The 57,671-nt window shown below is 44.4% G+C and carries 46 protein-coding genes, 2 tRNA genes and 1 other RNA gene (1 of these 49 running past the window's edge); 33 read left to right on the forward strand and 16 right to left on the reverse strand.

The annotated features are described in order from the left end of the window. From N646_RS00005 to N646_RS00035, 7 genes are all read left to right on the forward strand, one after another. Positions 1 to 1,308 carry an isochorismate synthase gene (locus tag N646_RS00005; protein ID WP_017819991.1) on the forward strand — a complete coding sequence of 436 codons (1,308 nt, stop codon included), beginning with the start codon at positions 1 to 3 and terminating at the stop codon, positions 1,306 to 1,308. Continuing rightward, positions 1,305 to 3,023, forward strand: coding sequence for a 2-succinyl-5-enolpyruvyl-6-hydroxy-3-cyclohexene-1-carboxylic-acid synthase (gene menD, locus N646_RS00010; protein WP_017819992.1), 1,719 nt, complete (start codon positions 1,305 to 1,307; stop codon positions 3,021 to 3,023). The genes N646_RS00005 and menD overlap by 4 nt, the downstream gene beginning before the upstream one ends. Beyond that, positions 3,010 to 3,837, forward strand: a complete 828-nt coding sequence (gene menH / locus N646_RS00015; protein ID WP_017819993.1) for a 2-succinyl-6-hydroxy-2,4-cyclohexadiene-1-carboxylate synthase — start codon at positions 3,010 to 3,012, stop codon at positions 3,835 to 3,837. Before menD ends, menH begins: the two co-directional genes overlap by 14 nt. Next, positions 3,830 to 4,696, forward strand: a complete 867-nt coding sequence (gene menB, locus N646_RS00020; RefSeq protein ID WP_005382318.1) for a 1,4-dihydroxy-2-naphthoyl-CoA synthase — start codon at positions 3,830 to 3,832, stop codon at positions 4,694 to 4,696. The genes menH and menB overlap by 8 nt, the downstream gene beginning before the upstream one ends. Before the next feature lie 125 nt (positions 4,697 to 4,821). Next, entirely contained in the window at positions 4,822 to 5,811 is a 990-nt protein-coding gene (gene menC / locus N646_RS00025) for an o-succinylbenzoate synthase (protein ID WP_017819994.1), read from the forward strand. Then, on the forward strand, positions 5,796 to 7,223 hold the full coding sequence (gene menE, locus N646_RS00030) for an o-succinylbenzoate--CoA ligase (protein ID WP_017819995.1): 1,428 nt from the start codon (positions 5,796 to 5,798) through the stop codon (positions 7,221 to 7,223). The genes menC and menE overlap by 16 nt, the downstream gene beginning before the upstream one ends. Before the next feature lie 100 nt (positions 7,224 to 7,323). Further along, the gene (locus N646_RS00035) at positions 7,324 to 7,512 is read left to right on the forward strand and encodes a hypothetical protein (protein ID WP_017819996.1); all 189 of its coding nucleotides are present in this window, start codon (positions 7,324 to 7,326) and stop codon (positions 7,510 to 7,512) included. On the opposite strand, the gene N646_RS00040 is transcribed toward N646_RS00035, so the two are convergent. From N646_RS00040 to N646_RS00050, 3 genes are all read right to left on the reverse strand, one after another. After that, positions 7,509 to 8,438, reverse strand: coding sequence for a YeiH family protein (locus tag N646_RS00040; RefSeq protein WP_017819997.1), 930 nt, complete (start codon positions 8,436 to 8,438; stop codon positions 7,509 to 7,511). The two genes, N646_RS00035 and N646_RS00040, sit on opposite strands and share 4 nt — an antisense overlap. Positions 8,439 to 8,552: 114 nt before the next feature. Continuing rightward, positions 8,553 to 10,427 (reverse strand): MFS transporter, encoded by a 1,875-nt coding sequence (locus N646_RS00045; protein ID WP_017819998.1) that lies wholly within the window; start codon positions 10,425 to 10,427, stop codon positions 8,553 to 8,555. 13 nt (positions 10,428 to 10,440) lie between these two features. Then, a complete protein-coding gene (locus N646_RS00050; RefSeq protein ID WP_005382308.1) occupies positions 10,441 to 11,031 on the reverse strand; it encodes a TetR/AcrR family transcriptional regulator in 591 nt (196 codons plus the stop codon). Between the two features lie 392 nt (positions 11,032 to 11,423). Between N646_RS00050 and N646_RS00055 the strand changes: the two genes are divergently transcribed. Further along, positions 11,424 to 12,296 carry a Tim44 domain-containing protein gene (locus tag N646_RS00055; protein ID WP_017819999.1) on the forward strand — a complete coding sequence of 291 codons (873 nt, stop codon included), beginning with the start codon at positions 11,424 to 11,426 and terminating at the stop codon, positions 12,294 to 12,296. Positions 12,297 to 12,885: 589 nt separating this feature from the next. Here N646_RS00055 and N646_RS00060 read toward each other — a convergent pair. Together N646_RS00060 and N646_RS00065 are read right to left on the reverse strand one after the other, a co-directional pair. Then, a tRNA-Tyr gene (locus N646_RS00060) sits at positions 12,886 to 12,970 on the reverse strand. Between the two features lie 84 nt (positions 12,971 to 13,054). Next, positions 13,055 to 13,139, reverse strand: a tRNA-Tyr gene (locus N646_RS00065). Between the two features lie 284 nt (positions 13,140 to 13,423). On the opposite strand from N646_RS00065, the gene N646_RS00070 reads away from it, so the two are divergent. Both N646_RS00070 and vmeF read left to right on the forward strand, forming a co-directional pair. After that, the gene (locus tag N646_RS00070) at positions 13,424 to 14,518 is read left to right on the forward strand and encodes an efflux RND transporter periplasmic adaptor subunit (protein WP_017820000.1); all 1,095 of its coding nucleotides are present in this window, start codon (positions 13,424 to 13,426) and stop codon (positions 14,516 to 14,518) included. Continuing rightward, positions 14,518 to 17,631, forward strand: coding sequence for a multidrug efflux RND transporter permease subunit VmeF (gene vmeF, locus N646_RS00075; protein WP_017820001.1), 3,114 nt, complete (start codon positions 14,518 to 14,520; stop codon positions 17,629 to 17,631). The genes N646_RS00070 and vmeF overlap by 1 nt, the downstream gene beginning before the upstream one ends. A gap of 80 nt (positions 17,632 to 17,711) precedes the next feature. Here vmeF and N646_RS00080 read toward each other — a convergent pair whose 3' ends face one another. Then, complete coding sequence (locus N646_RS00080; RefSeq protein ID WP_017820002.1) at positions 17,712 to 18,287, reverse strand: porin family protein; 576 nt, start codon at positions 18,285 to 18,287, stop codon at positions 17,712 to 17,714. Positions 18,288 to 18,501: 214 nt separating this feature from the next. Here N646_RS00080 and N646_RS00085 point away from each other — a divergent pair, with 214 nt between their 5' ends. Then, positions 18,502 to 18,819 carry a DUF1244 domain-containing protein gene (locus N646_RS00085; protein WP_005378586.1) on the forward strand — a complete coding sequence of 106 codons (318 nt, stop codon included), beginning with the start codon at positions 18,502 to 18,504 and terminating at the stop codon, positions 18,817 to 18,819. Between the two features lie 61 nt (positions 18,820 to 18,880). On the opposite strand, the gene N646_RS00090 is transcribed toward N646_RS00085, so the two are convergent. Further along, positions 18,881 to 19,975: a PLP-dependent cysteine synthase family protein gene (locus N646_RS00090; RefSeq protein WP_005389952.1), complete on the reverse strand. Its 1,095-nt coding sequence runs from the start codon at positions 19,973 to 19,975 to the stop codon at positions 18,881 to 18,883. A 138-nt stretch (positions 19,976 to 20,113) separates the two neighbouring features. Here N646_RS00090 and N646_RS00095 point away from each other — a divergent pair, with 138 nt between their 5' ends. Both N646_RS00095 and N646_RS00100 read left to right on the forward strand, forming a co-directional pair. Then, positions 20,114 to 20,578 (forward strand): Lrp/AsnC family transcriptional regulator, encoded by a 465-nt coding sequence (locus N646_RS00095; protein WP_017820003.1) that lies wholly within the window; start codon positions 20,114 to 20,116, stop codon positions 20,576 to 20,578. Between the two features lie 456 nt (positions 20,579 to 21,034). Further along, positions 21,035 to 24,076, forward strand: coding sequence for a hypothetical protein (locus N646_RS00100; protein WP_017820004.1), 3,042 nt, complete (start codon positions 21,035 to 21,037; stop codon positions 24,074 to 24,076). Between the two features lie 68 nt (positions 24,077 to 24,144). Here the strand turns inward: N646_RS00100 and tesB are convergent, their stop codons facing one another. Further along, a complete protein-coding gene (tesB, locus tag N646_RS00105) occupies positions 24,145 to 25,005 on the reverse strand; it encodes an acyl-CoA thioesterase II (protein ID WP_005378575.1) in 861 nt (286 codons plus the stop codon). Between the two features lie 240 nt (positions 25,006 to 25,245). Between tesB and N646_RS00110 the strand changes: the two genes are divergently transcribed. Continuing rightward, complete coding sequence (locus N646_RS00110; protein ID WP_005378572.1) at positions 25,246 to 25,680, forward strand: YbaY family lipoprotein; 435 nt, start codon at positions 25,246 to 25,248, stop codon at positions 25,678 to 25,680. Positions 25,681 to 25,710: 30 nt separating this feature from the next. Here the strand turns inward: N646_RS00110 and N646_RS00115 are convergent, their stop codons facing one another. Continuing rightward, entirely contained in the window at positions 25,711 to 26,013 is a 303-nt protein-coding gene (locus tag N646_RS00115; RefSeq protein WP_005378570.1) for a DNA base-flipping protein, read from the reverse strand. Positions 26,014 to 26,270: 257 nt separating this feature from the next. On the opposite strand from N646_RS00115, the gene N646_RS00120 reads away from it, so the two are divergent. The 7 genes from N646_RS00120 (at position 26,271) to udp (ending at position 34,568) form a co-directional block, all read left to right on the forward strand. Next, positions 26,271 to 27,014, forward strand: coding sequence for a VP0952 family biofilm-associated protein (locus N646_RS00120; RefSeq protein WP_005378568.1), 744 nt, complete (start codon positions 26,271 to 26,273; stop codon positions 27,012 to 27,014). Positions 27,015 to 27,166: 152 nt separating this feature from the next. Further along, positions 27,167 to 29,170: a GGDEF domain-containing protein gene (locus N646_RS00125; protein WP_017820005.1), complete on the forward strand. Its 2,004-nt coding sequence runs from the start codon at positions 27,167 to 27,169 to the stop codon at positions 29,168 to 29,170. A 137-nt stretch (positions 29,171 to 29,307) separates the two neighbouring features. Continuing rightward, an RNA gene (gene ffs, locus N646_RS23310) (signal recognition particle sRNA small type) lies at positions 29,308 to 29,404 on the forward strand. A gap of 212 nt (positions 29,405 to 29,616) precedes the next feature. Then, entirely contained in the window at positions 29,617 to 30,351 is a 735-nt protein-coding gene (locus N646_RS00130) for an RNA methyltransferase (protein WP_005378485.1), read from the forward strand. A 245-nt stretch (positions 30,352 to 30,596) separates the two neighbouring features. After that, complete coding sequence (locus N646_RS00135) at positions 30,597 to 31,016, forward strand: CBS domain-containing protein (RefSeq protein ID WP_005378483.1); 420 nt, start codon at positions 30,597 to 30,599, stop codon at positions 31,014 to 31,016. Between the two features lie 172 nt (positions 31,017 to 31,188). Beyond that, on the forward strand, positions 31,189 to 33,495 hold the full coding sequence (locus tag N646_RS00140; RefSeq protein WP_017820006.1) for a zinc/cadmium/mercury/lead-transporting ATPase: 2,307 nt from the start codon (positions 31,189 to 31,191) through the stop codon (positions 33,493 to 33,495). Between the two features lie 314 nt (positions 33,496 to 33,809). Then, the gene (gene udp / locus N646_RS00145; RefSeq protein WP_017820007.1) at positions 33,810 to 34,568 is read left to right on the forward strand and encodes a uridine phosphorylase; all 759 of its coding nucleotides are present in this window, start codon (positions 33,810 to 33,812) and stop codon (positions 34,566 to 34,568) included. Positions 34,569 to 34,723: 155 nt separating this feature from the next. Here the strand turns inward: udp and N646_RS00150 are convergent, their stop codons facing one another. Together N646_RS00150 and N646_RS00155 are read right to left on the reverse strand one after the other, a co-directional pair. Next, positions 34,724 to 35,884 (reverse strand): DUF1887 family protein, encoded by a 1,161-nt coding sequence (locus tag N646_RS00150; RefSeq protein WP_017820008.1) that lies wholly within the window; start codon positions 35,882 to 35,884, stop codon positions 34,724 to 34,726. Between the two features lie 163 nt (positions 35,885 to 36,047). Beyond that, a complete protein-coding gene (locus N646_RS00155; protein WP_017820009.1) occupies positions 36,048 to 38,039 on the reverse strand; it encodes a methyl-accepting chemotaxis protein in 1,992 nt (663 codons plus the stop codon). 269 nt (positions 38,040 to 38,308) lie between these two features. Between N646_RS00155 and hinT the strand changes: the two genes are divergently transcribed. From hinT to N646_RS00190, 7 genes are all read left to right on the forward strand, one after another. Then, the gene (hinT, locus tag N646_RS00160) at positions 38,309 to 38,659 is read left to right on the forward strand and encodes a purine nucleoside phosphoramidase (protein ID WP_005378473.1); all 351 of its coding nucleotides are present in this window, start codon (positions 38,309 to 38,311) and stop codon (positions 38,657 to 38,659) included. A 69-nt stretch (positions 38,660 to 38,728) separates the two neighbouring features. Further along, complete coding sequence (locus N646_RS00165; RefSeq protein WP_017820010.1) at positions 38,729 to 40,126, forward strand: COG3014 family protein; 1,398 nt, start codon at positions 38,729 to 38,731, stop codon at positions 40,124 to 40,126. Next, positions 40,126 to 40,518, forward strand: coding sequence for a YcfL family protein (locus tag N646_RS00170; protein ID WP_005378469.1), 393 nt, complete (start codon positions 40,126 to 40,128; stop codon positions 40,516 to 40,518). Before N646_RS00165 ends, N646_RS00170 begins: the two co-directional genes overlap by 1 nt. Before the next feature lie 66 nt (positions 40,519 to 40,584). Then, positions 40,585 to 41,175: a penicillin-binding protein activator LpoB gene (lpoB, locus tag N646_RS00175; protein ID WP_005378467.1), complete on the forward strand. Its 591-nt coding sequence runs from the start codon at positions 40,585 to 40,587 to the stop codon at positions 41,173 to 41,175. Positions 41,176 to 41,199: 24 nt separating this feature from the next. Then, positions 41,200 to 42,081, forward strand: a complete 882-nt coding sequence (gene thiK, locus N646_RS00180) for a thiamine kinase (RefSeq protein WP_017820011.1) — start codon at positions 41,200 to 41,202, stop codon at positions 42,079 to 42,081. Between the two features lie 75 nt (positions 42,082 to 42,156). Beyond that, on the forward strand, positions 42,157 to 42,699 hold the full coding sequence (ycfP, locus tag N646_RS00185) for an alpha/beta hydrolase YcfP (RefSeq protein WP_005378464.1): 543 nt from the start codon (positions 42,157 to 42,159) through the stop codon (positions 42,697 to 42,699). Positions 42,700 to 43,232: 533 nt separating this feature from the next. After that, a complete protein-coding gene (locus tag N646_RS00190) occupies positions 43,233 to 44,522 on the forward strand; it encodes an NAD(P)/FAD-dependent oxidoreductase (RefSeq protein ID WP_005378463.1) in 1,290 nt (429 codons plus the stop codon). A gap of 75 nt (positions 44,523 to 44,597) precedes the next feature. On the opposite strand, the gene N646_RS00195 is transcribed toward N646_RS00190, so the two are convergent. The 4 genes from N646_RS00195 to N646_RS00210 all read right to left on the reverse strand — a co-directional run bounded on the left by N646_RS00195 (position 44,598) and on the right by N646_RS00210 (position 50,118). After that, positions 44,598 to 45,146 (reverse strand): GNAT family N-acetyltransferase, encoded by a 549-nt coding sequence (locus N646_RS00195; RefSeq protein WP_005387823.1) that lies wholly within the window; start codon positions 45,144 to 45,146, stop codon positions 44,598 to 44,600. Positions 45,147 to 45,306: 160 nt separating this feature from the next. Next, positions 45,307 to 46,074 carry a peptidoglycan binding protein CsiV gene (locus N646_RS00200; RefSeq protein WP_021707672.1) on the reverse strand — a complete coding sequence of 256 codons (768 nt, stop codon included), beginning with the start codon at positions 46,072 to 46,074 and terminating at the stop codon, positions 45,307 to 45,309. A 7-nt stretch (positions 46,075 to 46,081) separates the two neighbouring features. Continuing rightward, positions 46,082 to 49,543 (reverse strand): transcription-repair coupling factor, encoded by a 3,462-nt coding sequence (gene mfd / locus N646_RS00205; RefSeq protein WP_017820013.1) that lies wholly within the window; start codon positions 49,541 to 49,543, stop codon positions 46,082 to 46,084. Positions 49,544 to 49,548: 5 nt separating this feature from the next. Further along, positions 49,549 to 50,118, reverse strand: a complete 570-nt coding sequence (locus tag N646_RS00210) for a hypothetical protein (protein ID WP_017820014.1) — start codon at positions 50,116 to 50,118, stop codon at positions 49,549 to 49,551. Positions 50,119 to 50,367: 249 nt separating this feature from the next. Here N646_RS00210 and lolC point away from each other — a divergent pair, with 249 nt between their 5' ends. The 3 genes from lolC to lolE are packed head-to-tail and all read left to right on the forward strand — an operon-like array spanning position 50,368 to position 53,523. Further along, positions 50,368 to 51,576, forward strand: coding sequence for a lipoprotein-releasing ABC transporter permease subunit LolC (gene lolC / locus N646_RS00215; protein WP_017820015.1), 1,209 nt, complete (start codon positions 50,368 to 50,370; stop codon positions 51,574 to 51,576). Beyond that, on the forward strand, positions 51,569 to 52,276 hold the full coding sequence (gene lolD / locus N646_RS00220) for a lipoprotein-releasing ABC transporter ATP-binding protein LolD (protein WP_005378457.1): 708 nt from the start codon (positions 51,569 to 51,571) through the stop codon (positions 52,274 to 52,276). Before lolC ends, lolD begins: the two co-directional genes overlap by 8 nt. A gap of 2 nt (positions 52,277 to 52,278) precedes the next feature. Next, entirely contained in the window at positions 52,279 to 53,523 is a 1,245-nt protein-coding gene (gene lolE, locus N646_RS00225; protein ID WP_017820016.1) for a lipoprotein-releasing ABC transporter permease subunit LolE, read from the forward strand. Positions 53,524 to 53,671: 148 nt separating this feature from the next. Here lolE and N646_RS00230 read toward each other — a convergent pair whose 3' ends face one another. Further along, positions 53,672 to 54,181: a DUF2062 domain-containing protein gene (locus tag N646_RS00230; protein ID WP_005387834.1), complete on the reverse strand. Its 510-nt coding sequence runs from the start codon at positions 54,179 to 54,181 to the stop codon at positions 53,672 to 53,674. 8 nt (positions 54,182 to 54,189) lie between these two features. Between N646_RS00230 and N646_RS00235 the strand changes: the two genes are divergently transcribed. Together N646_RS00235 and msbA are read left to right on the forward strand one after the other, a co-directional pair. Beyond that, positions 54,190 to 56,445 (forward strand): DNA internalization-related competence protein ComEC/Rec2, encoded by a 2,256-nt coding sequence (locus tag N646_RS00235; protein ID WP_017820017.1) that lies wholly within the window; start codon positions 54,190 to 54,192, stop codon positions 56,443 to 56,445. A gap of 31 nt (positions 56,446 to 56,476) precedes the next feature. After that, positions 56,477 to 57,671, forward strand: partial view of a lipid A ABC transporter ATP-binding protein/permease MsbA gene (gene msbA / locus N646_RS00240; protein WP_017820018.1) — the 5' portion only. Its footprint extends 554 nt past the window's final position; 1,195 of the gene's 1,749 nt are visible here — the first part of the coding sequence; the start codon lies at positions 56,477 to 56,479; its stop codon lies off the right edge, out of view.

A 57,671-nucleotide genomic window follows, 5' to 3' on the forward strand; every position in this document is an offset into this window, starting at 1 on the left:
TTGTCACAGTTCCATCAAGCCGTAAAGAGAATTATCGAGCGAGTTCAGCAATCGGAAGGCAATCAAACACGTCTGGTCGAGCCCCTTAGCGAGAAACCTAATTTCTCATTTGTTGATTGGCTTGATGCACAACCACTTTTCCCTAAGTTTTATTGGCAGTCCCGCGATACACGTGAAGAGGTCGTTGCACTAGGGCAATTGCACGCTTTTGTTGAGCCAGGTCCTGCTTATACCATTCTAGGTGAAGGGCAAAGAGTCTGGGGCGGGCGCTCTTTTGATGGGCAGCATGAGAAGAATCGCCGCTGTATGCCTTCTTTTTTCTTTTTGCCTCAAATTGAGTTAATTCGTTTTGACCAACAGTGGTCTCTCGCAGTTAATATTTCAGAAGACAAAGCGCAAACTCTAGCTGGGTTGAATAAACTGGTTTGTGAGGTCGCGGCCTTAGCTCCAATTTCGTCTCACATCCGCTCTATTGTTCATACGCCAAGTCAGCCTCAATGGAATGAGTTAGTTCATAAAGTTCTGACTGGTATAGAGAATGATGATTTTAAGAAAGTGGTTTTAGCGCGTCGATCTACCGTGCAGCTTGATAACACATTAAGTGCTGCACAGCTACTTAAAGCAAGTTACTTAAATAACCATCATAGCTTCCATTTCATGCTGAGCTTAGACAGTAAGCACAGTTTTATGGGGTCTACACCAGAACGTTTGTATTCTCGCGTAGGGCATGAGCTACATACCGAAGCGTTAGCAGGTACGATTGGTCGGGGAGACAATGCCACTCAAGATATGGAGTTGGCGAATTGGTTATCCCAAGACCAAAAGAACCTCAACGAAAACCAGTATGTGGTGGACGACATCATTGATCGTCTATCACCGCATTCTGAAATGGTTGAAGTGGAAGCTGAACCTAGTTTGGTCAGACTACGAAAAGTGCAGCACCTTAAGCGAAATATTCACGCTAGTCTAAGAGCGGGGATAAATGGTGTTCAGTTGTTATCGGCGCTTCAGCCAACAGCGGCGGTTGCTGGCTTACCCCGACAAGAGTCCATGCAGTTTATTCTTGATAATGAGCCCTTTGCACGCGGCTGGTACGCGGGGTCAATGGGTTATATAAGCCATGAACGAGCAGAGTTTTGTGTTGCAATCAGAAGCGCGCTTGTGCTCGGTGATCAAGTACAACTGTTTGCGGGCGCAGGGATTGTGCCTGGTTCTGTGGCAGAACATGAGTGGGCAGAACTTGATAAGAAAATGTCGACGTTACTTACGCTGATTTCTGATCATCCGCCATTGGGAGTCGCATCATGAGTCATGACCAAGCGGTGCTCAATCGAGTTTGGTCAGAAACCATATTGATTGAGCTTCAGCGATTTGGCGTTAAGCATGTTTGTATCGCTCCCGGATCTCGTTCTACTCCTTTAACTTTAGAAGCGGCAGAACAGTCCGACTTTTCCATTCATACTCATTTTGATGAGCGTGGACTGGGCTTTATGGCTCTTGGTTTAGCGAAAGCTACTCAGGAGCCAGTGGCAATTATCGTTACCTCTGGTACGGCAGTGGCGAACCTATTACCGTCGGTTGCCGAAGCCAAACTTACTGGTGAAAAACTGGTGCTGCTGACAGCAGATCGTCCAGTAGAACTTGTCGGCTGTGGTGCAAACCAAGCGATAAATCAATTGGGTATTTTTTCACATCATGTTTCGGCCAGTTTGAATTTACCAAGCCCAAATTTAGCAACGTCGCTTAACTGGTTGCTGACCTCTGTTGACGAAGTGATGTTTACTCAGCAATTGCAGGGTAGTGCTGTTCATATTAATTGTGCATTTCCAGAGCCTTTGTACTCCAATACAGAAAAGAGTACCTATCAGGATTACCTTGATACCGTTGCTGGCTGGCGAGATAGCAAGGTGACGTATTGCCAGCGCTTTAACCCGAAAACCAGCAGTGCAATTCCAAGCTGTGGGGATAACAAAGGTGTGGTGGTCATTGGTAGTTTGCCACTGGTTCAGGCTCAAGCTGCACGAGCGTTTGCAGAGCAAATGGGCTGGCCAGTCCTTGCTGATCCACAAAGTGGTGTCAGTTCGGATTGGGCGCATTTTGATTTATGGTTGCAGAATTCGAAATTGGCTAGCCTACTGGATGGCTGTGACTTAATCGTGCAGTTCGGTAGTCGAATCATTTCTAAACGTTTTAATCACTGGTTAGAAAAACACGTAGCACGTAATCAGCAAGGTGGTGACATTCAATATTGGTACGTATCGCCTCGATTAGAGCGAGATAACCAAAGTCACTTACCACAATGGCACTGGGCGGAGCAGCCAAGCTCATGGGTTGAACGTACGACGGAGTTTTCATCAGAACATGCTGGTTGGGCAAATGAACTTGCCGCGGACATCAAACAGGTCACGCAACACGCGAAAGGCTTGTTTGCTTCTGACCCTAAGAGTGAGCTGAGTGAGATTGCGTTAGCGATTGATGTGGCTGAGCGTGCTCAGGGTGTGGATCTGTTTGTTGGCAACAGTCTGTTTGTCCGATTGATCGACATGTTCGGCAAGCTTGATAACACAGAGGTTTTCACTAACCGTGGTGCGTCTGGCATTGATGGGCTGTTTGCCACAGCAAGCGGGGTACAACGCGCGCGCCAGAACCCGATGTTAATGTTTATTGGCGATACTTCTGCCTTATATGGGCTGAACTCATTGGCACTGTTTACGCACAACAAGTTGCCTTCGGTGTTGGTGATTACTAACAACGATGGTGGGGCGATTTTTGACTTACTGCCTGTACCGCAAGAGCATCGCGAGTCGTTCTATCAAATGCCTCATGGTTATGAATTTGAACATGCAGCGAAACAGTTTGGTTTACAGTATTGCAAACCGAACACGCTGGCTGAGTATCAATCTATAGTCTCTGAGCATTTTGCTAGCGGCGAAGGGGCGTTAGTGGTTGAAGTTCAAACGCCATCGAACCAAGCGGTAGAGCAACTAAAATCCTTCAACAAGAATTTGCATGCTCTATTCTAAACGCTTCCCAGCAACGGAAAAGCACCAAAGTAGTATTTTGCCTACTCTGGTGTTTTTGCATGGTTTGTTTGGTAGCGGTGAAGACTGGCAATCGTGTATCAACGCGTTACCCGAATATGAACGTGTTACGGTTGACCTTCCTGGTCACGGACGCAGCCAATCTATTTTTTGCTGCGATTTAAATGATTGCTGCAAACTTCTTGGTTCCACACTATCTTTATTATTTCCCTCACAACAACCACTTATTTTGATTGGATACTCTATGGGCGGCCGCATTGCGATGCATGGTATTGCCCATCAATGCTTTCCAGAGCTCAATATTGCAGGCGCGATTATTGAAGGGGGAAACTTCGGGCTTCAAACTGAGTCAGAGAAACAGGTGAGATTAGAGAATGATGCTCGCTGGGCAATGCGTTTCAAAACTGAACCACTTGAACGTGTTTTGAACGATTGGTACCAACAAGCGGTGTTTTCTTCACTAAACCATGAGCAAAGACAAACATTCATTGCGAAGCGAAGTGATAATCTTGGCTCAGCGGTGGCGAATATGTTGATGGCGACATCGTTAGCCAAACAGGCATATTTGTTGCCCTCACTGCAAAAGCAGAACATACCAGTGTATTACTTGTGTGGTGAGAAAGACCAAAAATTTAGCCAACTGGCACAACGTAGCGGGTTGGCGTATCGACAAGTTGAAGGCGCTGGTCATAACGTCCATCAAGAGCAGCCCAAACAGTTTGCGATACATACCAAGCAAATAATTCAGTCTCACTTTGGTGAGAGTAACGAGAACAATGGGAATCACCATGGCTAAAACAGTAGGCATTTCTGAAGAAGAACTTTACGCTCCGGTTCAATGGAAAGATTGCGGCGAGAAATACGAGGACATTCATTACCATAAGTCTGAAGATGGTATCGCGAAAATCACCATTGCGCGTCCTCAAGTGCGTAACGCGTTTCGTCCTCAAACGGTAAAAGAGATGATTGATGCGTTGGCAGATGCGCGTTACGACTCTGGTGTTGGCGTGATCATTCTGACAGGTCTAGGTGAAGACGCATTCTGTTCTGGCGGCGACCAGAAGATCCGTGGCGACTACGGCGGCTATAAAGACGACCAAGGCACACATCACCTCAACGTATTGGACTTCCAACGCGATATTCGTACTTGTCCAAAACCAGTGATCGCATCGGTAGCTGGTTGGGCTGTTGGCGGTGGTCATGTACTGCATATGATGTGTGATCTAACAATTGCAGCTGACAACGCTCAATTTGGTCAAACAGGCCCTAAAGTGGGTTCATTTGACGGCGGTTGGGGCGCATCTTATATGGCTCGTATCGTAGGCCAAAAGAAAGCTCGCGAAATTTGGTTCCTATGTCGTTTCTACAATGCTCAAGAAGCGGTAGACATGGGCCTAGTAAACACAGTTGTACCACTAGCGGATCTAGAGAAAGAAACCGTTCGTTGGTGTCGTGAAGTACTACAGCACAGCCCAATGGCATTGCGCTGCCTGAAAGCTGCATTAAACGCAGATTGTGATGGTCAAGCGGGTCTGCAAGAGCTAGCGGGTAACGCAACGATGATGTTCTACATGACTGATGAAGGCCAAGAAGGTCGTAATGCCTTTAACGAGAAGCGTCGCCCAGACTTCGATAAATTCCCTCGCAACCCATAATCCGTCTAAATGAGGAGCGTGTTAGCTCCTCTGTTACTTTTTTCCTGAGCGCCTCGCCCTCTGGGAGGCTGGTGGGATTGCTCGTCAGAACGCTCAAATATACGGCATTACATAGGACTTGAATTATGCGTGAAGCGAAAATTTATCGTTATAGCTTGCCCATGGATAGTGGTGTCATCCTACGTGACAACAAGCTAACCGAACGTGTTGGTTATGTTGTTGCGCTTTCCGAAGATGGTAAAACAGGGCTTGGAGAAGTCGCTCCTCTTCCTTGTTTTAGCTTAGAGAGCACCGAAGATGCGGGTGTTCAGCTACAAGAACAGGCGGAGCGTTGGGTAGCAGAGTTGGATGTGGATTATGCCAAGATGTACCCGTCGGTTGCGTTTGGTTTATCGATGGCACAGCTTGAATTAGCTGGTGGCTTACCACAACAAGGTAAATACCAAACAGCGCCACTATGCACTGGCGACCCAGATGAGCTCATTCCAAAGCTGAACGAGATGGAAGGTGAGAAAGTCGCTAAGGTGAAAGTTGGACTTTATGAGCCAATTCGCGATGGCATGCTTGTGAACCTTTTTCTTGAATCAATCCCTCAATTAACGCTTCGACTCGATGCCAATCGCGCTTGGACACCAGAAAAAGCGCAGCAGTTCGCTAAGTACATTGCTCCGTCTCTGCGTCAACGAATCACGTTTCTAGAAGAGCCGTGCCGCTCTCCTGGCGATAGTCTCTCTTTTGCGATTAATACTGGTATTGCTATCGCTTGGGATGAAACATTGCAAGATGCGGTTCGTCGTGAAGATTTCCGTCTTGAAGATCTAACTGGTGTGAAAACGATCATCATCAAACCCACACTCATTGGTTCAGTGGATTTTTGTATTACACTGATAGAGAAAGCGAAGTCACTGGGGATGAAAGCAGTGATTAGCTCGAGCATTGAATCCAGTCTCGGTTTAACTCAATTAGCGCGCTTTGCCCAATGGCAGCTGCCTGATGAAGTTCCAGGTTTGGATACGATTGGCTTATTCAAAGCTCAGCTAGAGCAGGGCTGGCCTAAGTGTGAACTTCCCGTTCTTCCTCTAAAAGACCAGGAGATTGTGTGGCATTCTGCGTAGACAATATTGCGAAGGCACCATGGAAATATTGGGCTCAAACGAGCCCTTTTTCTATTGCACTCAAGACATCAACAGAAGTATTAAACTGGCAACAACTCTCGAAGCGTATTGACCAATACACTCACTATTTGAATGACTTGGGTGTAACTCGGGGGGATGTGCTGACTTTGGTTGGCAAGAACCAAGTAGAAACACTGTTGTTTTATCTTGCCTCCAAACAGTTAGGCGCGCTCGCTGCGCTGACCATGGAACAACCACTAGATAAGTTGCAGAGTAAGCTTGCTACACTTTACAGGCCTGATCAAACTCGGTTTATCTGGTTTTCTCAGGAGTGCGCTTCGATCTTTTCTGAACATGATATACAAAAACTCAAGGCAACATTGCTTTCACCGCCTGTAGTATCACAGCAAGAGAGTGATTCGTTGACTGAAGATAGCTATCATCATGACCGGCTCGCTTCAGTAGTATTTACTTCTGGCTCTACAGGGGAGCCTAAAGCTGTGGTTCATACACATCGACAGCATCTTGCGTCTGCAGAGGGCTTGTTGCAGGAGTTCATTTTCACTCAGCAAGATGATTGGCTGTTATCGCTTCCGCTGTATCACGTCTCTGGATTAGCGATTGTCTATCGTTGGCTATATGTCGGAGCAACACTAAAAGTCGGTTCAGGGAAACTTGTTGATGATGTTCAGGGCGTATCACACGCTTCTTTGGTTGCGACTCAGCTCAAACGGTTATTGGATGATGATGCACATTTGTCATTGACACATGTGCTACTGGGCGGCAGCCACGTTGATCACGAGTTGGCACTACGAGCAACAGGGCAAGGCATTGAGACATGGTTAGGTTATGGGATGACGGAGGCGGCCTCTACCGTTACCGCAAAGAGAATTGACAGCACCAGTAATGCTGGACATGTATTGAAGCACCGTAAGATAAAATTAGTTGACCAACGCATTTTTGTTGGCGGTAAGACATTAGCGGCAGGGTATTTCCATCAAGGACATGTTACCCCATTTCTGGATGAGAAAGGCTGGTTTGACAGCAAAGATCTTGGCGAGTGGCAAGGTGATGAATTAAAGATAATCGGCCGTGCCGACAATCAGTTTATCTCTGGTGGTGAGAATATCCATTGTGAAGAGATTGAAGCCGCTTTGAACCAAATTGATGGTGTAGTGCAGAGTATAGTGGTTCCAGTCGAAGACGCGGAGTTTGGTCATAGACCAGTAGCTGTGATTCAGACCAATGGATTGCGCAGCAAATCGGAGTATGACCAGCACTTGCAATCAAAGTTAGAGAAGTTTAAATGGCCAGTGGAATACCATGTAATGCCACAAACTCTACTAAAAGGCGGGATCAAAATTTCACGTAAGGCCGTGAAAGAGTGGCTATTGTCATCACTTCAGCATTAGTCAATTTTGCTATGTATTAGTCATAAAGAGAATTTCGTATCCTTATAACTCTGAATCATAATTATGCTTCTTCGTGGAGAGAAAATGCATAAGGTTCAGGATGGCAAAGCTAGTTTTAATTGCGGCAGTAGCACTACAAATTAGTATCGCGATAAGTAGTGAAGGGCTAGCCCGCTCTCTTGCAGAGCTAACGGTATTTTTGAACGCTATTGCGTTGGTCGTTATATACAAAAATAGCAAACGGGAAATACCGTCCCCTCAACGCGATAAGCAGACCACCAATATCTAAAACAGTAACCAACTTAGAGAAGTGGTCGAAATTAACACCCACAGAGTCACACCAAACAACAGTGGCTTAGCTCCAGCAGACTTTAGTTTTGAAATTGAAATGCTACAACCTATCAAGAACAGACATACAACCAACGCTTGCTTTGCTCCAATGAAAATGCCGTGATAGACCATTTCAAATTGAGGAAAGAAGTCGCTAAACGCGATAGCTGCACAGTACCAAAAAATGAAATAAGGGATAGCTAGTTTTTTCTTTCCATACTCTTTTTGGCCTCTTGAAAAGATGACGGCACTGATCAAAGCAACAGGAATGATCCATAAAGCGCGCGCGAGTTTCAATGTTGTTGCCGTAGTTAGCGCTTCTTCCCCATAGGCCGAGGCAGCCCCGACAACAGAAGATGTGTCATGAATGGCAATTGCAGCCCATGTGCCAAACGTGTGTTGATCTAGCCCTAAAGCATGTCCAATCACAGGAAACACAAAGAGTGCAATGGAGTTCAGGACAAATACCGTTGCCAGTGCTAATCCAATCTGCTCGTCTTTCGCTTTAATCGCCGGTGCCACAGCAGCAATTGCGCTACCACCACAAATTGCAGTACCTGATGAGATTAAGTAAGCGGTTACTCGCTCCAATTTAAGCACCCTGGCAATGAGAGTGCCCATGATCAGTGTGCCTGTAATAGTGGCGATGATCAGGCCGATACCATCCGATGTGACTGTAAGCGCTTGCTCGAAGTTGATGCCAAAGCCTAAGCCAATAATCGAGTAAGACAGCAGCTTTTTAGTAAAAGAAGCGATGGGCAGCTCGGAAGGCACAAAACCAAAACTTGCGAGTAGAAAACCGATAACTAGAGCAATGGGAGAGGAGGCAAGAGGGGTTAGACAAAAAAGTAACGCCAATCCAAACAGGAGGTAGTTTCTATTCAAGGTTTTTATTCGCTGTTGTGAATGAAAGGGAGAGTATATCGCACTGGGTGTGGTCAGTTTGTCTTAATGATTTAAACACATGTTCAGTTATCCTAAACATGTGTTCAAGTGTATTTATCGCCAGTCGCCTCTAAGTTGATGCACTTTATCGAACATTGTTTTTGCCGTTGCCTCGTCTGGTGGCACCGGTTGTCCTGCCTCTATTTCTAGCTTTGACCAAAATCGAGTCGGTAAGCCACAGCATGCGCGACCTTTTGCGCGGCTGAAATAGCTTCCCCATAAGCCTTTAAGTGCAACAGGTATGACAGGTACTGGACTACGACGTAGGATTATATCAATACCGCGCATGAATTCATTCATTTCACCATCTGAAGTTAATCTTCCTTCAGGGAAAATACAGACGATATGACCTTCGCTTAGCGCAGCTTCCACATCGTTAAATGCACGTCTGATAGAGCTTCTGTTACTCGCTGAAATTGGAATTACCCCAGTTCGACGTAAAAAGCGCCTTAATGGAGGTAGGTTGGCGTAATCTTCCTCCATCACAAAACGAATCAACCTTGGGCATACGGCACTAAGTAGCAATGCATCCATGTAGCTTACATGATTACATACAATCAATGCCCCACCATGCTCGGGTAGGTTGTGTAGATTCTTATGCTTAACTCGATAGATGGTGTGCGTAAGCATCCACATGACAAAGCGAACTACAAAAATAGGAATTTGCAAAAAGATGTAAGCGGCGACTAAGAAATTTAAAATGGCTAACAATGCAAACAGCTGAGGAATTGTCATCTTGATTACACTTAAGCACACAATACCTAAGACAGCGCTGCCGACCATAAACAGAGAGTTAAAGATGTTGAGCCCTGCGATGACTTGAGCACGTTCGGTTTCCTTTGCTCGATGCTGCATTAATGCGTAAAGAGGCACGATAAACAAACCGCCCGAAGCGCCAATCATCAATAGGTAGAAAAATAATGGCCAAAAAGGCTCATATCTAAAGAAGTCTACAAAGTTATGGAAAACAGGTAGATCATTGGGAATGGAAGTGGCCATTAGGTACCCAAATACCGTAATGCCAAAGGCACCAATTGGCACAATACCGACTTCGATACGATGGTTTGAGATCCAATTGCAAAGTAGCGACCCTAGCGCGATACCAATGGAAAATAGAGCGAGCAAGAAAGACACCGCACTCTCGGTGCCATTTAGGTAAATCTTAGTGAAATTCGGAAATTGTGTTAGATATGCGGCGCCTAAAAACCAAAACCAGCTTATTGCCATTATGCATTGAAAAACAACTCGATCGGATTTGGCGATAGAGAGCGTGTGTTTGGTTTGCTTGTATGGTTGCCAACGAAAAGAGAGATTGGGCGCGCTGGCTGCAGCAAAGGGGATTGAGCGGCTCGACAAGTAGCCTAACAATGCGAAGATCACGACACAAAATGCGGCAAGGTATTTTGCGTTGTCTGCAGAGGCTATAATCCCAGCGCCTAAGGTGCCAATAAGGATGGCGATAAAGGTACCAGCTTCAACAAGAGCGTTGCCGGGCACTAACTCTTTAGCATTTAACTTTTGAGGCAAAAGGGCATATTTAACTGGGCCAAAAAATGCTGACTGTGTGCCCATTAAAAACAGTAGCAATAAAAGCACACCATAACTTTCGGTTATGAATCCGATGGCACCCAACAGCATGATGGCTATTTCAAATAGTTTGACCTTACGAATAAACCATGACTTTTCATATTTGTCGGCTAATACGCCAGCGGAAGCAGAGAACAGAAAGAACGGTAGAATGAACAAGCCTGCCGCAAGGTTGATGAACAAATTGCTCGAAATAGGCAGTGCACTGGAGCCCGCGAATGCGACAAACAACAGCAAAACGTTTTTAAAAATATTGTCGTTGAAAGCGCCAAAAAACTGAGTAATGAAATAGGGCAGGAACTTTCTCTGCGTAAGTAACGACGGCTGTCTGTCGAATGACATGGATAATCCTTTGCTACCAGTTCGTGAGATAGTTAGAAAGAAGATTACTGATCAACTCTTTGCCATCAATCGGTTCACTAGAGAAAAACTTATCATCAACACTGAGTAAAGTAATGCCATGTACGCCAGACCAAAGGACTCGACTCGCTTGAATCACTTCGGATTCAGTACGATGTGGTGCGATTTGAGCCAATAGTGACTCTAGCATTCCCGTCATACCATCGATACGTTTGGCATGCCATTCCGGAAGTTCTGCTCCATTCATGTTGTGTTCGAACACTAACTGCCAACGGTATGGGTGTTTTTGAGCAAAATCGTGGTAGCAATAAGCGAGTTCAAAAAGCGCTTGATGGGAGTCTTTGCTGTCATTAGTCGCTTTGCGTGCTTCTTGAGATAACTCATCTAAAGTTTGAGCGACAACATGAAGCAGTAGCAAATTATAATTACCAAAAACATTTACCAATGTGCTTGGCACGTAACCAATCATGTTAGCGATTTTACGAAGACTGAGTTCGTGGTAAGAATTCTCATCTAAAAAGTTTTTGACCGTTGTTAACGTCAAATTCACTAACTCTTCTCGGGTGTGATCGTTTCTGCGCGCCATACTCTCAAACTACTTTATTGAACATCGTTCAATATGATAGTCAGCTACCTATTAACCGTCAACAAGGCAATGTATCCAAGTGCCCTCAAGGTGTAGGATTCTGAGCTGTGTCACTGATTCTAATTCAAGTAAAACAATCTGGAGTATTAGTGAACTTATTCCATACTTTTTTTACATTGATCAAGCGCCTTCAGCTGAATTGTAAGCAGTGTAAGCAGTCTGCATTTTTGGCAATATTCTGATACATGTCAGCTTCTATAAGCTATTTTCATCAATCGGTATACAGAGTATGATGACTTAAAAATCATCTTTGGCGTGCTACTGTTTGAAACAACGATTGTTTCGTCTTGAAAATGGGGCACTATCTTAGATAGCTAACTTTAAGGATAACGATGAAACGTTTATTTTCTATTGTTGCTTTATTGATGTTTACTGTTGCTGTAACGCCTATCGCGGAAGCGAAGAAGTTTGGTGGCAGTAAGTCTTTCGGTAAGAGCTACAAAACTGCACCAGCACCGAAACAACAGCAACAAAACACCAATACGGTCGGCAAAGATCAGACGACAAAGTCTTCAAGTAAGAAAGGCCTTATGGGTGGTCTGCTAGGCGGACTTCTTGCTGGTGGTCTACTTGCTGCATTCTTTGGCGGTGCTTTTGAAGGTATCCAGTTTATGGATATCCTAATTATTGGTTTGATTGCCTTTGTCATCTTTAAACTAATGCGCGGTATGCTAGGTGCGAAGCAGGGCAGTATGAACCAGCATCGTCAACAGCCTGCATTTGGTGGCAACGCATCTAAGTTTGAGCAACCAAACATGCAAAACTTTGAGCAACAACCAAACACAAATAATGTTGGCTTTGGTGGTTTTGGCGCTCAAACAGACGTACCACATAACTACCCACCGGGTTTTGACCAAGCAGCGTTCATTAATGGTTCTCGTGAACACTATCGAATCCTGCAAGGTGCGTGGAATCACAACCAGCTAGAAACTATTGAAGAATATGTTTCTCCAAGCTTGTTTGAAGACCTAAAAGCAGAGCGCGCGAAGCTCGACGGTGAGCAGCATACTGACGTAATGTACGTTGATGCGGAGATCGTCCGTGCTGATTACGATGCAAATAAAGCACAGCTTAGTCTGCAGTTTAGCGGTCGTTACCGTGACACAGTAGAAGGTGTTGAAGAAGAAATCGAAGATATCTGGCACCTAGAGCGTGACTTGACTGCGCCTAATGCGCCATGGTTAATCGTTGGCATTCAAGGCTAGTCACCTTTAAACCAATTTAGTCACTAGTAAAAATCCCGCATCCCCTGCGGGATTTTTTGTATCTATCATTTATATTTCTTGTACGTGTTTTTATACAAACATCACTAATTGAGTCCGTTTGGTAATTTTGCGAGCCCACTTTTTCTAGTAAGTACTCAAGTGTTTTCCTAGTTATATTGAACATTTATATTAAGGCCATACGAACTAACAAAATCAAAATAGCTAGTACATTGTTTGTAGGGTAAAGATCTGCTCCTCAGCCTTTTGTTTGTGGAGTTTCACATGGGGTTGGTTGCTTTAGTGAGATTGAGTATAGGTTATACCAATCGTAGTAAATAACTGGTCATTCTAGCTTGTTAAAATACTCGATAACTACGTTGCAATTTTTGATTGTAGAATAACTACTTATCGAAAAATTGCGCCTTGTTCTCAAGCATTTTCCCTACGCTATTTCTGATCACTTATTTACTGTGATAGGTATTCAATCGAGAAGAGTTTCGGTGAGGAGTGAAAGGTTCGTTGTAGTAGGACTATGCTATCAAGATCCTGAAACGAAAAAAGCCAGCTCAATGAGCTGGCTTCTTCAATATGGTGGAGGGGGACGGATTCGAACCATCGAAGGCAGTGCCGGCAGATTTACAGTCTGCTCCCTTTGGCCACTCGGGAACCCCTCCAGGGTGTTTTATACTTAAAAGTTAGTTTCCCAACCTAGCTTTCAAGTTGTTCTCACGTTTAAAGGAAAAACATAAGAAAGAATATGGTGGAGGGGGACGGATTCGAACCATCGAAGGCAGTGCCGGCAGATTTACAGTCTGCTCCCTTTGGCCACTCGGGAACCCCTCCAGAGGATTTTTATACTTAGTAAGATGTTTTCCCAACTCATCTCCCAAGTGCGGAGCGAATCATAGCAAACTCGCTCAGGCTGTAAAGCGTTTTTCTTACGTTTTTACGTTGAATGCTGTCTTTTTGGGCAAAGATGGTAGAAAGTCAGCGTTTTGTTTGTCCTTTGAACAGAAGAGAAGCGCGCTTTTTACTTGAATTTACACTACTTGACGTTAAACACCGTATCTACTGATAAACTGTAAGCAGTTTAATGACATAAGTTTATTCGTTTAGAAGTCAATATCATGAGCATGAAAGCCACGTTATCGTTATCTGTTTTAACGCTTTCTATATTACTGAGTTCTCCATCGGTTTGCGCTGCGATGCGAGGAGGCTCAGCGGTTACCGTTGTGACTGAACAAGTAGAAACGCACGAGATCAATCAATCCTTAACTCTTATCGGCAAATTAAAGGCAGCGGAGTCTGTGGTTGTCGCATCGGAAGTCGCCGGCAAAGTGAATCAAATCGCTGTTAAAGCGAATCAAAATGTCCAGCAAGACCAGCTATTAATTAAGTTAGATGACGATAAGGCTCAAGCCGCTTTGATTGAGGCAAAGGCGTACCTTAAAGATGAACAGCGTAAGTTAAAAGAGTTCCAACGTTTGGTTAAGCGGAATGCGATTACTCAAACTGAAATCGATGCACAAAAAGCCAGTGTTGAAATAGCACAAGCGAGGCTTGATGCTGCTCAAGCCAATTTAGCTGATCTCCATATTACTGCCCCATTTTCTGGCACTGTTGGTTTTATCGATTTTAGCCGCGGCAAAATGGTCAGTGCCGGTACTGAACTTTTGACGTTGGATGATCTTTCCGTCATGGAACTGGATTTACAAGTACCGGAGCGCTATTTATCGATGCTTTCTATTGGTATGGAAGTCATCGCTAAAACCAGTGCATGGGGTAGCCAGACCTTTACTGGTAAAGTCACAGGTATTGATACGCGGATCAGCGCCGAAACACTGAATCTTCGCGTGCGTATTGAGTTTGATAACCCAGAAAATCAATTGAAGCCGGGCATGTTGATGAACGCTTCACTAGCATTTCCTGCTATTAAGGCGCCAATCATTCCTGTTCAAGCACTTGAATACTCCGGAACTAAACGTTTTGTATATGTAATTGATGAAAATAACAAAGCTACTCGTCAAGAAGTGTCGCTAGGTGCTCGTGTTGGCAACGAGGTGGTGATCGAATCTGGTGTTGAGATTGGTGACAAGATTGTGGTTCAAGGCATTGTTAACATGCGTGATGGTGTCGAAGTGAAAGAAATTGTCGCGCCACTAAAAGCGAACACCACGGATGTGACACGCAATGACAGTGAATCGGATGAGGAAGAAAACTAATGTTACTGTCCGACGTTTCAGTTAAACGCCCTGTCGCGGCGTTGGTTCTGAGCATGCTGTTGTGTGTGTTTGGCTTTGTGTCATTCACCAAATTAGCCGTTCGTGAAATGCCTGATATAGAAAGCCCAGTCGTTTCTATCAGTACGCGTTATGAGGGTGCATCGGCGACTATTATTGAAAGCCAAATTACCTCCGTTTTGGAAGACCAGCTTTCTGGGATCAGTGGGGTTGATGAAATTAGCTCCACTACTCGTAACAGCATGTCGCGTATCACGATCACGTTTGAGTTAGGTTACGATCTCAACACAGGTGTGAGCGACGTGCGTGATGCCGTAGCTCGTGCTCAGCGCTCGCTACCTGATGAAGCGGATGACCCTATTGTTTATAAGAACAATGGCTCGGGAGAGGCGTCGCTCTACATCAATCTCAGTTCTGCAGAGATGGACCGTACTCAATTAACCGATTATGCCGAACGTGTATTGATGGACCGCTTTAGCCTGATCTCTGGGGTTAGCTCCATTGATCTCTCCGGTGGTTTGTACAAGGTCATGTACGTGAAGCTTAAGCCAGAACTAATGGCTGGACGTTCAGTTACAGCTTCGGACATTACATCAGCTTTACGAAGTGAGAACCTAGAAAGCCCAGGTGGTGAAGTTCGCAACGACTCAACAGTAATGTCCGTGCGTACGGCTCGTACTTATAACACGCCTGAAGATTTTCAATATCTTGTCATTAAACGCGCAAGCGACAATACACCTATCTATTTAAAAGATGTAGCAGATGTCTTCATTGGTGCAGAAAACGAAAACTCAACCTTCAAAAGTGATGGTGTAGTAAACATCAGTCTTGGTGTGGTACCGCAGTCAGACGCAAACCCGTTAGAAGTAGCGAAGCTGGTTAGGTCTGAAGTCGATAACATCCAGAAGTTCTTACCAGAAGGTACACGTCTTGCGATAGATTACGACGCGACAGTGTTTATCGAGCGTTCAATCGAAGAGGTGTACAGCACGCTATTTATCACGGGCGGCTTGGTGATTTTGGTATTGTACATTTTCATCGGCCAAGCTCGTGCAACCTTAATTCCTGCGGTTACTGTACCTGTTTCTCTGATTTCGTCGTTCATTGCCGCGTACTACTTTGGGTTTTCTATCAACTTGATCACCTTGATGGCGTTGATATTATCGATTGGTTTGGTGGTTGATGACGCAATTGTGGTTGTAGAGAATATCTTCCACCATATTGAACGCGGTGAATCGCCATTACTCGCCGCATATAAAGGCACAAGAGAGGTTGGTTTTGCTGTTATAGCAACAACATTAGTGCTGGTGATGGTGTTCTTACCGATCTCCTTTATGGATGGCATGGTAGGTCTACTATTTACAGAGTTTTCTGTATTGCTGGCTATGTCGGTCATATTCTCCTCTTTGATTGCCCTGACGCTGACTCCTGTATTAGGTAGTCAGATTTTGAAAGCGAATGTAAAACCAAATCGATTCAATGAAGCGGTTGATCGCTTGTTTAGCAAGCTTGAGAGTGGCTATCGCGCATTATTGAAAGGCGCATTAAAAGTACGTTGGGCTGCTCCGCTGGTGATTCTAGCTTGTTTGGGCGGTAGCTATTTCTTGATGAATCAGGTACCGGCCCAGCTGACCCCACAAGAAGATCGCGGTGTGATATTCGCGTTTGTGCGCGGTGCAGATGCTACGTCATACAATCGTATGTCAGCCAATATGGATATTGTCGAAGACCGATTGATGCCATTACTAGGGCAAGGTTATCTGAAGTCATTCAGCATCCAAACGCCAGCGTTTGGTGGCCAGGCAGGAGACCAGACAGGCTTTGTGATCATGATTCTAGAAGATTGGAACGAACGTGATATCACGGCTCAGCAAGCCCTTAACAAAGTACGGAAAGAATTGGCAGGTATCCCAGATGTTCGAGTGTTCCCATTTATGCCAGGTTTCCAAGGTGGTTCGAGTGAGCCAGTTCAGTTCGTATTAGGCGGCTCTGATTACGATGAGCTCGTTGTTTGGGCTGAAATGCTAAAGAACAAAGCAGAAGAATCACCAATGATGGAAGGAGCAGAGATAGATTACTCGGAAAAAACGCCTGAGTTATTGGTTACAGTTGACCGACAGCGTGCCGCAGAGCTAGGAGTCAGTGTTAAAGACATTTCTGACACCCTAGAAATCATGCTCGGTGGTAAAAGCGAAACGACTTATGTTGAGCGTGGCGAAGAGTACGATGTGTATCTTCGCGGTGATGAAAATAGCTTTAATAATGCTGCAGATTTAAGTCAGATTTATCTGCGCACGAATAGCGGTCAGCTAGTGACGTTAGATGCGGTCACAAAAATTGAAGAAGTGGCGGCCTCTATTCGTCTTTCTCACTACAACAAACAGAAGTCCATCACTATTACTGCCAACCTGTCGGAAGGTTTTACATTAGGAGATGCGCTGAATTACCTAGACCAGGAAGCCATCGACAACTTACCGGGTGACATTTCGGTGAGTTATTCGGGGGAGTCGAAAGACTTTAAAGAGAACCAAGCGAGTGTTGCTGTTGTGTTTGCATTGGCACTGCTAGTGGCGTATCTCGTGTTGGCGGCTCAGTTTGAAAGCTTCGTAAACCCGTTAGTGGTCATGTTTACGGTGCCGATGGGTGTATTTGGTGGCTTTCTTGGTTTGGTTATTATGGGCCAAGGTATGAACATTTATAGTCAGATCGGCATGATCATGTTGATTGGTATGGTGACGAAAAACGGTATTTTGATCGTAGAATTTGCCAATCAGCTACGTGATCGTGGCGTTGAGTTTGAAAAAGCGATCATTGATGCAGCTGCGCGACGTCTACGTCCAATCTTGATGACTGCGTTTACCACACTTGCTGGCGCAATTCCGTTGATAGTATCTACAGGGGCGGGTTATGAGAGCCGTATTGCCGTGGGTACGGTAATCTTTTTCGGGATGGGGTTTGCGACATTGGTGACCTTGTTTGTTATCCCGGCAATGTACCGATTGATTTCGGCGAAAACACAAGCACCAGGTCATGTAGAAGCAGAGTTAAACAAAGCAATTAGCCATGATACGAAGGGCCGTATAGCGCACCCTTAAATCAAACGTTAAAACATAAAAGCCGAGGTAATAACCTCGGCTTCTCTTTATCGGTTTAAAGTTAGCTCGGAAGCGTTCGATTAGAAGCGTTTCCCTAGGCTGATTTGTACACCTTCGTAGCTGTCGTAAAAATCTTCAAAACCCATATCCGCGACATTATAAATGTACTCTGCGCGTAACCAGATATCTTTGCTCATATCCCAATGGACACCAGCACCGATGTTGAATAGCGCGCCTGAATCATCTGTGACTTTTTGTTCGTTTGGAACATACATTTCAGCTTGAGTGCCAAGCGCAGTTACGCGACCAAACAGTGACAGCGGCGTATCGCCTAAGTTATCACTTGTTACAACAGCAGACATACCTGCTTGGTAATAGTGAAGATCTAAGTCAGTTTTTAGAGCATCGTTCTTAAGTTCATTTTGTGAATAGCGCAGAACCCCTTCAAACGCGAGGTATTGGTTTATATGGTAACCCCAGCCAACTGTGATATGTGGTGTTGACCACTCATTGTCTCTATCCGAGCCGAAATACGGTGTATCAAAACCAACGTTACCAGCACCCAGATAAAAATAAGATTGATGAGCTTGTTCTTGAGCAGCTAAAGTTGGCACGCTAATGGTCAAGGCAGACAATAATAGAATGGCGTTTTTCATAACTAGACGATAACCTTGGTAAAAGACCGTTGTAATGATTTGTTTAAATGTTAATTTAATCAATAGGATGGATGGTAATTATCATATCAGCTTTTATCAAAGGTAGTGATTTTAGAATGGGAATTGTTGCGCTAAAGCATACTTCTTACTCATGACTACCGACTAACTAGATATGGTGACGAAAGCTAGCTAAATAAGAGAGAAGGAAAGGAAAGTGGCTGAATTCAAATACAAAAACTTGACTCAAGAAGAACAAGATAAGTTAGACGCGGCGACATTTCGCCGTTTATTGGCGCATTTAGATGCTAACAAAGACGTACAAAACATCGACCTGATGATCCTTGCGGGCTTCTGTCGCAACTGCTTTAGCAAATGGTATAAATCTGAGGCTGAAAATCTCGGTTTGGATTTAGATATTGATGACGCTCGCGAACGTGTTTACGGCATGACTTACGATGAATGGAAACAAAATCATCAACCAGCGGCAACGCCAGAACAATTGGCTGCGTTTGAAGCGCGCCAGAAAAAGTAAAACCCAGCGATAAAAACAGCCCACATGAAGTTGGGCTGTTTTTTAAAGTCCAGTTTGCACGTTAAGCGTTAGTTGAGCCGCAACAAGCTGGCTCAACGCAACCTTTTGCTTGAATGACTTCGAGTTGAGCTAAGTAAGGTTGAATATCGCCGATGTTCTCTTTTACCCATGTTAAGTCATAATACGTATCTAGGTAACGCTCTCCAGAATCACATAGAAGCGTCACGATAGAACCCTTCTCACCGCGTTGTTTCATCTCACAAGCCAATTGCAGCACACCGTAAAGATTGGTGCCTGTTGATGCGCCGACTTTACGCCCAATCAGCTGAGATACCCAATGGGCGGTTGCCACACTGGCTGCGTCTGGAATTTTGCGCATTTCATCAATGACACCAGCAATAAAACTTGGTTCGACACGTGGTCGCCCGATACCTTCAATTTTGCTGCCAGTATCGCCTTTCAATGAGTGATTTCCTGACTGGAAAGCATCGTAAAACACTGAGTTTTCAGGGTCTACCACGCAAAGCTTAGTGTCGTATTTTTGGTAACGAATAAAACGGCCAATGGTTGCTGATGTGCCGCCTGTTCCAGGACTCATCACTACCCAGCTAGGAATCGGGTGATCTTCTAACTCCATTTGGCTAAAGATAGAGTTCGCGATGTTGTTGTTACCGCGCCAGTCAGTAGCGCGTTCAGCATAAGTAAACTGGTCCATGTAGTGACCATTTAGTTCTTGAGCCAAGCGTCGAGACTCGTCATAAATCTGATCTGATCGTTCAACAAGGTGCGCTTTACCACCGTAAAATTCAATTTGTTCGATCTTTTTACGTGCAGTGGTTTTCGGCATGACGGCAATGAACGGTAAGCCAAGTAAACGCGCAAAATACGCTTCCGAAACGGCAGTGCTGCCTGAGGACGCCTCGATTACAGTGGTTTCAGGACCAATCCATCCATTACAAATAGCATAAAGAAACAATGAGCGCGCCAATCGATGCTTAAGAGAGCCTGTTGGATGCGTGCTCTCATCTTTTAGGTAGATATCGATACCATCAAGAGAAGGCAGTTCAAGTTTAAATAAATGAGTATCAGCAGAACGTTGAAAGTCTGCTTCAATTTTACGCACTGCATTGTTGATCCAGTTGTGGTCAGTACACATGGCGTCTCTCCTTGGAAATCGATAGATAAGCATTAGATGGGAATAATTTACCTATAATACGAGAGAAAAACTTTGCTATAGTTGCCGGTAATGACTATTTTGATAGAAAAGTTTTCTACACTTCGTGGGTTTTATAGGATGAGTTTGGATCGGGTCGATAAACAGCTGCTTGCGTTGTTACAAACCGACAGCACCTTGTCATTAAATGAGTTAGCAGAGCAGGTAAATCTGACAACGACGCCATGTTGGAAGCGTTTGAAAAGGTTGGAAGAAGAGGGCTACATCGAAAAACGCGTGGCGTTGTTAAGTACAGAAAAGCTCGAGCTATCTTTCATTGCATTTGTTCAGTTAAAAACGATTGATCATTCCGAAGGTTGGTATCACCATTTTGTTACAACTGTGAGTGACTTTCCTGAGGTAATGGAGTTTTATCGTATGGCTGGCGAGTATGACTACATGATGAAAGTACTAGTCAAAGATATGAAGTGTTTTGACGAATTCTATAAGCGGTTAGTTAATAGCGTAAAAGGGCTATCTAATGTGACTTCAACATTTGCTATGGAGTCCATTAAATACACAACAGAGTTACCAATCCTAAAATAACTCGCCCTATAAGAATTCTATCTAATGTTAATTCTACCTTTTAGTATTTTAAATGTTAAAAGGTAGTTTGATTATGCTTTTAAAACTATTTCCTACCAGATTTTTATAAATATAAACGATATTTATTCTCTCTTCTATTTTTCATTAACCATTTGTTTTTGCAGTCCATTAATCCTATACATCATAACGAAAGAAAAAATAACGCAATTTTTTCTCTTTCTTTTTCATGTTTTATTTTATTGAATATTAATTTTTACTAAATTAATGGAAGAGTTTGATTTAAACGTTTGCTTTTTGTGTTTTCATGTAATTTGGTCGCTATTTTTGATTATTTGTTTTTAGGATTAATACAGTAGCAATTACTTAAGTAATAAAGTACTCAAAAATGGGGATAGTGATTAATAAAACATCGTATTATTATCGCCCCATCTTGTATGTAACAAAGTATTACTAAAAATGAACAGAAATTACTATTTGCTTTTTCTCGCAGCTTTACTCGCTGGCTGTGGCGGTGGGGGAGACTCTAAGCCGAACAATACGAAGACACCAACTACGATAACAAAGCAGAACCGTCCGCAATTAAAAGTGGAAGACACGGTGTTGAAGTTTGAAGGAGTGGGAACGGTTACTGAAGCAAAACTGAGCAATGTACATGGGTCGGTATCTTACCAAGTCATTGATTCTAATCCGCCAAATGTCGTGAAAATTAATGACTCAGGAATACTACAAATTCTGCGCCCAGGAACGGCGACTATTCTTGCTACAGATAGTAGCTCTGCTTATGAATCTTCTGAAGCAAGATTTTCTGTCACTGTAGAGCGAGGCATCAATACTGAACTTTCAGTGAGTGATCTGAATTTCAATGCGATTGAGTCAGAAGGAAAAGCGTTGATCGTCCGTGGCCAAAAAGGCGAACTGAGTTATGAGGTAGAAAGTGGTCATAACTTGATTCGTGTTGATGAGAACGGTTCGGTATATTCATTAGGTTCAGTTGGTCAGGCATCGGTGCTGATTACTGATTCAGGTAACGACTTTTACTTGCCGAAACAAGTTCGCGCTACGGTTAAGCTGCATGCAGTAGCTCCGGGGCAATTACAGTTCGCTTTGCTTGAAGACGAGTATCGAGAAGGGTTGACGTTAGAACCAGTGCGTCTAGATAAAGCTCAAACGCAACGTATTTCTTACAAAATTATAAATAGCGTACCAGACAGCAAGGTGGCCGAGTTGCTAGATCCTGAAACGGGTTTGCTTCTTGTTCATAATGTTGGTCGATTAACGGTTGAAGCGACTGCAACTTACAGCGACGCGTTTCTGGATAAACAGCAAACAGCGCAATTTTTTGTGGATATAAAACAAGGCAAGCGTCAAGAAATCAGCGCAGCGGATATCGTCACAACTTATGAGGAAGGTGGACGAATTTTCCCTAAGGTGACGAACGCCTACGGTGACTATGAGCTGAGAATCATTCGTGGTGAAGACGTTGTCGCTAAAACTGAAAATGGTGAAGCATTACTGATCAAAGGTGTTGGTGCTGCTGAAGTGGAAATTTACGAGCATGACATGCGTAATTATCCTGCAAGCAAAACTCGCTTTGATCTTGAAGTTAATCGCGCGCCTCATCCCGTTATAAAAGACATTGAAATGCCGCTTACCTATCAACCAAATCTTTCAATCCCTCTGGCGTTTAAAGGGCAAAAAGGTAACGTAAATCTAGTTAGCAGCTTACCTAATGGCTTACGAATGACTGACGGCAAGTTGGAGGTAGTGACTGCGGGTGAGTACGACCTTAAGTTTGAAGACGATGGTGGGGAGTTCTACCAACCTATTCAATTTAATGTCGTCATCAAAGTTGCAAAGGCTGAAGGCCAACCGATGGCAACACACGATTATGACGTTGTATACAGCAACAAATACAGTTTTGATCTTCACCGTGATTTTGGTTTGAGTGCTGACGAGCAAATTGAGATTGTAGATAACACCGCACCAGATGTTGTCGGTGGTTTTAGTGAAGGACGTCTCCATGTGTATAAAGCGGGTAAAGCGACGCTAACTGTGCGCAGAAAAGAGAGCGCGAATTATACCGTTGGTCCTGATCAAAAAGTCTACGTGACAATTTTGAGTGCGCCGAGCCGAATTGAAGTTCAATCCGATGTGGAAGAGATTTGGAAGGTTGGCCAAACATTTGTTGCGCCGAAAATCTCTGGTACGGTTGGGGAAGTTACGTACCGATTTGCAGACAACGCAGCAACAGATGTAGTTTCCTTAAACAGCCAAACGGGTGCCATGCAAATTCTTAACGCGGGTAGCACAAAAATTATTGTTTCGGATGCGGGGGACGACAAAGTGGATCCGGGTGAAAGTAGTTTCTCGGTCACGATTAAACAAGGCACAAACCCTGTATCGGTTACTTACCCAACGGTAGAATTCTCCGCTGGTAGTGTTATCTCACCAGTGATGAGTGGTGGGACTGCGAAGGCAAGTTACCGTCTTATTAACCAAAAAGACCCTGTGGTCGAGCTAGTTTCTCCTGATACAGGGCGTTTGAAAATCCTGCATGCAGGCACGTACCAATTAGAGGTTACCCTTACTGGGCGCAACTACAAAGCTAAAACAATCGTCGTAAATGGCACTATTAACAAAGCGAATCACCCTGGTTTAAGTACTTCTACAATGAAGGTGGAATTTGAACCATTTAAAAAGGTTAAGCTAGACTTTGGTACACCAATAGGAAACCGCAGCTATCAAATATCCAGCTCAACAATTAAAGGAGTCGCTTCATTAGATGTTGATAAGGAAGAGCTGACGTTACTTGACCTCCCACCAGTAAAAAGACGTTGGATTTCTCTCGACGTTTCGGAAGGAGAATCTCGAGATTACAAAGCGTTGGAAAGTAAGAAAGTCCAGCTGTATCTAAGCTTTGCAGATGAAGGTGTTGCGGATCAATATACATTGCTTGAAACTGAACAAACAGTATTGTTTAGCACGCTAAATGCACGTGAGTTTTCTAACTTAGAAGAAAGTGAGTTTGGTTTGATGAACGTTCGTTCAGTGCGTGAGCCAACGGACGAAGAATTGAAATTATACGGCAAAGGTAAGATTGCACTACTTGCATTCAAGCCGGTGGGTAACGATGACCAAACTCTAATAAAAGGAGCGTGGGTACACTTAGCTCGATTTGATGGATGTACATCAGAGCTGTTCGAAGATGATCTCAAGCCTTTTGAAGCAATTGACTATGATGACCCAGGGTACTGCACCAACGGCAGCACGATTCGTATGACTCGGTTCTTAATAATTGATGACTCGAAGATGGAAAAGGTAGAGTATGAGTTAGTAGCACCTGTGATTACTTATCGTCGTGGGGTTCGTGAATTTTTAGCAACGAATAAAGGTGGATTCTATGCCGACCCAAATGTCATTTACGGGAAAGGCGAATATGGTTACCCGAAATCACTTTACGAATGGTCGGTTATTAACATGAAGTATCAACCAAATTAATCATCGTTTGATACCCATTAAAAAAGGAGTGCGGAACAGCACTCCTTTTTTCGTCTGGCGAACACGAGCTATTTCGTGTAGCGCATCACCCCTTCTTGCACGGCGGTCGCCACTAAGTGACCTTGCTGGTTGTATATTTCGCCACGGACCAACCCACGAGTATTGCTCGCCGTTGGGCTCTCTATCGCATATAGAAGCCATTCATCCATCTTAAACGGGCGATGGAACCAGATAGAGTGGTCAATGGTGGCCACTTGAAAGTTAGGCGTCATTAATGAGACTTCATGTGGATGCATTGCTGTTACAAGGAATCCCCAATCGGATGCGTAGGCCAGAAGGTACTGGTGAATTAGCTGATTCTCTGGCATTTCACCATTAGCACGAATCCAAAGGTACTGTTTGGGTTCTGCTTTTTTGGGCTTCAAAGGGTTGATAACCGTAACGGGGCGAGTTTCGATTGGCTTTTCCCCGCAAAATGTTTTGCGTAAGCGTTTGGGTAGAAATTCTGCAATATGGCTTGCGAGCTCACTCTCTGAGGCAAAGTTTTCTGGACCAGGGATATCTGGCATTTCTTTTTGATGATCAAACCCAGGTTGATCGCCATGGTAGGATGCGGTTAGGTAAAAAATAGGGCGTCCATTTTGAATTGCTTTTACGCGTCTAGTGCTAAAGCTACGGCCATCTCTCAGATTTTCTACATCATAAATAATAGGTTTTTCTGGATCGCCAGGGTACAAAAAATAGCTATGGAAGGAGTGTACCGTGCGTGTTTCTTCAACGGTGTAGCGCGCAGCAGAAAGCGCTTGCCCAATTACTTGACCGCCATAAACTTGAGGCAAACCTAGGTTTTCACTTTGGCCACGAAACAAGCCTTCTTCTAATTTTTCGAGTTGTAGTAGGCTGAGCAATTCTCGTAGTGGTTTACTCATTGTGTCTCCTCACCGTTGTCTTTCATTCCAAGTTACCTCAACAGCCTCACTCTTGTGAAGTGGCATAGTTAAGAACTATTGAGTAACTTAGAAATAGTATTGTTCCAATTATGAAACAAAATCAATTGTTTGATAAATTCTAACTCAGTCAAACTATTGTCAAATAAAGTGACAGGAAGCAGACAGTTTTATATTCCAGACCTATAATTGCTTCGGTTTAATGCTCGTTTCGAGGAATATATGAAAAAAACACTACTACTTGTTACTTCTCTACTCTTTGGGGCTGCGTTAGTGGGTTGCCAAACTTCTCAAAATACAGAAATGGAATCTACAGAAGCGTCAATGAAGACGATTACAGGTACAGTGGCTTATCGCGAGCGGATTGCCTTGCCACCAAACGCAGTGGTTACTATTGCGTTAGAAGATGTGTCCTTGGCGGATGCGCCAGCAAAAGTGTTGGCGAAACAGACATTCGAAACAGAAGGTAAGCAAGTTCCTCTTTCTTTTGAGTTGAGTTACGACAGCAATGAAATCAAACCAAACCATCGTTACAGCGTTCGTGCTCGCATTGAGGTAGATGGAAAGCTGCGTTTTATCAGCGACACACATAACGGTGTTATTACAGATGAAGCACAAACTCACCAATTAGATATTCGTCTAGTTGGAACACGTTAATACGACGTACTGAGAACAAAAAATGGCAGCTTAAGGCTGCCATTTGTATTTTTTAAGTGAAGTTTTGCCAACTTCCGATACTTCAATCCCTTCTGCTTCTAATTTCTTTTTTTGTCGCTCTAAGTCTCTGCCTTTTAAAGATATTTTTCCTTGGCTATTTACCACTCTAAACCAGGGGAGTTTGCTGCCTTCTGGTAGGTTACCCAGTGCTTTACCAACATGTCTCGCATAGCCCGGATAACCGGCCATTTTTGCAATTTCCCCATAGGTGGAGACTTTTCCTTTTGGAATTTGGTGAATTACAGCAAAGATTTGCGCTAAAAATTGGTCCATACTCAAAAGTGTCTATTTTGGATTACTAAGGAATGGTAAACCATTGGACTTGTATATTGCTAACGGTTCTTAACCCTTGTGTTGTCAGCGACTCACTTTGAAGAATTACATTTTCTGTTCTTTAGTGTCGTTGGTTGATGAGCCTTAAACAGCATGAAGCAAACGCAAGCTAAGCTTGAATCTAGACCCTCTCAACGACTTTCAATCCCAGTTTTTGCCGTTGAGTTACCAAGTAGGTGGGGAAGCCAGGAGGCGCTATGATTTTATCGACACTTCAATTTTTCGTTACGACCTTACTCGCTGTTGTCTGCGTTCGGGCGATGAGTTTGAGCGAGGGTGACATTCCCGTTCTTGCACTTATGATCCCCGCGCTGTGGGTTCTGCCACAAGGTGGGTTCGCTGGCCTAGTATTACTGGGCGCGATGATGGCTTTTGGTGCGACACTCTCAATGCAGCCAATTGCTTTGTCGGTTGGTGTTTTGATCCTTTTCCCACTTTTAATGGTGGTATTTTCTCGTAGAAGCTCTTTAGGTGTGTTGCTCACCGCTGGTCTTATTGTACTTACACTGCAAGTTGGTCTTATGGTCACACAGCAAGGCGGTAAGCTGGATGGTTTTGCTTGGGTTACAGTGGTTCAAACCATTGCGGTTATGGCGATGTGGTGGTCGGCTGCGCATTGGACGCCATCCAATAAACACAGCTGGTGGCCGTTGTTTTTGTTGCTCCCATTGTGGATTGCAGGCCTACCGTACGCCGTTCTTATGGCGTTAAGTTTGACGGGAATGTTAGCGTCAATGGAAGCACTTGCGAAGCTTCAACATACCATTCGTTGGAGCAAATTATTATGTTGGACATTGCCGACTGTGGGTTTTGCCGCTTTAGTCGTCAGCCCGACCACGGATGTGCCAAACCCTGTTTTCGTGGTTTGGATCTGTTTGTTAGGGACGGCTTGGATGACTGACTATATTTTACGTAGTAGCGATGAACAGGCTGAATTATGAATTTTTAGTCAGGTAAAAAGTGACATGTGCGGCAGAGTATCGAATTGGTTGTGGAACAAAATGGAGATTAGTATATGTTCTTCATTTCATATTTACTACACTTCCAATAATAATAACCACAATATAAGTGGTTGATTTAAGATAAGTTTGTCATGACAACTTTTGCTCGAACACTGTTGCTTTTTGCATGTTGCCTCTTGAGTTTGAATGTAAAAGCCGAAGCCCCTTTAATTGCTCATTATAAAGTCGCGACTGAAGCGGATGATGTCGTCACTCGTGTTCTTTTCAATGCTGCTTCAAAGGAGTTTGGCTTTACCGTTCAATACGTGAACTACTCCAGCTTTGATGCCATTCTAAATTCAGTAGCGAATGGGGAAGCGGACTTTGCTGCGAATATCACTTACACACAAGAACGTGCTCAACGTTTTAGTTATTCCCGCCCAACAAATATCGAATATACCTACCTCTTTGGTTTAAAAGATTCGACGTTGAGTGACATTTCGCGTGTTGGCATCCCCAAAGATACAGTTTATGCCCAATTACTTAAACAACACTACCCTGAGCTAGAACAGATCTCTTATCAAGGTCATGAACAAGCAGTAACACTGCTACGTTCAGGTGCTGTGGACGGCGTTGTCGATGCCATTAACCAGCTCAAGCCGATGCTGATGGAGGGGTTTGACGCCAAGATGCTCAATGATCAGATTTCGATAAAGCCCGTATCCATCATCAGTAAAAAAGATCATCATCTTGAGGAGTTGGACACGTTCGCTACGTTTATTCACGGGGAAGCGGTGCAAAAGCAGCTTCGCGAAGAAATTTCCCAGTATCAATTTGAATTAAGGCGAGCAGCGTTGCGTGATTCTATTCGTTTATTACCCCTTGATTTTAATGAACCAATACGGATTAAGCTCGAATCTATCTTTCCATATGTTGTATACAACGCAGATGGTAGTGTCGAAGGGATGACGGCTGATGTAGTCCTGAGAAGTTGTGAGATCTTGGCTTTAAACTGCTTGATCATTAGTGAGCCTGGTGAAAGCTGGGGTTCTATGTACCATGAGTTTATCCAAGGTAATTTCGAAATTTTGGCGCCGTTAACGGTCAGCCGTGAGCGGCGCGCATTTAGCTACTTTCCAAAGTCCCATTACGCGCCAGCATCGGTGATGGTCAAGCGTTTAGGTTACAAACCGAGCACATACTCTCATGTTTCACAGTTGATATCTGAGCGGATTGGCGTAGTTAAGGATGACTTTTTCGATCAAATGATGACGCAACTGTTACCGCTAAAAGAACTCAAACGTTATCGTACCCAACAAGAACTCATTCAGGGGCTATTAAATGAAGAAGTCGATTACATTCCGATGGATACGGCGATGCTCAATCATTTTTTACGTCTCAGTGAACTGGTTCCGATAGAGCAGGATACCGCTATTGGCGAGTTTTATGAGTCTCAACTCTCTGTTGGATTGGTCGCGAATGAAAAAGGAGCCATGCTTGCGCCTTTCTTCAGTCGAGCGATAGCGATGTTAGAAGTTGATAAGATCATTGCTCAGTACGATGTACGCCCAGATTGGCGTACCGCACTTGAATATGAGATTCGATTAGCGACGCAAACACAAGCTGTGTTTATCTTTGTATTATTGTTTGCTATTTGTGTTTCGCTTTATCTTTACCGTCAATCGAACACTGACAACTTAACAGGGTTAAGGAATCGTCGTGCGTTGCAAGTAAAGTATCGAAAAGGAGTAAACAAAGATCTATCCATACTTTACTTAGACATTAATCATTTCAAACGAATCAATGACACTTATGGGCATCGCGCTGGGGACGAAGTTTTACAACTACTGGCACTAAAAATTCATTATGTCTGGTCGGGAAGATGTTATCGAATTGGAGGGGATGAGTTCATATTGCTGGGTTATCCAACGCAAGCCGAGTTAACTAGAGCAATGAGAGAGCTCAGTAGAATCGACGTGAAAGGCAAATTATGTAGTGATTTGGAGTCTATAAGTATCTCTATTGGTTTCTCTGCAAAAAGGGAACGGCACATGAGCTTAGAGCAAGCGATGCATTTGGCTGATGAAGACATGTACATGAGTAAGCAGTCCTCACGGCACGACTCCTCTTATCGTGACTGCACGGTTTCATCATAAAGGAATGAATTGATCGAGTTTTGTTCAAACGGTAATGAAATGATGAAATTCAAGGTTTTTGCTCTTGCATTATGAGAGCTGATACTGAATAATCGCCCCATCGATTGAGGCAAGACCTCTCGAAAAGAATTATGGGGCTCTGGTCCTCTCGCAACAATAGCTCGTGAACTCGGTCAGGTCCGGAAGGAAGCAGCCGCAGCGTGTGACTTGTGTGCCGGGATGTGGCTGGGGTCCCACCCTTTGAAAGCCCTGCGTTATCGCAGGGCTTTTTTCGTTTTTGAGCCTTCTTTTATTTTGGCTACGCTTGGTGTTCAACGTCTTCTGATGATCAAGCTTCTTGAGGTTATTTAGGTATAATTTATAATCTCATCCGCTCGATACCGAACTTTCGTGAAGATTGTTTAGGGTACACTCGCCGAATAACCATTTTCACCTGGGATACTTTAATGATTTCAAAAAACCAATTAAAACTGCTTCGTGCTTTAGGTCAAAAGAAACAGCGTAAAGCGCATGGCTTATTCCTAGTTCAGGGTGAAAAGAACGTACTAGAGCTAGCAAGTAGTTCATTGAAGGTGAAGCAGGTTTTTGCAACAGCGGCATTTCTCGAACAAAATGCTGGTACGCTAAATCGTTTTGATTGTGTTGAAGCATCGCTTGATGAATTGACCAAAGCGAGCACGCTTGTGAGCAATAATGCGGCCATTGCTGTGGTTGAAATTCCGAGTGTAAAAGAGCCTCAAGCGAAAGGCTTGATGATTGCGCTAGATGGTGTATCCGACCCTGGTAATCTAGGTACGATTATTCGTGTTGCAGACTGGTATGGCATCAAGCACATTATTGCGAGTACAGATTGTGCTGATCCTTATAATCCTAAAACGATCAGTGCGACCATGGGCAGCTTTGGCCGCGTACAAGTGAGTTTGGTGGATTTGCCAAGTTACTTGGAACACGCCAAATTGCCAGTATATGGCGCGTTTTTGGAAGGAGAGAGCGTTCATAAAACGGATTTCGCTGCTGAAGGTATTTTGTTGATGGGCAGCGAATCTCATGGTGTGCGCGAAGCCGCAGCAAAATTCGTGACAGATAAGATCACGATTCCGGCGTTTGGCGGTGCCGAATCACTGAATGTCGCGATGGCGACTGGCATTATTTTAGACAACATGCGCCGCCAACATAGCTAATGCAACAATTACTTAATAACAAAGCCAGTCTATTTGACTGGCTTTGTTGTATTTTGCCTAGAAAAATCAGCCTGGCTGAATCTTGCGTTTAACGAAATACAGTGAATGTTGTTCGGTGAGTTAATTTTGTTTTAGTTCAATAGGCTGTGCCTATAAATAAAATTACTCCTTTCCATTTAGTAAAATCAGGAAATTAGGCGACACTTATCTAAAGGCCGCAATAAAATGCCCTTAAGGAGATAAGAATGCATTCATTAAAAGTAAAAGATTACATGACGTTGCAAGCGGTGACTTTCACGAAAGATATGTCACTTTCGGCAGCTTTAAACAAAGTAATGCAAAGTGTCACACTAGGTGGCCCTGTCATTGATGAAAATGAAAAAGTGGTTGGGTTTTTATCGGAGCAAGACTTATTAGATAAGTTGGTGAAAGCAAGTTATCACTGCCAAGATACACATACGGTACAAGAGTGTATGCATGATGATGTCTTATCTGTTTCTCCAGAAATGTCAGTAATTGAACTGGCTGACATGATGAAAGTTGGAAAGCCGAAAATGTATCCAGTGGTGGATGGCAAAGGTAAGTTGGTTGGTGTTATCACAAGAAGAGACGTGCTGCGTGCCATAGGAATGACATTAAATGAGTGTTTTAAGCATCCCGTTTAACCTCTCTGTTTAAACTTTACGGAATATTGCTTTTAAACTGGTTTGGAAAGACGCTTCGGCGTCTTTTTTATTTTCTATCGCCGAACTGTACAAATTTATCTTGACCTTGGAGCTTACTCTAAGGTTTATCCTTAGCAATAGGTAAATCACCGATACCAATAAGGAAAAAATTATGTGTACAAAACATCAAGGTTGCCAATCTAGCAAAATCAAAACTGCGGTGCCGCTTGGTGCAAGCGAGTCATGCTGTGCGCCAGTAAAATCTTCGCTCAATATCTCTCAGGCCAGTGTTGATGTTTCTGAAAGCTCTTGCTGTAGTGGAGGAGGCTGCAGCGTTGACACAGGCGAGGAAGACGATCCCACAAGGGAGAGTAATTCCTCCGTTCGGAACGCTTGGCTTGTGTCAGGTATGGATTGCCCATCTTGTGCGCAAAAGCTTGAGAAAGCCATTACGTCTTTACAAGGCGTCAGCCAAGCCAAGGTTTTGTTTGCAACAGAAAAACTGGTCGTCGATTTTGATGGTCTAGAGCTGATAGCTACGATAGAGCAGACAGCCCAAAAAACGGGTTTCCCGCTCTCTTCACTTGATGCTCCAAAACCAAGCACTACAAAGAAAGGCTGGCTTGGCGTCATAAGAGACAACATCCAAATTCTCTCGATTGCTGGTGCAATGGCTACTGCGGCAGTAATTTCTAAGATCGACCCTCAAATAAGCGCTTGGTTATTCACTTTGACGTGTTTACTTGGTTTATACCCAATCGCGCTCAAAGCATTTAAGTTGGCGCGTAGCGGTACGCCTTTTGCGATTGAAACGTTAATGAGTGTAGCGGCGCTCGGCGCTTTATATTTAGGTGAAACCGCCGAAGCCGCAATGGTGTTATTGCTTTTCCTTATTGGTGAAAAGTTAGAAGCATATGCATCATCTCGCGCGCGAAGCGGTGTCCAGGCGTTAATGGACTTAGTCCCAGAAAATTCAATTTTAATTATTGATGGTGAACGCAAAGAAGTACCAGCTGCGCAGCTTAAACCAGGGGATATCATAGAAGTCGCACCCGGAGGTCGTTTGCCTGCCGACGGTGTTTTGCAAGATGCGCTTGCGAGTTTTGACGAAAGTGCGTTAACGGGAGAATCTGTTCCCGTTGAACATCAAACCGGTGGCAAAGTGATGGCCGGGGCTGTGGTTGTCGATAAAGTGGTTCGTTTACAGGTGACTTCCCGTCAGGGCGAGAATGCGATAGATCGAATTCTTCATTTGATTGAAGAAGCAGAATCCCGTAAGGCACCATTAGAACGCTTTCTTGATAAATTTAGCCGTTGGTATACGCCACTAATGATGTTGGTGTCTCTGATGGTTATCGTTACGCCGCCATTACTATTTGCCCAACCGTGGGAAACGTGGATCTATCGAGGACTCGCCCTGCTGTTGATTGCTTGTCCATGTGCATTAGTCATTTCAACGCCTGCGGCGATCACTTCTGGCTTGGCGGCAGCGGCTAAGCGGGGCGCATTGATCAAAGGTGGAGCGGCGCTTGAGTTGCTTGGCAAGGTTGAGTCTGTCGCATTTGATAAAACTGGGACACTGACGCAAGGTAAACCAGAAGTGACCGACGTCTTTGCTTTTGATATGGATGAAGACAAGTTACTTAGCCTAACTGCGTCAATCGAGGTTGGTTCAAGTCATCCTCTAGCGGTTTCTTTAGTTACCAAAGTGCAAGAGCAGGGGCTTACTATTCCTGAAGCGTTGGATAAAACCGCGCAAGTAGGCTCTGGTGTCACTGGTTACGTCGATGGAAAAATGGTCCAAGTGGTCACGCCTTCAAAGGCAGACTTTCCACTTTCTCAAGAAGCCAAAGAGCAAGTGGTTACGTTGGAACAACAAGGTAAAACGGTTGTCATTGTTCGTTACGATGACGAGGTCATTGGCGTGATCGCATGGCAAGATACATTGCGCTCAGATGCCCAGCAAGCCATCGCAATGTTGAAGGAACTTGGGGTCACGTCGGTGATGCTAACGGGTGACAACCCGAGAAGTGCAGAAGCAATGGCAAATAGAATAGGCTTGGATTATAAAGCGAGTTTGTTACCTGCAGACAAGGTGCATTACGTCGAGAAACTATCACAACAACATACCGTTGCGATGGTGGGAGACGGTATCAATGATGCTCCAGCCATGAAAGCTTCGAGCATTGGTATTGCGATGGGAGGCGGTACGGATGTTGCGCTCGAGACTGCTGATGCGGCGTTAACACACAACCGGTTGATTGAGCTACCTGCCATGATAGAACTGTCGCGTGCGACGCTAAGTAACATTCGTCAGAATGTCGCGTTAGCGCTAGGTTTGAAAGGTGTATTCTTAGTGACAAGTTTACTTGGTGTTACTGGGTTGTGGGTTGCTGTATTAGCCGACAGTGGTGCAACAGCACTGGTGACATTGAATGCGTTGAGATTACTTCGTTTTGAGTCCAAGCAGATTAAATAACTGACCTAACCATTGATCCCACTCATTAATAGCCCGAGGCATTCGTGTATCGGGCTTTTTTTAACCGTATTCACCTGATGCGATCAGACGTTTTTCTCGTCCTTGAAATCACGCATTGCTATGCAACAAAATGATCTAATGCCCCTTAAAGTGTGATCAATACCAGTTTTGTTTGAAATTTCATTTTCATTACATTTTGTCATTGTGATTGTGATCACTCTATGTTGGTGAAAGGTTCGCTACAGTGCATCTGTACCCAATAACTGATTAATGAGCTTATTGTTCATAAAATAAGCCACAATAAGGAGCGACTTATGTCTCAAGCTGTATTCCATTTAGGTATTACTGAAGCTGATCTTAATGGTGCGACTCTAGCGATCATTCCTGGTGACCCAGCGCGTGTTCAAAAAATCGCAGAACAAATGGAAAATCCAGTATTTCTAGCAAGCCATCGTGAATACACGCTATACCGTGCAGAGCTAGACGGTAAACCTGTTGTGGTTTGTTCTACAGGTATTGGTGGTCCTTCTACCTCTATCGCAGTTGAGGAATTGGCACAGCTTGGTGTTCGCACTTTCCTACGTGTTGGTACAACGGGTGCAATTCAACCGCATGTAAACGTGGGTGACATGATCGTAACGACGGGGTCAGTTCGTCTTGACGGTGCGAGCCTACACTTTGCTCCTATGGAATTCCCAGCAGTTGCTGACTTTGAAGTAGCAACCGCAATGAAAGCAGCGGTAGAAGAGTCTGGCGCTACGGTTCACATGGGTGTGACTGCATCAAGCGACACGTTCTACCCTGGTCAAGAACGTTACGATACGTTCTCTGGTCGTGTTGTTAAGCGTTTCCAAGGCTCTATGCAAGAATGGCAAGACATGGGCGTACTTAACTTCGAGATGGAGTCTGCAACACTGCTAACAATGTGTGCGAGCTCTGGTTTAAAAGCGGGTTGTGTGGCTGGTGTTATCATCAACCGTACACAAAAAGAGATTCCAGATCATTCAACTCTGAAAGAAACGGAAGCGCGTTCAATTAAAGTGGTTGTAGAAGCAGCGCGTAAAATGCTTTAAGCCGCTATAGTTGGCATTTAAACAAACAGAAAAAACCAGAGGCTAACCTCTGGTTTTTTTCTACTTATAGAAATGCGTACTGCTAAAATTTAGGTATGAAAAAGCAGCATTAATGCTGCTTTTTATCGTTGTGAATTTTAGCTTTCTTAATGGCACTAGATCTCGTCTGAACCGCCCGCGTCTTTAAACCAAGCAGTTAAGTGCGTTCTTAAATCTTTAAGCTCATCAGGGCCAATCAGGGCTAGCCCTAAGTCTTCAGCACGAGTAATGTCATTGTGACGAAGAGGACGGAAGCTCACCAACATTGCGCGCGCTTGTAAGCCACCTAATAGATCGCGAAGCGATTCTAACTTATATAAAGTATCGTCGCCGTCATCTCTCATGCCTTTGGTTTTGCACTCGATGATGTGCAGCTTGTTGTTTACAACTGTTGCGACATCTAACTCGTTGCGTACTTCACTTTCACCAAGTTTGCGATAAACCTGAACATTTAACGATCGATCTTGGATCGTTGGCATGGTGTCTTGGATTTGTTTCACAGTGCTGTGAACCAAAGTCTCTAACCACTCACCGTTTGAAAAGCGTCGAGCATCTTCATCTGCAAACGTTAAAATGCCATTCTCATAGGTGGCGATTTCTGCTTCTACTAAATCTGAAAGCAACATGTTGAGCTCACGGTAGCCCTGCTGTTTTTCGGAGAGCTCGACATCAAGCTTTTGTTCTTTGCGGCATGTGGTTGCAAGGTAGTTAAGTGTTGCTAGACCTGGCCCAAGCTCAAGCGCATTTGAGGCCCATCGTTCACCAAGTTCATACAATTTTTTATCAAGAAGAGGTGGTAAATCAACGTGGTGAAACTCGCCGCGTGCACCAAAGATAGTGAGGTAATCTGCAATCGTAATGTGATCTTCGACTTGGGTATCTTCTTTGCCATCAGGGTATAACCAACAAAGCTTATCGCTACTAGGCTCTACCACAAAAATTGGCCAGCGATAGGTACGGAAAACTTCGTACACCGACAACAAGCGATGACGAAGACCACAGCTCGCGTTCAATTTTACATCTTCGCCGCGTTCATGGAGGTCTTTTGCCAGTTTTTGAATTGCTTGTTTGATCAGAGATGTATTAACAGCGGATGGAATTTCAAAAAATTCAGAAGTAATTTCTCGTTGATCTAAAACGGCACTCAGTCGGTCAAATATATCTAACTGGCTCTTGTCTCCGATGAAGACGATATGTGTGCTTAGCGTACGATTATCTAATAGAGGAGTGACCAATCTCACTGGGTCTTGGTCGATAATACCAACATGAACAGCCATAGATTTTCCTTTTTATGAGGCCGCTCGAAAAGAGTTGTGCAAGGGGATGAGCTGGCCTTATTAATCATATGTAGACATGGCCGACAAAAAACAAGGGCGACTTAACAAAAAGTCGCCCTTATACAGTTGATTGCACTAATTAATGCTCTTAATTATAAAGTATTTATAACTTAAAGCGATGGACCAATTCATTTTGCTGATGAGCCAAGTGGGTCAGTGATTCACTGGTTTGTGCGATACTCGACATGGCTTGGAAACTTTCATCGGCGATGCTGTTAATATCTTCAATGCTGCGAGCAATGTCTGTTGATGTTTCACTTTGCTCTGCTGCTGCTTGTGAAATGTGCGTACTCATTTGGCTGATCTCAATGATTAGCGCCTGGATCTCTTCCATTGAGCTGTTCGCTTTTGACGCTTGCTCAACCGACATCTCCATATCGCTCATACAGCTTTGTATGACTTGGTTTGCCGATTGTGAGCTGGATTGCAGATTACTGATCATAGATTCAATTTCAGTGGTTGATTGAGTCGTTCTTGATGCGAGTACTCGTACTTCATCTGCCACTACCGCGAAGCCGCGACCTTGTTCACCAGCGCGAGCCGCTTCAATTGCCGCGTTCAATGCCAGTAGGTTGGTTTGCTCCGCAATGTTGCGGATCACATCAAGGATAGATCCAATTTGACCACTCATCTTTTGTAGCTCAGAAACTGCGGAGACCGATTCGTTCAAACGTGTTTCTAGTTGATTAATGGTTGAGATGTTACTGCTCATAACATTTCTGCCTTCTTCAGAGGCAGATTCGACGCGTTGCACCATTTCTAGCGAGCCTTGCGCACTTTGCGCGACTTCCTGCACTGAATGAGACATTTCTGTCATCGCGGTAGCGACGTTTGCCGTTTGTTCGCGTTGAGAGCTCAATTTAATTTGTGCTTGCGAAGAGGTGCGTTCGTTGGCTGTCGCGGTTGACGATAGGTTTTCTGACGCTTCGTTGAGTTTCACCAAGATCTCGTGAAGGTTGTCGGCGAGTGAGTTAATGTGTCCACTCACACGGCTGAATTCGTTGTTATAGCGAATATCGATACGCTGTGTCATATCACCTTCAGTCAGGCCTTCTAACACTTTTAGAATACGAGTCAACGGTTCGCGAACGCTTTGTGCGATGTGGTAGCCAATCGCTGTCGCGAGTAAAACGACAATAACGCCAATGATGATGGCTTTCGTTACACCCGCCGAATATATGTCACCTGCATCTGCCAATGATTCATTGAGCTTATCTGTTGCGGTTGTCGTGAATTGCTCAAGAATCGCCATGGTTGAATCCACTTTATTTGCTAGGTTGGCGATATTGTTATACAAAGCGGCGCGAGCATTGAGGTAATTATTATGTTGGTCTAACACACCGCCACGCATACCAACGTCGCGAGTAAATTGCTCTACAGATTCGCCAAATGCTTTTTCTAGCTCAGGAAGTTGAGTCACCAACCCGCGGAATGCGTAATTCAAGTGCGTTACTGCTTTGCGGTTTTTAGCTACGGCTTGCGTAACAAACTCAGGGTTGGAACTGGCGAGGGCATCAGAGGTAATTACTTCGGCATCTTTTAACTTGATAAAGTAGCTCTTTGCCATGACTTTGACAGAAATGCTGGTTTGATCTGCCACATATTCTTTAAGACCAACCGACAGTTCGGTATTCAGTTTTTGGAAGCGGCGTGAGGATTTTTGCACTTCTTCTTGAGCCGCGAACATTGCTTCGTAGTTGTCCATGGCCTCTAGAGCTTCTGTAAAATAGCTCTGCTCTAACGTTTTTAACTGTGAAAACGGTTCGGCAAGAGAAGGGTAGATTTGGCTTGCGGTTTTCAGTTGAGCCAATGTGGATTCGAAGCGCTGTTGAGATCTAGCAAATTCCTGACGCATTTCATCCATGCGTTGTTTATTCTCTGTCGTCAGGAAGTCTTTAAATGATTTGTCGGCAGAAAGCAGCTCAACACTGGTTTGATTAGATAACGATACCAACGGTAGGGATGATTTAGAAACCGTGCTAAATTTTCCGTGAATATCACTCATTCCTCCCATCATAATGGCAATTGTGACGGCAAATAGGATGATGATCAGTGCAAAGCCGGCATACATCCTTTTAATAACTGAACCTCGCATAAGTGAGCTTCCTCTCCCAAAAATAGACAAGCTACCCAAGTATTTTTGAATTTACTTGGGTATAAAAATAATAATTGTCTTAAAAAAGTAACAAAATTCATTGGATTGTATTCAGTTTGTGACGCGCATTTTATGACGCACACGACAAAAAAAGCCTCGTTAATTAGCATTTGATTAATAATGTTAAGTGAACACTGTTTTTATTGAGCTCCGCTTTTGGTTGGCGCATACTAATTGGGGTCTAATTACGTTTATAAAATGGAGTCCTCATGGCGGAAGAAACGATCTTTAGTAAAATTATTCGCAAGGAAATCCCTGCCGATATCCTTTATCAAGATGATTTGGTGACTGCGTTTCGCGACATTAACCCTCGCACACCAAGCCATATTCTCATTATTCCGAATAAACTGATCCCAACAACGAATGATGTAGAAGCTGAAGATGAAGCAATGATGGGGCGTTTGTTCACTGTTGCTAGAAAGTTAGCGAAAGAAGAAGGTATTGCTGAAGACGGCTATCGCCTGATCGTTAATTGTAATCCACATGGTGGCCAAGAGGTTTACCATATTCACATGCACCTACTAGGCGGCCGCCCTCTAGGTCCAATGGTATTGAGCTAAGCTTTTAAAAGTGGGTGGCGATTCACCCGCTTCTTTTTCCTGTCGAATGACACATTTGTGGAGATAAATGTGAAACTAGGTGTAAAGCTGTTAGGGCTGATGAGCTGGGCTTTAATGGCCTCTGGCTGCGCGAATTTATCTGCGGGCAATCTGTTTAGCCATTACAGCAACCAGAATCAAGAAGTTTATCAAGCCGTTGTTGCAGGGGAATATGACAAAGCAAAACAACTTCAATCAAGTGAAGTGGGTGGCGAGATACTTGGCAATTTTGAAAAAGGTCGTATCTCTTTTCTTGCTGAAGATTACCCGACAAGTTTGAATGCGCTAGAAAGCAGCGATCGTGCCGTACGTGTCCAACAAGATCGAGCGACGATATCTGTGTCAGACACGGCAACGAGCGTCGGCTCTCTCGCAGTGAACGACAATCTCCAAGATTATCATCCCGCCGATTACGAACTTGGCTTTTTGCACCTGTATCTAGGACTAAATTACTTACAGAAAAACGATTTAGAAGGGGCACTAGTTGAAGTGCGTCGAGCTAATCAAGTTCAGGAAGCAGCAAGAAAGGCGCGTGAAAAAGAGCTAAAAGCAGCAGAGAAAGACCTTAACAAGCAAGGCATGTCTGCCAATTTAGGCAGTGTGTTAGCGAACTACCCTGATGCTGGTAAAAAACTAAGCGCGGTACAAAATGGTTATCTGTTCTATCTTTCTGGCTTGTTATATGAAGCGTCGCGAGACTTAAACAGTGCTTATGTTGATTACCGACGAGCACTCGCTGTAATGCCAGACAACAAGCAAGTTGTGGAAAGCACCTTATACGCTGCTAAGAAGCTGGGCATGCGTGAAGACTTGCGCATGCTAGAGAAGCGGTATGGCAAAGCACCTTCTGGATTAACTCAGTCACAAGGGCGAGTCATCGTTATTGATGAGCAGGGTGTTGTTGAGGCGATGAAAGGGTGGCGTATTGATTTACCGATTTACGACAGTCGCGATAATGGCGCGATTTATTCGTTGGCGCTTCCTTATTATCAGAACCGAGGTGCTCAACGTTTTAGCGATGTTGTTTTAAATGGTCAGGTATTGCCTTCCAGTACGCTGACTGATGTTAATGCGATGGCGCAAAACGATCTTAATGAACGTCTTACTACAATAGTGATCCGTCAAGCTCTTCGTGTTTGGGCAAAAGATCGAATCCGAAAAGAGGCGGCGAAAAAAGGCGATGATGTGGGCAACATACTTTTCAATGTATGGAACACATTGACCGAACAGCCAGATACAAGAAGTTGGCAAACATTGCCAGCGCAAGTGAAAACGGCTTCAAAAATCGTGAAACCGGGAACACAAAGTTTAAACTTGGGTGATCAAACCTATCAGTTTGAAGTGCCTGCACAGCAGACTACATTGGTATGGGTATCTCGTCAGGGAGCACACTCAACCGTGTGGCATAAACAGCTAGGGAGACTGTAATGAAAGCATGGCTTGTTTGTTTAGCAATGGCTATTGGTTTAGTTGGATGCGCCGAAAACACGGCTGGTATTCGAATTGATGGCCAAACGCAAAAAGTATTTTTTAATGATAACGTTTTAGGTAGTCGCTTATTAGTTGACAACATCACCACCACTTACGTTGATGATCGCCCACGAGGAGTCGTGCAGCTGAGTAGCAATTACAAAGGTGATCAGCACATTCTTTACCGATTTTATTGGTATGACAACAATGGTTTAGAAGTGAATACCAAACCTGGTCCGTGGCGAAAAATGATTGTGCGAGGATTTGAGCAAGTCACGTTATCTGAAGTTACTGTGAATCCAAATGGCACAAAATTCCGTGTGCAAATTAGAGAAGCACAAGACGATTAATCTTAACGGCTCTGCCGAAGCTGCCGCGCTAACGATGCGCTGGTATTGAAAAACTAAGGAACTCTCATGAAAAAAAGTATTATTGCTCTTTTAGGTCTTGCCGTCATTTTAGGTGGCTGTTCTAACAAAGTCTCTTACGGCGATGCGCAAGCAACAGAAACCACGACTATCGATTTTGGCTCAACAGATTTACAAAAAATCGCGGCTGAAATGGTGGATAGCATGATGATGTCGGGCTCTGTAGCAGCAATTACTCGTGACCAACGTCCTATCGTTTTTGTTGAGCGAATTAAGAACAAAACCAGTGAACATATTGACACTGAATCCATTACTGACACGATCTCTACTAAGATGTTGAACTCAGGTAAGTTCCGTTTTGTTGATATGGATCGTGTTGAGTCTGTGCGTGAACAACTTAACTTCCAAAACACGGATGAGCTTGTTAACCAAAGCACAGCTATCCAATTTGGTAAAATGGTTGGTGCTCAATACATGCTTTACGGCAACCTATCTAGCATTGTGAAAAATGCAGGTAGCGATAAAGATGTATACTACAAGATGACCATGCGCCTAATGGACCTAGAAACAGGTTTGATTGAGTGGGCGGATGAAACTGAAATTCGTAAAGCGCAATCTAAGAGCCTATTCGGTCTTTAATCGAACAGGGTGGAGAAGTCATCAATGGCATGGTTTTCTTGGCAACAAGCAAAACAGTTAGATCCGAGTCTTAATGCTCTCGATGGCTTCTTTACGGAGCCTCCGGTAAAAGTACAAACTGTTACCGGGGGGCTAACCAACCGCTGTTGGCGGTTAGAATCTTCTCAAGGCCTTGCATACATCTGGCGACCGACCAGTCATGTCTGCAAGGCTTTTTCAATTTCTCGTCACAGTGAATATCAAGTGCTGAATGCAGTCTCTTCATTGGAAATTGGCCCCAAGCCAGTTTTTATTCATGAGCAAGGGTTGCTGGTGGAATGGATAGAAGGAGAGGCTCTGACGGAGTCAGGCTTAGCACTAAGCGATTTATTATCCATTGCGGCGAAGATTCATCAATATCCGATAAGCGCAATTCCTTTGGTTCCATTTTCATATATTTCTCGCATCGATCATTATTGGCTTGAGCTTGATGGTCAGTATGTGGGTACGGAGTTTGATGCTTTGTACATGAAGTGGCGCACGGAACCGAACGTTGAACCTGTTCCACTTGCCCTATGTCACTTCGATCTGGGGTGTTATAACCTAGTGCGAGGAGAGAATGGGGTGAAAGTCATTGATTGGGAGTATGCCGGGATTGCTGACCCTAGGCTTGATTTGACCTTAACTATTCAGGTCGCGAATTCGCCTGTGGAAGAAGCGGTAAAGCAGTATTGCCAAATTCGAGGTATCGAAGATGTGTCTCTTTGGCTGAGAGGTGTACATGCTTGGCAACCAAGAACCTTGGTGATGGCGATGCTCTGGTATCTACTTGCCTATAAATTGTGGGGAAATGAACAATACTTAAACAGTGCGTATGAGTTGAAAGGCTCATTGTGTATGGAAGATCACTGTTTTGAGAACTCGTGATATTTTCCCCTTTAACAGTAAGGAAATAGTGGTAGTTTTAATAAAAGTACCAGATACACACAGGGAGAGGTACAGATGATTATTTACTTACACGGCTTTGACAGCACAAGCCCGGGTAACCACGAAAAAGTTCTTCAACTGCAATTTATCGACGACGACGTTCGTTTTATCAATTACAGCACCCTTCACCCAAAGCACGACATGCAACACTTGTTAAAAGAAGTGTCTAAAGTTATCGATCAATCTGATGACCCAAACCCGTTAATCTGTGGGGTAGGTTTAGGTGGTTACTGGTCTGAGCGAATTGGTTTTCTATGCGGTATCAAGCAAGTGATGTTCAACCCGAACTTGCACCCAGAAAAAACGATGGCTGGTCGAATCGATCGCCCAGAAGAGTATGAAGATATCGCAACAAAATGTGTTGATCAGTTCCGAGCGAAAAATCAAGCGCACTGCTTAGTGATTCTCTCTAAAGATGATGAAGTGCATGACAATTCGAAAACGGCAGCTGAGTTAGAAAAACACTATCAAATCATTTGGGATGAAACTCAGTCTCATAAGTTCAAAAAAATCTCTCATCATTTACAAGCGATAAAGGCATTTAAAAATACTTACTAATGTTGAGTGTAGACAGTAAAGCGGCGTTTTTATCGGCTGCTTTGCTGCGATTCCTTCTCTTGAGTATGCCGAGCCACTGTCTCTTTGAAAGGCACATTTTCTTGGTTTAACGCTTTGAATATTGTGTTCTCCTTACCGTTTTCTTACTTCGCTCCTATGTAGCACGAACACCTTGTTGTAGAGTAGTCGAAAAGTAGTCAATCCGTACTCGTTACACGGATTTTGGTTGCCTTCAAAGTTGGTCTCTATATAATGAACCGGACTAAAATAATTTGATAAATATCAAAAAAAATTGAGAGCGAGTAATAAACTTGCCCAAAAAATTCTGGCGTCGTATGCGTACCAGATAAACATGCCAAACCCTGACAAGTCATTGATAGATAAAGAATCAAGGTGAGTGGCAGTTTTTTAATCCAAGTAATTGAGACACCTCTAAGAACCAAGAATTCATCGGTTGGATGGATGCCACAAATGTTTGTGAGTCATGCATCGAGCTGAACCCCATATATTCATTTTTGTAGAGGAAAATCATTGTGACACGCATTATCGTTGTAGGCGGCGGTGCAGGTGGTCTTGAGTTGGCAACTAAGCTTGGTCGAACTCTAGGTCGCAAAAACCGTGCGCAAATTACGCTAGTCGATCGAAAAGCGAGCCACTTGTGGAAGCCATTATTGCATGAGGTTGCTACAGGTTCTTTGGACGAAGGAGTAGATGCACTGAGCTATCGAGCTCATGCAAAAAACCACAGCTTCGACTTCCAAATGGGTAGTCTTCAAGACATCGACCGTGAACGTAAAGTGATCATCTTAAGTGAGCTTAAAGACGAACACGGTGAACTTCTTATGCCAAGCCGTGAGCTAGAATACGACATTCTAGTGATGGCAATTGGCTCGACATCAAACGACTTCAACACGCCTGGCGTTCGTGAAAACTGTATTTTCCTAGACAGCCCTGAGCAAGCACACCGTTTCCGTACAGAAATGAACAACGAGTTCCTAAAGCTGCACGCGAAAAACGGTAACGGTACGGTCGATATTGCTATTGTTGGTGCTGGTGCAACTGGCGTTGAACTATCAGCTGAGTTACATAATGCTGTTAAAGAGCTGCGCACTTATGGCTTCGGTGATCTTGATTCTAGCAAGTTGAACGTCAATCTGATTGAAGCAGGTGAGCGTATTTTACCAGCGTTACCTCCACGTATTTCTTCTGCTGCTCATCAAGAGTTGGTGAAGTTGGGCGTAAACGTGCGCACCGCCACTATGGTGACTAAAGCTGAAAAAGATGGCCTTACTACAAAAGATGGTGAGAAGATCCCAGCTCAAATCATGGTTTGGGCTGCGGGTATCAAAGCTCCAGACTTTATTAAAGATATCGCTGGCTTAGAAACGAACCGTATCAATCAGCTTGTAGTGAAAAACACACTACAGACAACACGAGATGATGACATCTTTGTTATTGGTGACTTAGCACAATGCACCCAGTCTGACGGTTCGTTCGTGCCGCCACGCGCTCAAGCTGCACACCAAATGGCAAGCCAGGCATTTAGTAACATCGTCGCGAAGATCAACGGGCGCGAGTTGAAAGACTACGTATATAAAGATCACGGTTCATTAGTGTCTCTAAGTCGCTTCTCAACCGTTGGTAGTCTGATGGGGAACCTAACTAAAGGGTCGATGATGGTAGAAGGCCGTATTGCTCGTGTCGTTTACATCTCATTGTATCGCATGCACCTAATGGCGTTGCACGGTGTATTCAAAACCGGTCTGATGATGCTCGTCGGCCGCATTAATCGCGTGCTGCGTCCAAACCTTAAGCTGCACTAAGGTTTTAAATCCACTCTGTGTGGATGTGTTGTATCTTAAAAAATGCAGAAGCCACCGCAAGTCGGTGGCTTTTTTTTATGTTAGATCTGTCGGTAAAAGTGAGAACACAACGCCATCTTTAGGCTTACCCTGAAAAATAAACCGGTTTCTGGCGATGGCTTCTTTTTGTGCACCGACGGACTCAATTAAGGCTTGGCTAGCTTCGTTGTCGGGGTCACAAACAATCTCTAGTCGAGTTAAACTTAGCTTTGCGAAGCAGAATTCTGCTAAGGCTTTAACGGCTTCTTGGGCATAGCCTTGCCGTTGATAGCGGTCGGCAACCCAGTAACCAATACTCGCCATATTAAACGTATGATATAACTCATTAACCGCTGCCATTCCAACCAAAGTGTTACTTTGCCGCTCATAGATACCGAAACCAAAAGCCTCAGTTTTGACCCAGTTAAGACGGGTTGCCAACAGAAAGTCCTGCGCGGTTTTCAATGTGACGTTTTTATCACACCAGTCAAGCCATTGGTGCAGCGAAGGGGATTCTGCAAGTAATCGTTGTAGTGAATGTGCTTCTTCAGCAGGGATGAGCTTGAGCGCTAAGCGGGGCGCAATGATTTCAAAGTCTGGACTCATGAACTAATACGACTTCCATGTTGAGTGTAAGTAAATTGAAAGCTGTCTATTTATACTTGAACGCAGCTATTTTCCTTGCTCTGCGTTGGTTAGGAATAACTGAGGTATAGCAGATAAAAACAAAGCGCAGCTTTGCTGCGCTTTGTCGAACTGCTCGTGCTTATCGAACCCGACGAACTTGAATGATCATACCCATCAACGGGTTATCTAGGTAATGAGTCTCGCTGCTACGCATACGACGTTTTTGATCCATTCGATAACTCTTCAGGAATTTCTCTTCGGTTACTGTCGGCGATATTTCTGCCAAGTTACCGACTTGGACGTTACCATCGACTTCACCTAAGTCATCCGCCAATTGCTCAGTTGAGGTTGGTTCAAAACGCACCTCTCTAACACTTGGTTCGCGCAGATCTAGTGTTGTTTCGGCGAAGAGGTAATGCTGTACGTATATTTGGAATCGACCATCTAGTTCATATAAAGGACCATTGACCGTCTCTTCACTGTAACCGTCGCTGGAAAATGTTTGATTGCCATTGATTGGGCGGCCATCTGCTTGATAAGAATCAGAGAAATCTCGCCCGCCAACGATGCGGAAAATTGGGGCGCTAGATTTACCTCGGTCACCTTGACGCCAGGCTACGTGTTTAAGCACTTTAAAGCCGGCATGATTATTTAGTGCCGCTTCTTGCGCGTTGAGACGGAAAGAAGAACTTGGCAAAAGTGTCACGCCTTTAGAGCGGCGGTAGGATTCACTCTCTAGGCTACCGACATTTTCCATATCGATTTTTGGCAGTTGATTCGGCCAAGATTCTGTTGTGCTTTCAGCGTCGACTGCTCGCTTGAAAATGATCACTTCAATATCAAATTGGCGCTGTGCCCAAGAGGGCATTGAGACACATAGAAGCAATAACGGGATCAGTATTCTCATTCGACTATTAGCTCGTTGGTAATAAATTCTGTTTAAAATCATTCAGTAAGTCTTGAACAAACTGAATGCGTTTACGTCGGTCCACCAATGGTACGCTAAACTTGAACTTAGTTGGACCTTCCATTGCAAATTTTTGCGGCTGTGATTGCAGCAGTTTAACTAAATACGCTGGATTTATGTCAGCATCAGGGTAAAACTCGATAAATCCACCTTTATCATGGGCTTCTATCTTTTTCGCTTTTAAACTACCGGCCGAAATTTTCAATTCTGAGACGGCAAGTAAGTTCTTTGTTGCGTCTGGAAGCAAACCAAAGCGATCAATCAGCTCCACTTTTAGCTCTGATAGTTCATCACTGCTTGTGACACTCGCAATGCGTTTGTACATCGACAGTCGTGTGTTTACATCCGGAATGTAATCATCTGGTAAGAGCGCTGGGATTCGCATTTCCACTTCAGTTTGCTCACGAAGCAGCTCATCCAAAGATGGCTCCTTGCCTTCTTTTAATGCTTGCACTGCTTGTTCCAGCATTTCCATATAAAGTGTAAAACCAACGGATTGAATTTGCCCACTTTGCTCATCACCAAGCAGCTCACCAGCACCACGGATTTCTAAATCGTGGGTTGCTAACGTAAAGCCAGCACCTAAGTCTTCCAGTGAAGCAATCGCATCAAGACGCTTGATGGCATCTTTGGTCATGGCTTTTGGATGTGGCGTTAATAAGTAAGCATAGGCCTGATGGTGTGAACGTCCAACACGGCCACGTAATTGATGCAACTGCGCCAAGCCAAGATTGTCCGCACGATCCATGATTATGGTATTTGCCGTTGGTACGTCGATACCGGTTTCGATGATGGTTGTACACACCAACACATTAAAGCGCTGATGGTAGAAGTCATTCATGATTCGCTCAAGTTCGCGCTCGCGCATTTGACCATGAGCCACGGTAATGCGTGCCTCTGGAATGAGTTTCTGTAAGTCTTCTGCCGTTTTTTCAATGGTTTCAACCTGATTGTGCAGGAAGTAAACCTGACCACCACGCATAATTTCACGCAGTACCGCTTCACGGACCACTGGCTCTTCTTTTTGTCGAACAAAGGTTTTAATGGCTAAACGGCGTGCAGGAGGTGTCGCGATGATCGACAGGTCTCGCATGCCACTCATTGCCATATTCAGTGTGCGTGGAATTGGTGTTGCGGTGAGGGTAAGAATGTCCACATCCGCACGCATTGCTTTGACTTTTTCTTTTTGACGAACCCCAAAGCGGTGTTCCTCATCAACGATCAACAAACCTAAATCTTTGAATTTAATGTCGCTCGAAAGCAGCTTATGCGTACCAACGACAATATCGACTTTACCATCGGCAACGTCTTGCAGAATGACTTTTTGTTCTTTGGCAGATTTAAAACGAGACAGTACTTCAACTCGGATTGGTAAGTTGGCAAAACGGTCACGGAAGTTTTCGAAATGCTGCTGAGCAAGCAAGGTTGTTGGTACGAGTACGGCGACCTGTTTACTGTTATCCGTTGCGACAAATGCTGCGCGCATAGCGACTTCCGTTTTACCAAAGCCCACGTCACCACACACTAAGCGATCCATCGCTTTTGCCTGGCACATGTCTGACAATACGGCATTGATGGCCATCGCTTGGTCATCTGTTTCTTCAAACGGGAATGTTGCTTTAAATGTTGCGTATTGCCCACGATCTAGCTCAAATTTGAAGCCAGGTTTTAATTCTCGTTTAGCATACACATCCAGCAATTCTGCTGCGACATCACGCACTTTTTCTGCCGCTTTACGACGTGCTTTTGCCCACGCTTCACCACCTAATTTATGCAGTGGCGCACTCTCTTCAGCGCCGCCAGAATAACGGCTGATAAGATTCAGTGATGAAACTGGCACGTAGAGCTTGGCATCGTTTTGATACTCAAGGGTGACGTATTCCGTTTTCATGCCACCGGCTTCAAGTGTTTGTAAACCGATGTAGCGGCCAATACCGTGATCAATATGAACCACAGGTTGACCGGGTTTTAGTTCCGCAAGATGGCGAATAACGGTGTCACTGTTGACGGCTTTTTTATCTTTGCGGCGTCGCTGGATAACACGGTCACCGAGTAGATCACTTTCACAGATCAGAGCGAAGCTCAGCTCTTCGTGAATGAAACCATGCTCTGCTGCGCCTAAGATCAAGCTGAATCGATCACCCGAGTCTAGAGCTTGGTAAAGTGAGCCATGTACGACCGGCCGAACTTTGATGCCTTGCAACAGCTCCGTTAGTGCTTCACGACGACCTTCTGACTCTACCGAGAAAACGATTTTTCCGCTGAATTGCTCACTGAACTGACGAAGGCGCGAGAGCGGCTCTTTATTTTGTTGCTGAACGCCAAGCTCGGCTAACGATTGTACGGGTAGGTTTTGACGACCGGCACGCTTAACCACTTTATCTAGGCTCAATTGAGTGATAGGGAGCTGTTTTAGTTGACTGAAAAGTTCGTCTTTTTTCAACCAAAGCTGTTCAGGAGTCAAAAGAGGGCGCAACGGATCAACTTTTTTCTGGTCGTATCGATATTCGACATCGGTTAAGAAAGTATCGACCGCAGATTCGATATCACCATATGTGATGACTTGAGAGTCTTCTGGCAAATATTCAAATAAAGTCTCGGTATGGTCAAAAAACAGCGGCTGCCAATACTCAATACCAGCGGGCCACGTGCCTTTGGTCACTTGCATGTAGATTGATTCAGGCTCGCGGCGTGCGTCGAACTGGGTGCGCCAACGTGTACGGAAATCTTCAATCGCTTCTTTAGTGGTTGGGAACTCATGTGCAGGCAGCAATTGGATTTGCTGAATATCGTCGATAGAGCGTTGGTTCTCTGGATCAAATGTGCGAATGGTATCTATTTCATCATCAAAGAAGTCGATGCGGTACGGGTCATTGCTGCCCATAGGAAAGAGATCCAGAATAGACCCACGACTTGCATATTCACCTGGCCCAAATACTTGATCTACATGGCGGTAGCCTGAATTTTCAAGTTGTACACGTAACTTCTCTAGCGAGATTCGATCACCAGTTTTCACCATTAAAGTGTGTTGCAACAAAAAATCACGTGGCGATTGGCGTTGCAATACTGTACTGACCGGGACGATGGTTATGCCATCACGTTGACTTGGCAGTTGGTATAGGCGTGCGATACGTTCAGAGATGATTTCTTGATGCGGAGAAAAGTTATCGTAAGGCAGCGTTTCCCAGTCGGGGAACAGGCTTACCGTTTGGTCGGTGAATTGCTCAATCTCTGCCTGAAGCTTTAAAGCAATTTGCGGGTCAGGCACAACGAGTAGCGAGTGACTCGAATGCTGCTTGGCTAGCTCTGCAATGGCTAGAGGTAGAGCTGCGCCCGGCAAATTACCTAGCTGTTTTTTGTCGCCACGCTCTGAAGGGTTGGTGACGGAAAGAATCGTTGCTTTTGTCATAGGAATTATTTTTTATCTCGCTCCATCGAGCGCTGACGTAAAAGTTTTTGTTGTTGATACAGTGCCGCCTTTATCAGTAAATCTTGATCAGATTCTCGGAGCATCTTGTATCTAAGCGTGATAATGAAATCTTGCTCTGAAGCATCACATTCTTCTACTTGAGCGTAACAGTAAATCGCCGCAGCAGGGTGATCGAGGAACAGTTTAACACGAACGAGTTGTTGAGTAGTTAACGCTGTACCTGAGCGGAAACTGAGTTGACTAGCACCGAACTGCGTCGTTTGATAGCGAATGGAGGCGTCATCTTGTTGTGAAAGCATAAAGCTCAACAAGAGGTTAAGTTTCGCGTTTTGCGTATCAAGCAAGTTGATCACATGCTTTAACTCTTTGTTTTTCAGCTCTAGACGCGCGTTGTCTGCCAACATATCTAAGTGACTAAATTCACTGGCGACAATAAATGGTGCTGGAATTTCGGAGACAAACGTTTCTTCATCTGGCAAAGCAAAGTCCTCACTTAACGTTTCGACGTTGATGGTGAGGTTATGATGGACGGTAAAGTATTCTTGCTCTGTCATATAGTCGATCCTTTTGCCAGTGAGCGCTCCCTGTTCACTCAACAAACAAAGAGAAATAGGGCACTGATTATCGCTAACTGAATGAAGTTATCAAGTTTAGCCGATTTGTCCTTGAACTTTTTGCCCTAAATACAGACTTATTGCATGTCGTTGACAAATTTAGCGATTCTCTTGTCTTCTTAATGAGAAGAGTAAGGTAAGATAATCCGCTAAAGCTTTATATCAAAACAACCAGTTGGTTTGTCTTATATGTATCATCCTATCTCATTGTTTATTGGCTTAAGGTATCTTCGGGGACGCTCTGGAGATAGGTTCAGCCGATTTGTTTCTTATATGTCGACGGCGGGTATTACGATCGGTGTAATGGCGTTGGTGACGGTTCTTTCTGTGATGAACGGGTTTGAATCGCAGTTAAAAGAACGCATTTTAGGTGTGCTACCTCATGCCGTTGTTTCGCAACACGATGGAAAAACGCCTATGACCGAGTCTGCTCCTCCATTTGTTCAAGCGATGTCGAGTGAATCTCAGCCGGAGCCTATCGTTAGAGGAGAGGCTGTTATTCAGAGTTCTGCACAGCTGACGGCTGGTTACCTCATCGGTATTGAACCTAAGAAAGGCGATCCGATTAGCAACCATTTGATTGCCGGACGATTATCGTCACTTCATGCAGGTGACTACAATGTATTTTTGGGTCACAGTTTGGCGCGTTCACTAAAGGTCTCAATCGGGGATAAAGTACGCTTGATGGTGACCAACGCGACGCAGTTTACCCCACTTGGTCGTATTCCTAGCCAGCGAAACTTTACTGTCTCAGGCATTTTCAATACGGGATCGGACGTTGATGGTCAATTAATGATTGTGAACATGACGGATGCATCTAAGCTGATGCGTTTCCCTAAAGACACGGTTTCTGGTTGGCGTGTCTTTTTCTCTGACCCATTTATGGTGACGGATTTTGCTGACCAACCCATGCCTGATGGATGGGAATGGAGTGATTGGCGCGAACAGCGTGGTGAGCTTTTCCAAGCGGTGAAAATGGAAAAGAACATGATGGGACTTATGCTAGGTCTAATTGTGGGTGTCGCTGCATTCAATATTATCTCCGCTTTAATCATGGTGGTAATGGAGAAGCAATCAGAAGTCGCAATATTGAAAACTCAAGGCATGACTCAATCTCAAGTGATGACCATTTTCATGGTGCAAGGTGCAAGCAGTGGTGTAATTGGCGCGATTGTTGGTGGCGCTGCGGGCGTGATCTTGTCACTTAATCTAAATGCGATTCTTGAATCTGCTGGTGTGGCGCTATTCAGCTTTGGTGGTCATCTACCCATCTTGATTGATTCACTGCAAATTCTTTTAGTGGTGGTGTTGGCGATTGCTCTTAGCCTTGCTGCTACGCTTTATCCTTCTTATCGAGCATCTTCTGTTAAACCTGCTGAGGCACTTCGCTATGAATAAGCTATTAGAATGTCGTGATATTCGTAAAGTCTACCGAGAGGGTTCGTTAGATACGGAAGTGTTGAAAGGCGTAAGTTTCGATATCGACAAAGGGGAGTTGGTTTCTATTGTTGGCTCTTCTGGTTCGGGAAAAAGTACCTTATTGCATATTTTAGGTGCGTTAGATGACGCAACTCATGGTGAAGTTGATTTTCTAGGGCAAAACCTATCAGCTTTGAGCTCGAACAAACAGGCGGCATTACGCAACAAGCACCTTGGTTTTGTATACCAGTTTCATCACTTGTTGGCTGACTTTACTGCGCTTGAAAATGTGGCGATGCCACTGATGATTGGCGGTGCTAAAGTAGCGGATGCAAAACAGGCGGCTAAAGCGCTGTTAGATAAAGTTGGTTTGAGTCATCGGATGCAACATAGACCCTCCGAGTTATCGGGCGGTGAGCGTCAGCGTGTTGCGATTGCGCGTGCATTGGTGAATAAACCTGATCTGGTCTTGGCTGATGAACCTACGGGGAACTTAGATCACAATACGGCACTGTCTATCTATGATTTGATGCGCGAGCTCAATAAAGAGTCAAACATTGCATTTTTGGTTGTCACGCATGACAAAGAGCTGGCAGCAAAAATGGATCGTCAAATGCACATGCAAGATGGTTTGCTCGTAGATCGTTTTGTGACTGATACAGCATCTGCGGAGGGCTAGTTTTGTTTACCTCTTTAGCTTTGATGATTGGTGGTCGCTTCAGTCGAGCGAAAAAGCGCAACAAGATGGTGTCTTTCATATCGCTTTCTTCGACTATTGGTATTGCGGTTGGCGTTGCTGTGATCATTATCGGTTTGTCTGCAATGAATGGCTTTGAGCGCGAGCTGCAATCGCGTGTGTTGTCTGTGATCCCACACGGCGAGTTAGAAGGTGTTAATGGACCACTTCATGACTACACCAAAACGATGAATCAAGCTCTAAAACATGAACATGTTGTTGCGGCAGCACCGTACGTTCGTTTTACGGGCTTGGCAGAAAAAGGCAGTAAGCTAAAAGCGATAGAAGTTCGTGGTGTAGAGCCTACTTTCGAGCAAGCGGTGTCGAGCTTATCGAATTTTATTGACCAAGAAGCTTGGCAAAACTTTTATGCCGGTCAGCAGCAAGTGATCTTAGGACGAGGTGTAGCAAACGAGCTAAATGTCGCCGTGGGGGATTACGTTACGTTGATGATTCCGCAAACAGGCGGCGCAAATAAAGTGCAGGCTCCTAAGCGAGTGCGCGTGAAGGTGTCAGGGTTCTTAACATTGAATGGCCAAATCGACCACTCTCTAGCGTTAGTACCATTAGCGGATGCTCAGCAATACGCGAGATTAGGGGAAGGGGTCACTGGCATTTCACTAAAAACTGACGATGTTCTCAATGCGCCTTCTATTGTTCGCGAGGTTGGTAGCATGATTGATGTTTATGTGTATTTGAAAAGCTGGCAGCAAAAGTTTGGTTTTTTGTATCGCGATATTCAGCTCGTGCGCACCATTATGTACTTGGTGATGGTACTGGTGATTGGCGTGGCATGTTTTAATATTGTGTCTACGTTGATGATGGCAGTGAAAGACCGAGCGGCGGAAATCGCAATTTTGCGAACAATGGGAGCAAAAGATAGCCTAATCAAACGGATCTTTGTTTGGCAAGGTGTATTCTCTGGTGTATTTGGCAGTCTCGTCGGCAGTGTTATCGGTGTCTTAGTGGCGTTAAACCTGACTCCGTTAATTAAAGGGTTAGAGAGCTTAATTGGTCATCAGTTTTTATCGGGCGATATTTACTTCGTCGACTTCTTACCATCACAACTACACTGGCCAGATGTGGCATTGGTGTCAGTGACGGCGATAGTGCTTAGTTTACTTGCGACGTGGTATCCTGCTTCTCGTGCCGCAAGGTTGAATCCGGCGGCTGTACTGAGTTCTAAATAGCTGATTGTTTTACAATATGCGAAAAACAAAAAGGACCGAATTCGGTCCTTTTTTGTATTTATCCGACTTGAGTAACATCGCGTTTCATTCTAACTGTTAGATGCCCCTCAACTGATAGCTCAAATGCTGATTTTTACGCAGTAAGGTCTTATCTTATTTTGCGTTTTTGCCAGCTCCGTACCACTGAGTAGCGCCAAAGCCCTCGAATTCCGAAGTAGCCAATAATCGCGGATACAACCCCACAAATTGCGCAGCCCAATAGAAATGGAGGTCCAATGGTACTCATTTGCTGCATGATGAATTCCCACGATAGTTCAAAGTGAAAAGGTTGCGGGGGAAGACGCATCACTAGAGCACCTAGCTTGTACGCAAAGTAAAATAGCACAGGCATAGTGATAGGGTTGCTGATCCATACCAAAGCGACGGAGAGGGGCAGATTGACACCCAACATAATGGCCAAGCCAGCGGCCATGATCATTTGGCTCGGCAGCGGAACAAAAGCCATAAATAACCCGACAGCAAAAGCCCCTGATGCCGAGCGGCGGTTTAAGCACCACAAGTTCGGGTTGTACAACACATTGCCGAAGACCTTCAATGCTTTTTGGCGTTTGATCAATTCATGATCTGGCATGAAGCGTTTTATCAGCTTTCTAGGCATAGGACAGCATGACTCTCTCAGAAAAAAGTTGGACCTTGGCGTTATTTGTAGCGAGCGTAATCTCGTCAGCTTGGTGGCCGACAATACCAGATTGGCGTTGGTTGCTGCTGGGAATAATAACCACTGGCTCAATAATCAAATTACGTCGTGGCTTAATTAGCATAGGCGCAATTGCGGGCTTTATGGTTGTCATCGTCCACGGCAATGTATTGGAGTCTCAGAGACAAGCCCTTTTTCAAGCAGGGGAGAATATTACCATAATTGGTAAAGTTGACAGCCCTTTTACGCAAATAAGTCACGGTTATGAAGGTATTGTCGCTATAGAAGCGGTAAATTCTCAAACTCTGTTACCTTTTCTTAAACCTAAAATCCGTCTTATTACGCCTTTTCCACTCGATGTTAACAGTGAGTTTACGACATCCATCTCGTTAAAGCCGATTACAGGTCTACGCAACGAAGCTGGCTTTGATGCTGAAAAGCACGCGATGGGTAAAAATATTATCGCCCGAGCGGTTGTCAACAAAGACGCTAAGTGGATTGTTCGTTCTAATGTATCTCTGCGTCAATCCATTATTGCCGATGTCGCTGATGATGTGTCTTCCCTTCATCATTTCTCGTTAATAAGTGCGTTAGTTTTTGCTGACCGTTCTTGGTTGTCTAAGGAAGATTGGCAAGCGCTCAGGGACAGTGGTTTACTGCATTTGGTCTCCATTTCTGGTTTACATATTGGTATGGCGTTTACTTTTGGGCTAGTCGTGGGCGGTACCGTTCGTTATCTATTACCCCAATACCAGTTGTTACCTAGCTTATATGGGCTGATCTTCGCTGTTGCCTACGCTTGGTTAGCGGATTTCTCTCTGCCTACTACGCGAGCAGTGTCGGTATGCGTTGTTTACGTTCTCCTGAAGTATACTCTGGTGCACTGGACTTCTTGGCGAGTTCTTTTGCTTGCAGTATCTCTACAACTGCTTGTCCAACCTTTTGCATCCTACAGTATGAGCTTTTGGTTATCGTACCTCTCCGTTTGTGCGGTATTGTTCGCAATTAATTTGATTCGACATCAAAGGGGAGGTTGGAAAGAGCGATTAAAAGCGTTATTGCTTACTCAATTGATGTTGAGCGCTTTAATCGTACCTGTTAGTGGCCATTTCTTCTCCGGTTTTAGTTTGTCCTCAATAGCCTACAACTTGGTATTTATTCCTTGGTTCGGATTTATCGTTGTACCTTTGATGTTTCTAGCCCTGTTCTCATCTTTGTTTCTTGAAGTGATAGCGAAGCCTCTGTGGCATTCGGTGGACTGGTCATTACAGCCATTGAGCACGTCAATACAGTACGCAATAGGTTCTTGGCAACCTATTAGCATGGAAATGACAATGCTGGTTATGGCGATAGTGGTTTGCTTAATATTTCAACGGTTCATGTCTCAGTACGCGTGGTATTTGTTACTCGGCATCGTTATTAGTATCAAGCTTGCATCGGAGTATGAACCGCATTGGCGTATCGATGTATTAGATGTAGGTCATGGCCTTGCAGTGGTTGTAGAAAAAGACGACAAGGTGTTGCTGTATGACACTGGTAAAGCATGGCAAAGCGGCAGTATCGCAGAGCAGGTCGTCACTCCGGTTTTGCATCAACGAGGTTATGAAAGCATAGATACACTGATTCTAAGCCATTTCGATAATGATCACGCAGGCGGCCGCTTTTTCATTGAAGATGCCTTTTCTCCACAGCGTAAACTTAGTAGTCAATTCTTTATCGGATATGAGCCTTGCACTAGAGGTGACCAATGGAAATGGCAAGGATTAAACATGGAAGTGCTCTGGCCTCCTGCACTTGTTCAACGTGCGTATAATCCGCACTCCTGTGTATTACGACTTACTGACCCTATTTCTAACTTTAGTATGCTTTTTACTGGTGATATTGAGGCCATTAGCGAGTGGATTTTGCTTAGAGAACCCGGAAAGTTACAAAGCGATGTGGTGCTAGTCCCTCACCACGGGAGTAAAAGTTCATCGAATCCTCGATTTATCGAGGCGGTGAGCCCGAGTGTGGCGGTTGCTTCTTTAGCAAAAAACAATCGATGGGGAATGCCAGCGGAAAGTGTCGTTGCTTCATACCGAAAGCTTGGCATTACTTGGCTTGATACTGGTGAGGGTGGTCAGGTAAGCTTCTTTATTCACCGTGATAATTGGCGCTCAGAAACCAAACGTAGCGATACATTTGAGCCTTGGTATAGGCAGATGCTGCGTAAGGGAGTAGAATGAGAGTCTTAATGTAAGAAAATAAAGCACTTCTATGTCGATAAATACTGATGAAACGACTTGGCAGACGTTTAAGCGTCTATGGCAATTTATTCGCCTTTATAAGTCAGGTCTTGTCGTTGCAGTCATTGCATTAGTTATTAATGCCATATCAGATACCTATATGATTTCCCTACTAAAACCACTACTCGATGAAGGTTTTGGGAACGCTGAATCTGATTTTTTACGCACGCTTCCATTGATTATTTTTGCCATGATGTTCATCCGTGGCATAAGTGGATTTGTCTCCACCTACTGTTTGAGCTGGGTATCTGGCAACGTAGTTATGCAAGTCCGTCGCATGGTGTTCAATCACTTTATGCACATGCCAGTGTCATACTTTGATAAGGAAAAGACGGGCAACTTATTGTCGCGTATAACCTACGACTCAGAGCAAGTATCAGCGGCAACTAGCCAAGCGTTGGTGAGCATTGTGCGTGAAGGCGCAAGTATCATTGGTCTGTTAGTCTTGATGTTTTACAACAGCTGGCAATTGTCGCTAGTGCTGTTTGCTGTTGCTCCCGTTGTGGCATGGGGTATTGGTGTTGTTTCTAAACGTTTTAGAAAAATATCCAAAAATATGCAGACCATGATGGGTAACGTAACTGCATCAGCAGAGCAGATGCTGAAAGGCCATAAAGTTGTGTTGAGCTATGGCGGCCAAGACATCGAACGTCAACGATTTGAAAAAGTCAGCAACCAAATGCGTCAACAAAGCATGAAGTTGGTGACGGCTCAAGCGGCGGCTAACCCTATCATCCAAATGATTGCATCACTTGCAATTGTTGCCGTTCTTTATTTAGCAAGTATTGATTCGATTAAAGAGCAACTGACTCCAGGTACATTTACTGTTGTCTTCTCTGCAATGTTTGGTCTGATGCGCCCACTTAAAGCGCTGACTAACGTTACTTCTCAGTTCCAACGTGGTATGGCCGCGAGCCAAACGCTCTTCGCGTTAATTGACCTCGAGCCTGAGAAAAACGAAGGTAAGTTGACAGTTGAACGCGCAAATGGCGATGTTTCAGTTAAAAATGTAAGCTTTACTTACACTGGTGCAGAAAAACCAGCATTGGAAAATGTCAGCTTCGATATTCCAAGAGGAAAAACGGTGGCGCTAGTTGGCCGTTCTGGCTCAGGTAAAAGTACCATCGCGAACTTGTTCAACCGCTTCTATGATGTTGACAGTGGAT

The sequence above is a fragment of the Vibrio alginolyticus NBRC 15630 = ATCC 17749 genome (genome assembly GCF_000354175.2).
Classification (GTDB): domain Bacteria; phylum Pseudomonadota; class Gammaproteobacteria; order Enterobacterales; family Vibrionaceae; genus Vibrio; species Vibrio alginolyticus.

Coding starts and splice junctions, on each gene's coding strand:
- menD (WP_017819992.1), top strand. CDS start 1,305: ATGAGTCATGACCAAGCGGTGCTCAATCGAGTTTGGTCAGAAACCATA.
- menH (WP_017819993.1), top strand. CDS start 3,010: ATGCTCTATTCTAAACGCTTCCCAGCAACGGAAAAGCACCAAAGTAGT.
- menB (WP_005382318.1), top strand. CDS start 3,830: ATGGCTAAAACAGTAGGCATTTCTGAAGAAGAACTTTACGCTCCGGTT.
- menC (WP_017819994.1), top strand. CDS start 4,822: ATGCGTGAAGCGAAAATTTATCGTTATAGCTTGCCCATGGATAGTGGT.
- N646_RS00035 (WP_017819996.1), top strand. CDS start 7,324: ATGGCAAAGCTAGTTTTAATTGCGGCAGTAGCACTACAAATTAGTATC.
- N646_RS00045 (WP_017819998.1), bottom strand. CDS start 10,427: ATGTCATTCGACAGACAGCCGTCGTTACTTACGCAGAGAAAGTTCCTG.
- N646_RS00050 (WP_005382308.1), bottom strand. CDS start 11,031: ATGGCGCGCAGAAACGATCACACCCGAGAAGAGTTAGTGAATTTGACG.
- N646_RS00055 (WP_017819999.1), top strand. CDS start 11,424: ATGAAACGTTTATTTTCTATTGTTGCTTTATTGATGTTTACTGTTGCT.
- N646_RS00070 (WP_017820000.1), top strand. CDS start 13,424: ATGAGCATGAAAGCCACGTTATCGTTATCTGTTTTAACGCTTTCTATA.
- vmeF (WP_017820001.1), top strand. CDS start 14,518: ATGTTACTGTCCGACGTTTCAGTTAAACGCCCTGTCGCGGCGTTGGTT.
- N646_RS00080 (WP_017820002.1), bottom strand. CDS start 18,287: ATGAAAAACGCCATTCTATTATTGTCTGCCTTGACCATTAGCGTGCCA.
- N646_RS00090 (WP_005389952.1), bottom strand. CDS start 19,975: ATGTGTACTGACCACAACTGGATCAACAATGCAGTGCGTAAAATTGAA.
- N646_RS00095 (WP_017820003.1), top strand. CDS start 20,114: ATGAGTTTGGATCGGGTCGATAAACAGCTGCTTGCGTTGTTACAAACC.
- N646_RS00100 (WP_017820004.1), top strand. CDS start 21,035: ATGAACAGAAATTACTATTTGCTTTTTCTCGCAGCTTTACTCGCTGGC.
- tesB (WP_005378575.1), bottom strand. CDS start 25,005: ATGAGTAAACCACTACGAGAATTGCTCAGCCTACTACAACTCGAAAAA.
- N646_RS00110 (WP_005378572.1), top strand. CDS start 25,246: ATGAAAAAAACACTACTACTTGTTACTTCTCTACTCTTTGGGGCTGCG.
- N646_RS00115 (WP_005378570.1), bottom strand. CDS start 26,013: ATGGACCAATTTTTAGCGCAAATCTTTGCTGTAATTCACCAAATTCCA.
- N646_RS00120 (WP_005378568.1), top strand. CDS start 26,271: ATGATTTTATCGACACTTCAATTTTTCGTTACGACCTTACTCGCTGTT.
- N646_RS00125 (WP_017820005.1), top strand. CDS start 27,167: ATGACAACTTTTGCTCGAACACTGTTGCTTTTTGCATGTTGCCTCTTG.
- N646_RS00130 (WP_005378485.1), top strand. CDS start 29,617: ATGATTTCAAAAAACCAATTAAAACTGCTTCGTGCTTTAGGTCAAAAG.
- N646_RS00135 (WP_005378483.1), top strand. CDS start 30,597: ATGCATTCATTAAAAGTAAAAGATTACATGACGTTGCAAGCGGTGACT.
- N646_RS00140 (WP_017820006.1), top strand. CDS start 31,189: ATGTGTACAAAACATCAAGGTTGCCAATCTAGCAAAATCAAAACTGCG.
- udp (WP_017820007.1), top strand. CDS start 33,810: ATGTCTCAAGCTGTATTCCATTTAGGTATTACTGAAGCTGATCTTAAT.
- N646_RS00150 (WP_017820008.1), bottom strand. CDS start 35,884: ATGGCTGTTCATGTTGGTATTATCGACCAAGACCCAGTGAGATTGGTC.
- N646_RS00155 (WP_017820009.1), bottom strand. CDS start 38,039: ATGCGAGGTTCAGTTATTAAAAGGATGTATGCCGGCTTTGCACTGATC.
- hinT (WP_005378473.1), top strand. CDS start 38,309: ATGGCGGAAGAAACGATCTTTAGTAAAATTATTCGCAAGGAAATCCCT.
- N646_RS00170 (WP_005378469.1), top strand. CDS start 40,126: ATGAAAGCATGGCTTGTTTGTTTAGCAATGGCTATTGGTTTAGTTGGA.
- lpoB (WP_005378467.1), top strand. CDS start 40,585: ATGAAAAAAAGTATTATTGCTCTTTTAGGTCTTGCCGTCATTTTAGGT.
- thiK (WP_017820011.1), top strand. CDS start 41,200: ATGGCATGGTTTTCTTGGCAACAAGCAAAACAGTTAGATCCGAGTCTT.
- ycfP (WP_005378464.1), top strand. CDS start 42,157: ATGATTATTTACTTACACGGCTTTGACAGCACAAGCCCGGGTAACCAC.
- N646_RS00195 (WP_005387823.1), bottom strand. CDS start 45,146: ATGAGTCCAGACTTTGAAATCATTGCGCCCCGCTTAGCGCTCAAGCTC.
- N646_RS00200 (WP_021707672.1), bottom strand. CDS start 46,074: ATGAGAATACTGATCCCGTTATTGCTTCTATGTGTCTCAATGCCCTCT.
- mfd (WP_017820013.1), bottom strand. CDS start 49,543: ATGACAAAAGCAACGATTCTTTCCGTCACCAACCCTTCAGAGCGTGGC.
- N646_RS00210 (WP_017820014.1), bottom strand. CDS start 50,118: ATGACAGAGCAAGAATACTTTACCGTCCATCATAACCTCACCATCAAC.
- lolC (WP_017820015.1), top strand. CDS start 50,368: ATGTATCATCCTATCTCATTGTTTATTGGCTTAAGGTATCTTCGGGGA.
- lolD (WP_005378457.1), top strand. CDS start 51,569: ATGAATAAGCTATTAGAATGTCGTGATATTCGTAAAGTCTACCGAGAG.
- N646_RS00230 (WP_005387834.1), bottom strand. CDS start 54,181: ATGCCTAGAAAGCTGATAAAACGCTTCATGCCAGATCATGAATTGATC.
- N646_RS00235 (WP_017820017.1), top strand. CDS start 54,190: ATGACTCTCTCAGAAAAAAGTTGGACCTTGGCGTTATTTGTAGCGAGC.